The organism is Bacteroidota bacterium (assembly GCA_017303975.1).
GTDB lineage: Bacteria > Bacteroidota > Bacteroidia > JAFLBG01 > JAFLBG01 > JAFLBG01.
The window spans coordinates 1-45,492 of the sequence record JAFLBG010000030.1 but is presented as its reverse complement, the minus strand read 5'-3'; the positions used below and the strand labels follow the sequence as shown (position 1 = coordinate 45,492).

Below are 45,492 nucleotides of genomic sequence, written 5' to 3'. Positions count from 1 at the left end.
AGTAGATTGCTGCCAAAAACCGGATGTCATATAAAATGTTTGTGATTGGGAATTAATATTCTTATCCAACCCTATGTTTAGCAAATTAGCAGTTGTTTGAATTATACCTATATAATAAGTTCCTGCGGACAACACCAAAGCCGGGTTTGTAATTAAATACGTAACAAACTCGTTGTAATCACTGCTATACTTCGGGTACACAATACTATCTTTATATACTAAATTATTAGGAAGACCTCCGTTGTCATCCCAAATAGCCAAACGAAAAGGAAATCCATTTGCAGCATTTAATATTGGATTAAAAAATAACCTTACTGCACGCAGCGTATCAGAAAAATTAAGTGCAAAACGATAGCCCAATTTTGCACCTCCGGTTGTTAGCCCATAACCCGATTCTGCAGTACCATCATCATGTGCAAAATAATTATAAAATTTCTGCTTGTATTGTACAAAATTATTCTCGGCAATTTGATCAAACGAGCTTGGGTAAATTCTGTGATTAGCAGTAAACAAAGCAGAATCAGTAAGTGTAGGGAAAGAAAATCCAACTTGAGGGTATTGATGAGTTAAACAAGAAGCATACCCGGCAGAAACAAATGGATTGACATTACAATTGCCGGCATTATAAAAATCAATTAAACTATTGGTATTGGAAACTACAGAGTCTGTATAACCTATGTTTATTGCCGAAGACGAATTATTCCTCATAAATACTACAAGAGAATCTTTCATATCTGCACTGGTATATTGCTGCCAAGGCATAGCAGTATAATTCCTCAAAAAGCTACCGGGGTTGTAGGTAAATGATATGTCAGTAAAAACTGTGTCGTTTACAGAACGATTTTTATTCAAATAAATATAATCTACATGCCAATGATCTAGTGCACCAGAAAGCGTAGCCTTATTTCTGAATCTAAACTGGAAATTATCTTTAAAATAACTACTGTCGATTACAGGAATATGCACCAAATGAAAACCGGTATCAGAAACTAAATTGGGAGTATACCCTTTTCTTCCCCACACCTTAACCCACGCTGCTCCATTCTTCTTAAACTCTAACACCAACGAATCACCAACTTCCGGTTCATTCCCCCACCCTTTTGCTTGGTAAAAAAAGCTAAAATAAACCGAATCGGCCGGAGTTACCGCTGTATTTAATCGTATGTATTTAGACAATAATGTATCTGCAAAATTCGAAGAATTAGAAGATGCACTAAAATTATATGGATAGCCTTTATAGTTTAACCCATCAAATGTAGCAACTCCAATAGTTGGTGGTGCCTTAGGATAAAATCTATTTACAAAAGTACTTACCGAAAACCATTTTTCTGCAGATGGATAATAACTATCGTACGAAAAATCATCTATAAAAGGTAAGGACAGCGTATCTGGTGCAGATTGCATTTTATAAGAAGGTGCCTTAAAACCAATTAAGGTAGGATTTGCTTGTAAATCAAGTTCAACTTCTGTTTGGGCAAAAACAGCAAAATTTACTGTTAATAAAAATAAAACTAGGCTCTTTTTCAACATTTAAGGGTAAATATATAGCTTTTACTCAATACAAGAAAAAGCGGGTCTTAACAAATTATTACAAAATTACACTTGACAACACGGTTAGGTACAACGTAAATAAATAGAAAATATTTTGATTTAACCTACATTACGTTCAACACCAAAATTTAACATTATTTTTTGGGTTATTTGGATAAATAAATTAGGTTTGCATGTTACAAAACTAGCATTGAGTACATATGAGAAATAGCAGAAATTACGCAGTATTTGCCTTACTATCTATAGCATTGTTTATCGCATCTTGCAGCTCGGGTTACAAACCTAAAACTAAATCGGAAGTAAAGGTTCACCAACTGTCTGACCCGGAAATGCTAAACCCAATGAACTCCTCTGATGCAGGGGCCTCGGAAATTCAATGGCAGCTATTTCAATCACTTATTCGCATAAACTACAAGACATTGGAATATGATGCATTAGTAGCCGAAGCTCGCCCCGACATTGAAAAAACAGAAAATGGTGGAATGAAGTTAACTTTTAAAATTCGCCAAGATGCGGTTTGGGATAACGGAACCCCAATTACTGCAAAAGATTTAGAGTTTACAATGAAAGTTCTAAAGCATCCTAAGGTAAACAATACTCATACCAAACCTTATTTTGAATTTGTAAAAGACATTCAACTTTACACAGAAGACCCTAAAAAAATAACCTTCGTTTGTGATACAGTTTACTTTTTAGCAGAATCTGTAATAGGAAGTGCTGATATTTTGCCGGAATATAACTACGACCCTAAAGGATTATTGAAAGAATATACATTGCCTCAAATTATTGCGGGCGGAGAAAAATTAGCAGAAGAGCCTAAAATGAAAGAGTTTGCGGAGGCGTTCAACTCGGAAAAATACATGCGTGAAAAAGAAGTTATTGTAGGTAGTGGTCCGTATAAATTAACAGAATGGACAACCGGACAACGTGTGGTTTTAGAAAAGAAAAAAGATTGGTGGGGCGATAAATATGCTGACAAAATTGCTTCTTTTGAAGCTTTTGCCGACAAATTAATTTATGTAACTATAAATGACCAAACATCATCCATTGTTGCCCTAAAAGCAGGGAATATTGATGTAATGAAAGGAATAAAACCAAAAGATTTTGTAGAGTTGCCTGCATCAGAGAAATACAAAGAAAATTTTAATTCCTATCAACCATCTAGCTTACAATATACCTACATTGGCTTAAATGCACAATCGCCAAAACTAAAAGACAAAAAAGTTCGTCAAGCACTTGCACATCTTGCGGATGTAGAAAAATATATAAAAACTGTGTATTACGGATTGGCTCAACCCGTTATAGGTCCGGTGCATCCTTCAAAAACAAGAGATTATAATTCAGAAATTAAACCCTACCAATTTAACACTGAAAAAGCTAAACAATTGTTAGAAGAAGCAGGCTGGAAAGATACCAACGGAGACGGAACAATTGATAAAGTAATTAACGGAGAAAAGACAGAATTTGCTATTGATTTTAGTACCAATTCCGGCAACGACATGAGAAAGCAAATTGCACTTATGTTTCAGGAAGAAGCCCGCAAAGTTGGTATTAAAGTAAATGTTGGTCAGCAAGATTGGTCGGTTTACCTCGACAATCAGAAAAAACACAATTTCGAAATATACTTTGGAGCTTGGATCAGCTCTCCTAGTCCTAACGATTTTAAACAAATATTTCATAGTGAGTCTGCTTTAAACGAAGGTTCAAACTATGTAAGCTTTAACAATGCAAAAGCCGATCAGTTAATTGACGCTATACGTGTTGAGCTAGATGAAAACAAAAGAGCAGAATTGAATAAAGAGTTTCAGGCCATATTGCACGAAGAAGTGCCTTACATATTTTTGTTTGCACCCACCGAACGTATTGCAATACATAAAAAGTTTACCAATGCTGAAGCTTCTGTTATGCGTCCGGGATATTTCCCCGCTAGTTTCAAGCTTACAGCACCGGCTAATTAATTATACCAGACGCATAGTTTATGCTAACATATATTCTTAAACGAATATTAATTTTTATACCAACGCTACTAGTAATTTCGTTAGTAACGTTTACGATAAGCATAAATGCACCCGGAGACCCCGTTGACACGATGTTAAACAAAGGCAGCGGTGGCGGAGAAGGACAATCATCTGAAAAAATTGCAGGAGAAAAGGCATATACAAACTTAAGACATCAACTTGGGTTCGACTTACCGCTGTTCTATTTTTCGTTTACCAACGCAACGTACCCGGACACGTTGTATAAATTCCCAAAAGCCAATCATAGAAGTACATTGGAGCGATTATCGTTCACCTATGGAAAATGGGACAACGTATCTGAGTATTATCATCGAATTAGAAAATTAGAATTTGTACTATTCGACCATCCTAAAACAGAAGAGAATGCTGATGCATTGAATAGAGCAAAAGGATACGTAGCTACGTTGTATGATAATTATGATGAAAAAAAGATAGAAACCGTAATTTCCAATCTCGATTTTATTTTTTCTGAAACACCAACGTTTATGAATATTATTGGGCACTACAACTCGCTTGTTACGGCCTATCATGAAATGATTCATAAACAAAATAAAAATCGAAAGTATATACCAAAACTTATTTTTTACGGTATAAAAAATCAATACCACAATTGGATGTTTGGCGACAAACCTTGGCTTTCGTCCTTACCTTGGGTAGATGACAGCCAGGTAGAATATACCTGCAAAGGATTTGTAAGAGGCGATTTTGGAACTTCTTATCAAGATAAGAGACCTGTTTCTACAGTAATTTGGGATGCACTAAGCTGGACTATGGGATTGAGTTTAGCTTCTATTGTTTTAGCTTATTTAATCGCAATTCCACTAGGTGTAAAATCTGCAATAGATAAAGGGAAAACATCCGAACGAATTATCACTACCGTTTTGTTTATGTTGTACTCGCTGCCCGTTTTTTGGATTGGTACTATTTTAATTATTTACTTATGTGGCGGAGATTATCTTTCTTGGTTTCCATCGCCCGGAGCGGAGCCAATACCGGATGATGCCCCATTTGGATATGTTTTTAGTGAAACCTTGTATAGAATGGCACTCCCTCTTTTTTGTTGGACATACGCATCATTAGCTTTTTTATCTAGACAAATGCGGGGAGGAATGCTAAATATTATTGGACAAGATTACATTAGAACAGCTAGAGCCAAAGGGCTAGACGAAAAAACAGTAATTTGGAAACATGGTTTCAGAAACTCGTTAATACCAATGGTTACTATGTTTGCCAATATTTTCCCGGCTGTTATTTCTGGTGCATTTACAATTGAATACCTGTTTTCAATTCCGGGAATGGGAAAAGTTAGCTACGAGGCTATTGTAGCAAGAAACTACCCTATTATTTTTACAACTCTTTTGTTTACGGCAATTTTAACATTGATTGGAAATTTGGTAGCAGACATTATGTATGCAGTTGTAGATCCTAGAATATCGTTTTCAAAAAAGAAATAATGAGCGTTATTACAAATATATTTTCGTTTTTAAAAAATCCATTCCGAAAGGCAGATGAAGCTTTTGCGCTGCAATCAAATGACTCTAAATTAATTCAGAACGAAAGTTTTTGGTCGAACGTAAAGAAACAGTTTAAAAAAAACAAATTGGCTTTCTTTTCGTTACGAATTATTCTATTGATGGCTATCATAGCCCTATTTGCCGATTTTATTGCTAACGAAAAACCATTAGTAGCTAAAATAAACGGACAAACTTATTTCCCTGTTTTAAAATCCTACGCAGTAGATATGGGCGTATCGGAATGGCAAAAAGAATTTCAAAATATTGAATGGAAAAAACTAGAATACGAATGGGTTATATTTCCTCCGATTCCTTATCTACCTAAAAATTTAGACGACAACAATATACACTCTGTTAGTCCATTGGCTGTACAAAATGTTCCATCTACTCGTTGGCGTCATTGGATGGGCACAGACGAGCTTGGGCACGATATATTTGCAGGAATGATTCACGGAACAAGAATTGCGCTTATAGTAGGCGTTGTATCGATGGGAATTGCATCTATCATAGGAATTATGATGGGCGCAATGGCTGGATATTTTGGAGATGAGCGACTAAAAGTTTCGAGAGCACGTTTGTTTCTAAATCTATTGTTTTTTGTATTTGCACTATTTTATGCATTTGGATCCAGGGGCTATATTTTAAAAGATGCAATAGGGGTTTCATTTGGCATCTTCTTTAAAGAACTATTAATCAGCTTGGCAATAATTGCATTGTTCATGCTTACGGCTAACTTTTTTACCTGGGTATTAAAATTTATTCCATTTTTCAAGAAAAAAATTACCATCCCTGTAGATATTTTGGTATCGCGATTAATAGAAATAAAAGTATCTATACCTACCATGTTTTTAATTATATCAATAGTAGCCATTGCAAAACCCTCTCTTATGATAATTATGGCTATAATTGGGCTTACATCGTGGATGGGTATTGCACGTTTTATACGTGCCGAGCTACTTCGTGTACGCAATTTAGAATATATTGAAGCGGCTAACGCACTTGGTTTTTCCGAATTCAGAATTATTTTTAGGCATGCAATTCCAAATGCTATAGCGCCTGTACTTATTACCATTGCATTCGGAATAGCATCTGCTATTTTGATAGAATCATCTCTTTCGTTTTTAGGAATTGGAGTTCCTGCCGAAACATTAACTTGGGGCTCGTTGTTAGCTGCTGCTCGTCAATCGCCTACAGCATGGTGGTTAGCTATTTTTCCGGGATTTGCTATTTTCTTAACCGTTACCTTATACAATTTAGTTGGCGAAGGATTAACAGACGCTCTTGACCCAAGATTGAGAAAATAATTTATTTGCTATTTTCAGATTGATTATATGCTTTCTTTAATAGAATTTGCTAATTGGGTTTTCCAATATGCAAAAAAGCGAATAACCTTGAAACAATGAAATTTGCTTTAAAATATACTACACACATTTTTCTACAATCTCAATATGATTATGCGCTATGGTTATCTGCTTCACTAGCTATCTCCATGTCGAAGATTTTGGGAGAAAATTTTACAGAAACTGAAAAACATTCCAATTATTATATTGGTCTGATTTCAGCTAACTATCAAAACAAATGAAAAAATTAAAAGCATACTTCATTTCAGACCGTCTTAACCAAACGGAAGATGTATTTGAAAAAGCTAAAATCCATCTTGTTTTCGATTTCACTTTTTTCATGTCCTTATTGGCAATACCTTTTATAATTCAGTTATACATAAATGGCTTTTGGTACCATCTCGGATTTAATATTTTTGAAGTTATTTCGTTAACGGTTATTTATGTTCTTTTTAAAACAAATGTACCTCTCAAAGTTTTAGGAATTACATTCGTTATTATGGATAGCATCATGTCTGCGGGGAGTTTAATTTGCCAGAATGGTTATTTTGAAATTCAAGCAGGTTTATGGAGTATGCTTCTTATTTTATACACATTTTTCGTACTCGGAAAAAAGTGGGGGGTAGCCATTGTCTTATTTATCTCCTTACTATTTATTGGATGTATCCCTTTTAACGAAAATCAAATTTCATTTTTAAACCTTGGAATTCCTTCCAATCAAGTACTTCCAACAGCCTCTGGCTTTATTGTTTTTCCATTCCTATTAAATATATATATTATAATAGTTTTAATAAACAATCGTATTTCTGCGGAGGGACTTATTAGCAATCAAAAGAAAAAATTAGAAATACAAAAAGAAGAAATTGTTTCATCAATTACCTATGCTAGTAGAATTCAACACGCTGTCCTTCCAAACGAAGAAAATATAGCAAAATGTATCCCTCAATCTTTTATACTTTATCAACCAAGAGATATTGTGAGTGGCGATTTTTATTGGTTTCATGAAATTGACAAAGACAACTATATTATTGTTTGTGGAGATTGCACCGGACACGGTGTGCCGGGAGCGCTGATGACTGTTATTGGCAGCAATCTATTAACACAAATTGTAACCGAAAATAAAATATATAGCCCCTCGCAAATAATGACTGAGTTGGACAAACGAATTTCAACTACACTAAAACAACAAAAATTAAAAAATGATTACGTACACGATGGAATGGATTTAGCCTTGCTTAAAGTAAACAAAGCACAAAAAGAATTTATATACACCAGTGCAAAAAGACCTGCCATTTTTATAAGAGAAAAGCAAATACAAGAACTTAAAGGCAGTAAACATACATTAGGCGGGTTACGAGAAGAGGAAAAAAAATTCGAAGAAATACAAATGAACTACATAGAAGGCGATATGGTCTATTTATTCACAGATGGCTATATAGATCAGTTTGGGGGTGTGAATAATAAAAAATTTATGATAAAAAGATTTCGAGAAACGCTGCTTTCTATATCGCACGAAACTACGACTAAACAGAAAAACGGGTTAAAGGATACGATTAACAATTGGATTGGAAAAAACCAGCAAACAGACGATATAGCTGTAATTGGTATTCGTTTTTAAATTCATTCTACTATCTATTTTGGATAAAAAATAGTGTAAATGAATTTGTTCAAAATTTAACTTATCCTCTAATTGATGTAATTGAATATTTGCGTGAATTTATTTTAAACTTTCATCAGACATATTTCGACAAGCACAATATGACCGCGCACTGGCCAGTCCCGCGTATCGAAGACTTGGGGTGCAATGTCACAGAAACTGAAAATACTTTAGAATACTAGTTTCTAAAACTTAGCTATAAATCGCAAATTTATTAATCGTTGGGTAAGGTAATTCGGTATTGCATATTGTCTATTACGAATATCTTTCAACCATAAATAAGACACCACATTATCTACATTTAATAAATTGAAAACCTCTGCTCCTACCCACAAAGATTTAATGTAACCAAACGGATGGCCTTTGGGAAGCGGTTTACTTTCTTTTATGATTTGATAAGAAAAGCCAATATCAACTCTTCGGTACGGTGGCATTCTCAAGGTGTCTTTGTATCGCTCAAAGCTTGGTGGGCCAAATGGCAATGGTGTACCAAACAATAAATTCAAGTGCATTTTGCAATCGGGTAACTTGGGCAAATAATCTTGAAAAAAAATACTGAAACTTACACGTTGGTCTGTGGGACGAGGAATATAACCCGGCTCCTTGCGAATACTATCTGCGGGAGTTCTATCCAACGTATAGCCGCTTACAATTCTTTCTCCATTTTTATTGTAATACACGTAATAATAATCGTCTAAAATATTCTCTTTGGTTTGCATAATAGAAAGCGTAGCCCACGACTCAATACCTTTAATAAACTCTCCATTTACTTTAAAGTCAATTCCTCCTACATAGCCAACTGCATTGTTTTTCGCATAATATCTAATCCGCACATTATCTACTTCATAGGGAACTAAGTTTTTTAAATCTTTATAATACGCTTCGGTTACAAACTTAAACGGACGTTTCCATGCTTTAAAGTTAATATCTGTGCCCAACAGAAAATGAATAGATTGTTGTGCTTTTAAATCCGGATTAATTTTTCCGTACAAATCGCGCAACTCTCTGTAAAAGGGAGGTTGGTAATAATATCCGGTAGAGAACCGGAACAACACATCCTTTTTCCAATTAGGCTTATACGAAATATTGGCTCGTGGGCTAACCACTGTTTGATTATTCAAATCCCAGTAATTGGCCCGAATACCAAGTGTAAAGCTTAGTTCAGAAGTATCTTTCAGCAACTTGCTTTCCGAATACTGAAAGTAGCCTAATACTCTATTGTTATTTAAAATAATAGTTGTCTTTACAACATCTTGTACATCTATTGTATTTAAAGGCAATTGAGGTAAGGAGTAACCAGCGGAATCAATCAATTTCCATTCGCTTAATTTATCTTCAAACGATTCGAATTGGTAGCGAGCACCCCAAAAAAATTGTTTTTTATTTTTTTCGTAAATGCCTTTATGTTCCACATTAGCAACCGTTCCATACAATTGATTTCGACCATGATTTAAAAATCCACCTACACCTAAATTATTCTTAACCTCTCCGAACGTTTTTTTTCCGAAATCTGTTTCTAACTCATCAATAGCATACACACCTTCTACATCAAAGGTTTCATTCTCGTTGGTATTAAATACAGACGTAATATATTTTAGCGTTAATCTGTCGTTGGGCTTATTTACTAAACACAATGCCGCAGTAGTACTTTTAAAATGTGACAATTCTTGTCCATCAAAATCTACACTTAACTGCAATGCTTGATTAATGGTGCCAAAAGAGGTTGTTCTACTTTCCGGAATCATTAGGTATCTGTTATCGGAATAATTACCTAAAAAATTCAGTTCCCATTTTTCTGTAATATCGTAAGTAATAAAATTTTGTACATCCACAAACCTTGGTTGGTAATCGGCTCTGGTATTTAAACCACCTAACAAATACCTATTTACCCGATAACGAGCGCCCAATATCCATGTAAGACGCATATCTTTACTTGCATCTTCTACATGCACATTAGCACCCAACACACCTGCGGTTGCGGTTCCTGCAAATTTTCTTGGTCTTCTATATTTAATATCTAATACCGAAGCCATTTTATCTCCGTACTTGGCTTCAAATCCACCTGCCGAAAACAATACAGATGAAACCATATCTGCATTTACAAAACTCAATCCCTCTTGCTGCCCCGACCTTACTAAAAAAGGGCGATACACTTCTATGTCGTTTACGTAAACCAAGTTCTCATCAAAATTTCCACCTCGTACCGAATATTGCGAACTCAATTCATTTCTATTGCTTACACCCATTTGGGAAAACAATATATAATTAAAATCTCCGGTAGGGCTAGGTATTTGCGTAACTACCTTAGGGTCGAGACTTACCATTCCGTTGGAACGAGATTTTTTATCCTCAATTACAACATCAACTAACGTGTTTGAATTTTTTGCTAATGATTTATCAAGATTAATTGTTTCTCCTTTTTTTAAATTAACTGTAAAACGCAGTTGCTGAAAATTTATATTCGAGAACACAAGAGTAACGTCCTTTTCGCTTGGTACAGTAATTTTGTATTCACCATTCGAATTTGTGTAAACGGGCTGTTGAGATAAACCAAGTAGTGACACTAGCACATCTTCAATTGGCATCTTATTAGCATCGGTTACTTTTCCAACTACTGTAGCCTGAGCACGCAGAAAACAAGTAGGCATAAATACAAGAGCACATACCAATATAATGCTGTATAAATTTCCGTACTTTTTAGGATGCGAGTTCAATGCAGACGATTTGTGGATGAGTGCTATTAATTTTTCTTTTTAAAATCACCTCTTCTCCACGCATCAATAAATTTAGCCCAAGCCACCGGATTTAGAAGATTGTTGGGAGGCAATTGTCCGGCATGATACAATTTTGCATATTGATTTTGCATGGCTTGTTTATAGTTCATACTTCCATCCATGGCAGTGTAATGAGCGAGTTTGTTCATTTCGTTTAAACTTAAATTTTTTGCAGCTCTATCGTAATCAGTATCGGGCGGATCTAAACGCAAAAAGGCTTGCTTAAATTGTTCCTTTGTTGGCCATGGATATACCACAGTTTCTTTGAGCAAAATTGTATCCATTTGCATTACCTGAATAATGGAATATTTATTACTTGACAACGTATCCGAAATAATAAACTGCATTTTTTTATATCCCAACGCAGAAAACTCAATAGTATCAAGAGTTTGGGCAACTAACGAGAAAAAACCAAAATAATCGCTTATAGTTCCTCTACTTGTATTCTTTACAATTAAACTTGCGTATGGTATGGAACGTAAACTATCCTCACCAACTACAACACCGGAAAATTGAATTATTTTTTTTGTTAGTGGTGTATATGCAGGTTTTGTTTGCGCAGAGAAGGTTCCAACCGCAAACAGAAACAGTATAAAACTCCAAAAAATACTATTTACCGATTGATTATTTTTAATAATAGATATTTGTTTAAGCAGCATATTTCTAACAGGTTTATTTCTTCGCAAATGTTTTAAACAGAGTAGTTTAATTATGTCTTTAAGTTACAAAAACAATCATTTAGTTAACTTAAAAATATGACATTTAGTATAAATTAGCTTACATTTAGTTATAAATAAAACAAAAATGAAACGTAACTACATCCTACTCATCTTTAGTCTTTATTTCAGTTTCGGACTATTTGCCCAAATACAGATTAACAGCACAGATATGCCAAGTGTAAACGACACCGTACGAACAAGTACGGCATCAACACCTTCGCTAGTTATACCTGATTCTACAGGAATAAACTATCATTGGAATTATGCATCACTTACCCCTTTTAGGCAAAAGCTCGACACTTTTGTTAGTGTTACCTCTACCCCATTTTCTTATCAATTATACTTCAACAACTCTATTGCATTCCCTAATCACAAAGCAGATTTTGCGCTGCCTGTTGCAATCCCAACTCCAACAAACTCAATAGGTTTGTCTGTTAGCAATACTTTTGGGTATTTTAGAAATAAAAACAATAAATTTTCGCAAGTTGGATTTGGATCCACAATTAATAGTGTTCCAACATCTACCAAATACGACTCTATAGATTACATCTACCAATTTCCGCTTGCATACGGCAATAAAGACTCGTGTGTTTCCGTATTTGATGTTACAGTACCTACCTTTTTGTTTTACAAACAACACAAAAAACGAGTAAATGAAGTAGATGGCTGGGGTACTATTACCACACCACTAGGCACATTTCAGTGCATACGTGTAAAATCCACCATGTACATTACAGATAGTATATTTTCAATTATGCTAGGATTTGGCACTAAAACTCCAAGACCAACACAATACGAATACAAATGGCTTACCACAAACGGAATGATTCCGGTGCTACAAGCCAATGCTCAAAAAGCAGGAAACTCGAAAGTAGTAAACTCCGTAATATATAAAGACATATACCGTTCGGCTTTCTTAGCAATGGAAGAACAAGCTATAAACAAAGACTTAACTGTTTATCCTAATCCAGCTCAGGATAAAATTTACATCAATTCGTTTGGCAATGTACCTATTGAAGAATTGTATTTGGTAAACTTAGCTACTAGTCAATTGGTGCAAACCATTCACAAAAACGAGCTGGTATATACTAATAATGCAATTGAATTAACTATTTCATCACTACCTAGAAGTAATTATTTACTAGTGGCAAAAACCAACAACGGGATAGTTTCAGAAATTTTTGTTAAATAGGCTGGTATTATTTTGTGTTGCTCTCTTTAAGAGCGACACAACAACAATTGCAATTCCGCTGCCAAGAATTGCTCCTCCTACAATATCCAATGGATAATGCACTCCGCAATAAATGCGGCTGTAGGAAACAAGCAAAGCCCAAGAAAAAATACCCACTACAAACAGCTTCTTTTTCTTATACGAAAACTCTAACGCTATAAGCGATAAAAATGTAGCAATAGCAAACGTATTGGCAGCATGAGATGACACAAATCCGTACGCGCCACCGCACTTGCCTACCACATGAACCAAGTGAGCAATATCTGCATTATGACACGGGCGGAATCTTAAAAATACATTCTTAAATAGGTGAACAGAAAGTTGGTCGGAAAGCGTTATGGCAAGTGCTACAAAAACGGCTACAATGGCAATGTATTTCCAATTAAATTTTAAAAGCCTGCAAAGCCAATAAAACAAAAGAATATACAAGGGTATCCAGGTAAATTTTTGTGTACAAAAAAGCATTACCAAATCCAACCAATCGGAATTCAATGAATTTAAATAGAGAAAAAGCCGAGTATCAATATTTTCGAGGGATGTAAGCAATTGAATAACGCGTTATGTAAAAATCTAATTAAGTTCTTTCCAGAGAATATCTTTCAACTCTACCAATCCTTTTTGGGTATGAGATGAGAAAAAAACAATGGGAACTTTTTTGTCCTTGAATCGTTTTTTCAAATCCTTTTTTATCTCATCCATCAACTCATCGTCCAACATATCACATTTAGAGATACTTAAAATCCTTTTCTTATCAAGCAATTCGGGATTAAACTGCTCTAATTCGTTTACTAAAATATTATATTCTTTAATAATATCTTTTGCATCGGCAGGAACTAAAAACAACAATACCGAATTACGCTCTATATGACGCAAAAAACGCAATCCTAATCCTTTTCCCTCGTGCGCACCTTCTATAATACCCGGTATATCTGCCATTACAAACGATTTATAATCGCGGTATTGTACAATTCCCAAGTTAGGTACAAGAGTTGTAAACGGATAATTGGCTATTTCAGGCTTGGCAGCGCTCACAACAGAGAGCAATGTAGATTTTCCTGCATTTGGGAAACCCACCAATCCAACATCGGCCAATACTTTCAATTCTAATATTTTCCAATCTTCCCTGCCAGGCTCTCCGGGTTGGGCAAATCGTGGTGTTTGGCGAGTGGAAGTTTTAAAATTATTATTCCCCAATCCTCCTCTGCCTCCGGGAGCTATAATATATTCTTGTCCATCTTCGGTTATTTCAAACTCTACATTGCCTGTTTCAAAATCTTTGGCTATGGTACCCAACGGAACATCTAAAATTACATCCTTGCCTTGAGCGCCCGTTTTTAAGCCACTAGCACCTTTTTCGCCAGGTTCGGCAATAACGTGTTTTCGGTATTTTAAATGCAACAATGTCCAAAGTTGCTTATTGCCGCGTATAATAATATGCCCACCTCTACCACCATCTCCACCATCCGGACCTCCTTTAGCGGTTTGTTTGGAGCGTAAAAAATGCATAGACCCGGCACCACCATTACCAGAACGGCAACAAATTTTAACATAATCAACAAAATTTGAATCGGCCATAACTTTAGTTTCGAGTTTTTTATTCCAAAAGCCAAAGTTAAGAATAAAAAAATTGGTAATGAATAAAGGCTTAAATACCTATATATGCTGCGGTCTATAACAATAGTACGTTTTGATTATTTGTAAAATTGTGTACCTTGAACCCTAAATAGACAGTTGAAAAACACAACTGCCTACAACTAAATATTAGTAAAGCTTTTAGGGGTTTGAATAAGTAAGGAAACCTTACTAATACTAAGTTGGGGTTACCCGTACCAAGACAGATAGTGCGCTTTTTTCAAAAGCTTCTACTGTCTAATTACGGTTGAATAAACGAAACAAACCTTCGCCAATCCATCCATTTTTGGGTAGATTTGCGATATAAAACTTCGGGTATAAACAAGTTAGGGGTAAATTTATAAGACTTACTAAATGACGACACTAAAACTTGACAACAAAATTTTTACGGTAATTATTTTTTTAGTTTTAACCGTAAGTTGTACTTATAACGGACAAGACAACGACACAGGAAAATCAGAGACAAAAAAATTCAATAGTCTTATAGACAGCTTAAACCACAAACTTTACGAATGAAAATTGAAATATTCAACGACCAATGATATCATCTATAACTATAAAGAATGTGGTTCGCATACATTACCTGACGATTTATTTATTGAAGCACCAGACGGAACAATCACGAAATACTTAGAAGTTTTTAAAAACATATTTAGCCACACTGAAAATATTGGTCATTACAATATGATGATGGGCATTGGCGAAGAAATTACAGAAGAAGTTGAGGTATAGATACTATGGATAAAAAGTAGAGTGTTATAGTATGGTTAACTTCGCAACTGCGTTGCGAAGTTAACCATACTTCATTGAATTTCAAAATGTCCAGTTATTTTGCTAATAAACTGGACAAATAAACTATCTTTGCACTACAATAAAAAGAATGAAAACATCTGAATACATAGCATTTACCATAGATAGACTGCCCAAGGGCTATGTATTCACCTATGCCGACTTTGATATCGAGGTGAACCAAAGAGAAGCGGTAATAAAAGCCCTGAATCGTATGGTAGCTTCGGGCAAGATTGCCAAACTATCCAAAGGAAAATACTACAAACCAGAAAATACCCCATTTGGCAGCCTTCAACCCAATCAGGCACAAGTAGTAAAAGATTTGTTGGAAGAAAACGGAAAAACAACCGGTTATCTCACAGGTTACAGCATTTACAACCAATTGGGCTTAACCACACAGGTAAGCAATACCATACAGATAGGCAAAAATCAGGTTCGTCCTAACTTTAAAAGAGAACGCTATACCATTGCTTTTGTAAAACAAAAAAACACCATCACCAAACAGAATATTCCTTTGTTGCAGTTACTGGATGCTATTCGCTCCATCAAAAAAATACCTGATGCCAGTATTGAAGCATCCTGCAAACGTTTCTTAGCCATAATCAAAAACTTTACAGACCAAGAAATCAATACACTGGTTCGGTTGGCTTTGAAATATCCGCCAGCTACAAGGGCATTGTTAGGGGCGTTGTTAGAGCAATTGCAACAAGGCAAAGCAACAGAACCGCTTTTCAAGTCATTGAATCCAATTACCAAGTATAAACTAACAGGTGCAGCGAAAGCATTATCCACCACCGAAAAATGGAACATAATATGAAGTTGCACGAAAACAAAACCTTATTCAGACAAGCGGTTCAGTTTACGGCTGACCAAATGAAAATCCCTGCCATATATGTGGAAAAAGACTATTGGGTTACTTATGCTTTATATACCATTTTCGACAATGATATTGGTAAAGACACAGTTTTTAAAGGCGGAACAGCACTATCCAAATGTTACAATATGATAGAACGCTTTTCGGAAGATATTGATTTGGTAGTATTGAGACGAGAAGGAGAAACAGACAGCAAGTTAAAATCAAAATTAAAAGCAGTAAGCACAGTTGTAGAAGCCGTATTGCCCGAAGTACCTATCGAGGGCGTTACCCATAAAATGGGGATGAATCGAAAAACGGCACATTCCTACAACAAAGAATTTAAAGGCGATTACGGACAAGTAAGAGATGTTATCATTTTGGAATCTACTTGGTTGGGATATTACGAACCATACACGACAAAAAGCATAGTTTCATTTGTTGGTCAAATGATGCTGGATAATAAGCAATCTGATATTGCTAAAGAAAATGGATTACTTCCTTTTGACTTGCTGGCATTAGAAACAATAAGAACCATTTGCGAAAAAGTAATGAGTTTAGTTCGTTTTTCTTATGGCGAGAATCCAATAGATGATTTAAAGAAAAAAATAAGACATACCTACGATTTGCATCAACTACTTAAACAAGATGAGTTCTTAAAGTTCTTTCAATCAACTGCTTTTGATGAAATGCTTTTAAAAGTAGCCAATGATGATGTAGCAAGTTTTAGAAACAATAATAAATGGCTGAATTATCATCCCAATGAAGCACTTATCTTTAAAGACTTAGAAAATATATGGAGTGAGTTGAAAACAATTTATAACGGAGACTTTAAAAATTTGGTCTATGGAGCATTACCCAAAGAAGAAGGCGTTTTGGAAACATTAAAAATGATTCAAGAAAGATTGAAAACAATTTCTTGGACAATAAAAATTGAACCCAAGGAATGAAATTCACCGAAGAAAAATTAGAAAAAGCATTTACCGAGTTGTTGGGGCAAGAAGGATTTTGGAGGACAGCCAACCCCAGTAGGCGCTAAGATTTTCTTAGTGCCTTTTTTTTATAAGCTTTGCTTATTTGAGTAAGTGCTTTGTGCTTCTATTCAAGTTCTGTGCTGGCAGACAGTTTAGTGTTTCGAAATCGGCCCGAACGCAATGCCCACAAAACGTTATCTACTAATAATAAAATAAAGATGTCGTGTATCATATTCGCCAATAACACGAATTATATACGTTCCGTTTTGAAGCAAGGATAAATTTACGGGCAGCGAGATAGTTTCAACTTCCGAATAGCTTGTTTGCAAATGCCTTACAGCATAAGCATCCCAGGCTTGAATGGTTACATTTTGTTTTTTATAGAGCTCTACCTCCACCGTAAAAATTCCGTTCGATGGATTTGGATAAAGCTCTACACGCTTAATCCCATTGTAATTATCTTTTGTAGCAAAAGTAGTATCTGTACGTACAAAACGTATTGTTTTGTTGGTATCTAAGGTGCAATTGGCAAAATAACCAATCATTCCAAAATTAAAAACACCAGTATCGGGCATATACACAATTGGATTAAACATTGTGCCACCAATAATTTGTGCAGCAGCGGGCAAAATCCATTTTACCGAATCGGCTTGCGGAACGCTCAAATCAACCAACACAATAGTGTCTGAACTAAAATTATGTGTACTGGCAATAAACTGCGGAACCGGCAAAGAACTGTAGCCGTTTACTACAGCAGTTCGAGCTTTCAAACAACTCAACGAATCTTTTATAACAACATTGTACGTTCCATAAGCCACATCGGCAAACGTATTTACACTCTGGTAATTTACACCATTGTCTATGGAATACCGGTAAGGAGGAATTCCTCCGGAGGCGTACAATTGAATAGTTCCAACTCTTGTTCCATCGCATGATTGAAAAGTAATAGCAGAATCAACAATATCAGAAGGAATAGAAACAACAACCGTATCGCTACCAAAACATCCACCCGAAGCAGTTGCCGAAACTACGTATGCCGCAGTATTCGCAGTATTTACACTTATACTTGCAGAAGCCGCGCCTGTGCTCCAACTGTAAGACACAGCACCCAACGCGCCAACAGCAGCAGCATTAAGCATTACGGAGGCATTCTTACAAACCAGTGTATCATTCGTTGTTTGAAATGAAATAATTGGCTTATACCCCACATGAATAGAATCGGTGGCAGTGCAGCCATTGTCGGCTCGTGTGGCTACAAGATTATAGATACCAGTGGCGTTTACAGTTGCAGGATTAGCAGAAACAACAGAATTATTCGCGTACCAATCTAACATAGTTTGCGGAGTTATAGAACTACCCAAAAGTTGCAGCGAAGGAAAAGAACAAGTAAGAAAAGCTGAATCCTGCAATGCGTTTAGCAAAGGAGGTATTTTATTTTGCGTAACCTGCAACCACATATCTTTTGCGCAGCCATTTATTCCATTTATTACTTCTACATTATAAGCCCCCTGAACATTTGTTACCAATGGATTTGAGAAAAGAACACCTTGCGCATTTTTCCAGTGAATTGATGCAGCAGGTGCTGAAGAATAAGCCGTTACCGTTGCAGTATCATTTGCGCACGTAATAGTATAAACACTGGTCGTTACAGTAAGTACCGGAAAGCCTTGCACATTGATATCGGGAGCAGCTGCACAACTTTGATTGGCAATGGTAAAAAATACACTGTCCAATAAAAATGAATTCAACTTTGTACCAACGCCTTTGTCCACATTATCAACCAATCCATTTCTATTTACCCAACTTCCCGCACCGGTTCCGGTTACGAGAGACGTAAATATTTTGTAATTCGTTTCGTTTTTATAACGCTCTCCTGCAAAATATTTTACTCGCACACTGTCTATGGGCGCTACAAACTGAGGTGCAATTTTAAAAAAGCGAAACACACTTGTATCTCCTGCCAATTGCTGAGAATGGCTTCTTTCAATTACTACATACCCATGATTATTTTGCGATTGCAAGTGCAACCCTACTCCGGAAATATTGTTTGTAATATCGGGAGCGCTTAGTTGCTTAACGAGTTGTACTTTTCCTGTTAAACCAAATACTCTAGAGGTATCGCGTTCGTTATAAAAATTCCCGGTTGAATCTAAATAAACAGTTTGATTATTGAGTTTAATAAACCCTCGGCTAAAAAATACGGTATCCAACACTTTTATGTTGGCACTAAGAAATACGGTATCGGAAACTTTTACTTCTAACTTGTAAAAGTTAAGCGCATGGCTGCCTCCAACCAAGGAGTTTTTTCCGTTCAACACAAACTTTCCTGCCGAAGAATCGGAAAACTCGTTTACAGAGTTATTTAAAATATTTCCGGACACCTCTACAGTACCTGTATTTACAACATATCCGGTGGTTAAGTTGGTATAACTACCTTTAATGGTTATACGTTCGTTACTATTGGTAATGGTTACGCTGTTGTTTGTAACTGTTACAGGCTGAGCGTTACCAATAAAAGCAATGCAAGTAAAAGAAATAACAATAAATAAAAAAAACCTTACACTCATCTTACGTTTTCATGATGTAAAGTAACACATAAAAAGGTGGGCGGTTTTCGTGCGGCACACCATTAAGACCATCAGAAGCACCATCTCCAGTATTACCAGAAACTGTGTGCGAATGGCTACCTCCGCCAGGATTAGTCATAGGGAGAGAACCATTACTACCCATTGTTGGAGCAATAACATCACCAAAGTCTTTATCAAGAATATCACTACCAACACTATTATGATCATGAGCCCCTCCGGAGATTGTTACCTGACCATTATCTTGCGCATTCGAATTGATAGTATGTTTATGCTTAGGCAATTCGTTGACTGTAAGCGTGTGCGTCTTCTCCCCTCCAATACCATTAGGTCTATTACTACCATCTTTTTGATTATACCTTCCATCCCAAATTCCATTGCCGGGATCAGCTGCTCTTCCATCATAACCAACAACAAACCTTCCTCGCAAGTCAGGCGTTCCATTTTGTCCATCACATTTTACCCACCCTACAGGAACTGAATCTACAACCCCATACCACATCATTATGCTTCCTTTAGGCACTGCACCCATCCCAACAAACGCAGCAGCCGATACGGTGCCAGTGTAGGTACCGGTACTTGCACTAACTGTTTGAGTTTTTACTGTACCAGCTACTTCCAATTTCTCGGAAGGATTGCTAACTCCAATTCCTACATTACCGGAAGTAGCAAGAGTTACATCTGAATTACTTGTAGCATTGGCTCTCCATGGATTAACAAGAATCCATTTGTCAGGATTAGCAATTGTATCGTATTGGCAAAATGCTTGAAGACTCTCATCATACACCAATAAACCGTTTGCAGGGTTATTGATGTTCATACGTTGAATAGAACTCATTCTAGGAATTAACAATCCTCTTTCGTTGGAAGTTATATCTACAATTGAACTTTTGTGTGGATTGGGATTATTGAATCCTACTTGCGAAAAAAATGTAAGACTATGAAGGAAAACAAGAAGTGTTACTAAACTATTTTTACCCATTTTTATTTTTTTAAGAGGGGGCAAAAATGATAAAAAAACAAGTTCAAGTCAAGGCTTGAAGGTAGATTTAGTAATAATAAAACTCGCTGGCAACATTCTTGTACAGCGGCACAATCCACCCAAATCGAAAGCCAATTAATACATCAAAACGCTTGGCGGTATCGGGGCGTCTTAAATCATAATCGTAACTACGTAAACTCTTGGTAAAGCCCTCGGTAAAATCTACCGAAAAAAAGAAATTAGCTATTCTATTTGCACTAAAATAATTATACCCAATACTTTGATTCAACGCCAGACCTCCGGTAGATCTATCATAGCCATTTCGATACTCCTTTGTTAGCGATGGGGTTGCATTTCCAATGTCATCAATACGAATGCGGTGCTGCAAAAAACCTACACCCAATTTTATCATTATACCTGAATTAGGATTAGGTGCTATTTTTTTCCAACTAAACTGCTTGCCCACATATACAAATCCATTCCAACCTCTTTGAAAAAGAGCCACCACCGCAAAAGAACCATTTAGGTTAATATGATTACCATCGACAGTTGTGATGCTATCCAACATTCCTACTTCTTTAATATTTCTGCCAAACAAATAATTTAGGTTTGCGCCAAATAAAAAGTTCTGCTTGGTTTTAAAAAAATATTCCCCGGAGGCATTCATATTATTTCCAAACCGCACTGCCATATCGCCCTTAGGAATTTGATACGCAAACGAAATAGCTACATTAGAAAATGCAATGGATGAATCTTTTAGCGACTGCGAAAAAGCAACAGAACCGCTAATCACAACCCAAAACAACAAAACACTTTTTCTCACATCCATTTTCACTTATATCTAATTAGGCATGTACAACATATTCCTTAACCCAACTTTGGTCAATTGGTAACAACCAAGATTTTTCAAATTCTTGCTTTGTGGTAATTGCGTTGTTAAATACTTGAATAGCTGAAAAATCAGCAGCATCCGACAATTCAGCAAGGTTATTGAAATTTATTATTTTAATTTGTTCATCAGCGGTTTTATAGGCAACCAACATTCTATTAAATAAATTTACGTGGAATTTACCTTCCAATTGTTTCATAAACGCAACCGACTTATCAATACCACACCCACTAGCTCCAGCAGCTGTTTCGTCAAGCAGTAAAACAATAAATCTATTGTAAATAACTTCCAATTCTGCTTTCATTTTAGCTCCGTGCGATGTCCACGAATCTATAAACGCTATCGACATGTCTTTTATTGCAGCAATTTCAGATTCATTAAACTCTTTATCTGCCATATAAACCCAAGCACGGGCAGTTGATGGCATGTTATTAAAATACGAAGTGTGCATAATTATATACTTAAGTTATCTTGGATATTCTACTCGCACATGATACATATTCATCAGGCGTTTTTTGAATATCTTTTTTATTTGGGTAATGTCTCTAAACGTAATATTCGCATTCATAAACTGATTCTGTTCTATCTGTCTGTTTAAAACAGTTTCAACCAAATTGCTTATGCTTTCGGCATCGTATGTTTTCAAACTTCTAGAGGCTGCTTCTACAGAATCCGTCATCATTAGTACAGCAGTTTCTTTCGAAAAAGGAATGGGGCCCGGATATTGAAACTTTGTTTGATCTACTTCTGTTTCGGGATTAAGTTCTTTGAAATTTCTATAAAAATACCAAGTAAACGTAGTTCCGTGGTGTGTTCTAATAAAATCAATAATTTGATCGGGCAGCTTATATTTTTTTGCCTTCTCTACTCCTTTTACCACATGACTTATAATAATATCAGCACTTTCATCGTGACTTAAATCTTCGTGTGGATTAACTCCTGTAGCTTGATTTTCAATAAAAAAAAGTGGCATATCAGTTTTACCAACATCATGATATAGCGCACCAACTCTAACCAGCAAAGCATTACCTCCAATAGCATAAATTATTTCTTCGGCCAAATTGGCAACCTGCAACGAATGTTGAAATGTGCCGGGCGCTTTCATAGACAACTCTCGCAACAACGGATGGTTAGTATCTGTAAGCTCCATCAACGAAACATCAGAAGTAAAGCCAAATAGTTTTTCGAAAATAAAAATTAACGGATATGACAATAGTGTTAACAATGCACTTACTCCAAATCGAGTAAAATCGCTCATTTGTAGCGAAATAAAAGTGGCTTCGTGAATTAACTTAAGAGCTATGTACGCCAATGCGTAGGCAGCAAAAATAAATGCAGCCGCAATAAAAATTTGCGAACGGCTACGCATATTTACAATACTAAAAATGGAAATAATACCGGCTATCAACTGTAAAAACAAATATTCAAATTGAGAAGTTGCAAACAAGCACATGATTAGTATTGTTACCAAATGCGTAAACAATGCCACACGGGTGTCGTAAAATGCTCTGATGATTACAGGCACGATACAGAAAGGGAGCATGTAAATACTTATTTTGTTTCCTTCGGTAACCAAGGATGTGCAAACTGCAATTGAAGAAATCAATAATAACAAAAACGCAATTTTTGCATTATCCTCAAAAATATCTTTTCTAAATAGCGCAAGAAAAATAAGTAAAATTGAAATGCTCGAAATTACAATTACAAGCTGCCCAAGAAGAACTGCCAAATAACCTGCTTGACCGCCTACTTGCTGCTCAAACTCTATTTTCAACGATTCTAAAATTTGAATTTTCTTAGCATCAACAATATCTCCTTTGTTTACAATACTTTGATTTTTTTGAACCAAATCGTATTTTGGAGATATTTCGTTAAGCAATTTATCTCTCAATTCATTAGTTCTTTTCTCGTCATACGTAATATTCTGAATCAAAATATTACCAACCATACGAGACAACAATTGTGCATCTACATTAGATGACTTCAATGCTGTTTGTACAATAAAGTCTTCGGCCTTATCAAACGTGTAAAATACACCCAACTCACGTTCTTCAACTACACCATCTCTATCCAATAGAACTTCAAAATCACTGCCTTTGTTTTGAATAGCCTCGGTTGACTCAATAATGCCATACGAATACAATGTATCTATTATAGCAACTCCTAATTTGTAAGTATTGTACTTGACAGAACCACCCTTTGACAAAACCTCTAATTCAATTATGCTTTTCGCATCATTCGATTTATACAATTCAGAATCTATCCAATGTTCGTCAATACTATCTCTAAATTGGTCTAAAATTCGTTGCTTTATTTTTGAATTGTATAAAAAAAATGGTTTTACCAATTTCTTAACATCTGCTTGCTCATCGGCCAACTGCTGTGTGTTTTTTTTAATCGAAAAATCAAATGGAGCAATTAAATTTTCATATTGCCATGGCTTACCATTAATATTGGCCAACTCGTACCTAAATCGAGCTTCTTTAGGAAGCGAATAGGTAATAATAAACACGGCAAAAGAAAACAGAAAAAACTTGTAAATAAACGCATGTTTATTCCTTAGAAAATGAAAAAATGCAACTAGTTTTTTTAGCACAAATTTGAGTTGTAGTATATATAAAAATAACGATTCATTTGATTGTTTTGGTCTTAGTTTGAAAATTCTTTTGACACACCCATTTTTTCATACCAAAAAGCAATACAAAAAAGAGAGGCACATTCATAATATTCATTAAATTAGCACTACACAAAAGTTATAGCATTATGCAAGAAGTATATATCGTTTCAGCCGTTAGAACTCCAATAGGTTCATTCAACGGAGTGTTAGCAAGCCTTTCGGCAACAAAACTAGGCGCAGCTGCCATAAAATCAGCATTAGAGCGCATTAAATTAGACCCAAAAGAAGTTAATGAAGTATTGATGGGGAATGTGCTTCAAGCCAACGTTGGTCAAGCACCTGCCAGACAAGCTGCTATTTTCGCAGGATTGCCGAATACTGTGCACTGCACCACTATTAATAAAGTATGTGCGTCCGGCATGAAATCAATCATGTTGGGAGCTCAATCGATTATGCTTGGCGATAATGATGTAGTAGTTGCAGGAGGAATGGAAAACATGTCGCAAGTTCCGTATTATTTAGATGCCGCAAGAAACGGATACAGACTTGGCAATGGAACAATCATTGATGGATTGGTAAAAGATGGCTTGACGGATGTGTACAACAACTACCATATGGGAAATGCAGCAGAGTTGTGTGCTAAAGAATGCAACATATCGAGAGAAGAACAAGATGCCTACGCCATAGAATCATACAAACGCTCGGCTGCAGCATGGAGTGCAGGCAAATTTGCCAATGAAATTGCAGCGGTAGAAATTCCGCAAAAAAAGGGAGATGCACTTGTAGTAAAAGAAGACGAAGAATATAAAAATGTAAAATTTGAAAAACTACCGGAATTAAGACCTGTATTTCAAAAAGACGGAACAGTAACTGCCGCAAATGCATCTACGCTAAACGATGGAGCTGCTGCCTTAATACTAATGAGCAAAGCAAAAGCAGACAAATTAGGAATAAAGCCGCTTGCAATTATAAGAGGATATGCCGATGCAGAACAAGCTCCGGAATGGTTTACAACAGCGCCTTCAAAAGCATTGCCTAGAGCAATTGCCAAAGCAGGATTGAAACCATCCGACATTGATTTTTATGAAATAAATGAAGCATTCTCCGTTGTATCTATTGCAAACAATAAAGAACTAAATCTAGACCCTAAAAAAGTAAATATAAATGGCGGTGCTGTTTCATTAGGACATCCGCTTGGTGCATCAGGCGCTAGAATTGTTGTAACATTATTAAATGTATTAAAGCAAAACAATGCTAAATACGGTGCTGCAGGTATTTGTAATGGTGGTGGTGGCGCTAGCGCATTGGTTATAGAAAATGTTTAACTGAAATTGGAAATTAAGAATGTAGCATAAAAAATTAGTAAAAACAGTTCTTCATTTTCAATTTTTAATTTATAATTTTTTTACGTGTTCGGAATTTGTAAACTGTCTGTAGTTCCTTGTAAAGCAGAACCATCGCACAAAAGCGAAATGGTGACACAATTGCTTTTTGGAGAAACGTACCAGGTACTTAAGGAAGAAGAAGATTGGATACACATAAAAATTACCTTTGATAACTATGAATGCTGGATTCATAAAAAACAACATACTGCCATTACTACTGAAATAGCCGAACAAATTGCACAATCTCCGCTAACTATTGTTTCTGAACTAATTCAACCTATAAGTTGCGGAATTGCATCTATGCCTATAACAGCAGGATGTTCGCTGCCTTTAGTAAAAGGAAAAGATTTTAAAATTGCTGATACCGAATACCAATACGAAGGCGCTTTTAAACGAATTGATTTTAGCTCTCCTAAAAAAAAGGAAGTTGTTGAGTATGCCTATCTTTTTTTAAATTCTCCTTATTTGTGGGGCGGTAAAAGTCCTTTTGGAATTGACTGCTCTGGCTTTACGCAATTGGTATATAAACTGTCGGGATACAAACTGCCCAGAGATGCATACCAACAAGCAGAACTAGGAACCCCGCTAAGCTTTGTAGATGAAGGAGAGCCGGGCGACTTAGCCTTTTTTGATAATACAGAAGGCAAAATTACACATGTAGGCATTTTGCTAAAAAACAATAAAATAATTCATTCTTCCGGCTATGTTCGCATAGATAATCTTGACCATCAAGGTATCTTTAACAAAGAACTTGGAAAATATACACACAACCTGCGTGTACTAAAACGGCTTTTTTAATAAATGAGCAGCAAAACAAAGAAATCCCCTGCTGTACAAATACCAAGTACTCAAAAAAAAATAGGTGCAGTTTGGTTGGGTCTTTTGTTAGTAATTACATTTTTCACTTATTACCCTTCTCTACAAAACAATTTTCTTACCAATTGGGATGACCATCAATACGTACTAAACAATGATGACATCAAACAATTAAATTCAACGAACATTAAAAAAATGTTTACCAATTATTACATTGGAAACTATCAGCCCATTACTATTTTATCTTATGCACTAGACTATCATTTTTGGCAATTAAATCCGAAAGGATATAAAACAATAAATCTGCTATTTCATTTGCTTAATACGCTTTTAGTTTTCCAAATTGTAAACAGCATAAGTAAGCAAAAAAACATTTCGATTATTACAGCAGCGGTCTTTGCGCTGCATCCAATGCATGTAGAGTCGGTTGCGTGGATTTCGGAACGCAAAGATGTACTCTACTCGTTTTTCTATTTACTCTCCATTAAATTTTATTTATCCTATCTCAATACAAAAAAAATAATACAATTTATTTATGTACTTCTATTCTTTGTACTATCTATATTAAGCAAATCGGCAGCAATTACTCTTCCATTGGTATTAGCTTGTATTACGTGGTATCAGCAAAAAGAAAAACATTCTTTAAAAAATTATTTACCTATTGTACTGCTACTTCTTATTTCTATTGTATTTGGAGTTGTAGCAATCGATTCGCAAAAAGAAGCAGGTGCTACCAACATGGGGCCTCCATTTCCTATAACAGACCGACCTTTTCTTATTGCATACGCAATTCTTTTTTATGTAGTAAAATTTATTGCTCCAATTAATTTATGTGCAATGTATTATTACCCTGCCAAAGCAGATGGATTATTACCCGTGGAATATTACATTTCTGCACTCGCACTTATAGCACTTGGATGGTATATCTACAAAATAAAATTTCTAAAAAAAGAAATCCTGTTCGGCTTGCTATTTTTTCTGTTTTCCATATCGCTTACTATTCAATTAATTCCGATAGGGCGAACCATTGCAGCAGATAGATACTCGTATATACCCTTTATTGGACTTGGTTTTATTGTTGGCAACTTGTATCAACATTTTATAAAGAAAAAAATAATAGGATATGTAATAGCAGTTATTTTCCTTGTATTTACAGGTCTTACCTACCAACAAACGATGTTATGGAAAGATGTTACTGTATTGTTTTCGGATGTAATTAAAAAAAATCCGGAAGTAGCACATCCTTATTGGGTAAGAGCAGCGGTTGAAAGTGAGCTAAAACAATACGATGCGGCAATGAAAGATTTTAATGAAGGCATTAAATACGACTCCACTTTTGCAGAAGCATTTAATAATAGAGGCAACATTAGCTACAATTTAAAAGACTATGAAACTGCCATAAAAGATTATAGCAAAGCCATTGCCTTAGACTCAAACTATCAATTACCCTACAACAATAGAGCTTCCTGCAAAAGAAATATGAAAGATTATAAGGGAGCAATTGAAGATTACACCAAAGCCATAGAAAACGACAGCACCTTTTTTGTTGGGCTACACAACAGAGGATTGGTAAAATACACTCTACAAGATTACGAAGGAGCAATAAAAGATTTTGATAGAACCATTCAACTAAAACCAGATTATGCCGATGCTTATTCCAACAGAGGCGTGTCTTACTACTATTTAAAAAACTATCCGCTTGCGCTTGAAAATTACAATAAAGCAATTGAGCTGAATCCTAATTATAGCGAAGCATATAGCAACCGCGCTGCTGTAAAATATTACACAAACGACCTAAAAGGGGCTTGTGATGATTGGGGAAAAGCATTGCAATTAAACTTTTCCGGGGCTAAACAAATGTTAGACACATACTGTAAATAAAATGGAAATAATTATAATCATCCTACTACTACTTACAATCAACATCATTGTTATTTACAAAAACAACCATAGAAAAAGAAAGTATGGATTATATCCTACTATTGTATTCTTTGTTCTATTTGTCAGTTATATTGGGTATTACATTCTACCATACAAAATGGCAGTAGATAAAAAAGAAAGCATTTACAAAACAAAATTAAAGACAACAAAGAATAAAAAAACCGGAGAGTTTTCATCAAACATTTATGCGCTTAATCAAGAAGATTCTCAACTAAAAACACATATTACCATTTTAGATTATTTAATTAAATCGGTTTGGTTACAATCGTGCTTGGCTATTATACTATCGCTTTGGGGAATTATAAATATTGCCGGCAGAAATGCATATTACACAAAAATAATCGCGCTGCATTCAATACTACTGTGCTGCACGTTTTTGATTGACTACACGCATCATTTTACAAAAGGATTTTAGAACTACATTTTTGATACTATCTTAAATTCAGTTCTTCGGTTTTTAGCTCTATTACTATCGCTGTTGTTATCTACTTTAGGTTTTGCGTCTCCATATCCTTTATAAATAATTCGAGTAGAATCAACAGCTTTTTTCACTAAATACTCAGATACAGATTTAGCACGATTCTCCGACAATTGCTGATTCGCTTTCTTATCACCCACATTGTCGGTATGTCCGCTGATTTCAATTTTCAAATTTTTATTCCTATTCATAAACGCTACTAACTTGTCTAACTCCACAACAGATTCAGGCTTTAAATCAAATTTCCCTGTTTCAAAAAAAACATTCTTCAACTCAACAGACATGCCGGTATCAATAGGTTGCAAAGGTACATCCATTTGAAAAGGCTTGCTGATATCCGCCATCACATCCTTTAACGAAAAATTTTCGGAGTAAAACAAATACCCGTTTTTAGAAACATTCAACGCATAATTTTTATTTGCGGTTAAGCAAACTAAAAATTCACCGTTACCCATATTTGACTCTGACTCTAAAACGATTTTAGAAGTTGACAAATCAACCAACTCAAACAATGCACTAACAGGCTTTTTTGTTCTGCTATCAAAAACCTTACCTTTTACATACGTTAAATTCTCGGGGCGAATTTTATCATACAATTCAAATTGATACAAATCTAAACCACCCTTCCCTCCTTCTCTTCCGGAAGCAAAATAAGCCAGCTTACCATCGGGTCCTACCAACAAACTATTCTCATCACTGTAGGTATTTATTGGATAACCCAAATTAATGGGTGTGGACCACTTGCCGTCTGCAAGCTTACGAGAAACATAAATATCCATACCTCCCATTCCTGGATGTCCATTAGAAGCAAAGTATAGCGTTTGATTATCCGGGTGAATAAAAACAGACTCTTCTCTTTCAGGTGAATTGATGGTGGCGCCAAGAGAAAGTGGCGTACTCCAAGTGCCATCTGCTTTTAGTTCACACACATAAATATCTTGATTTTTTATTCCTTCGCGAGTAACTGTTCCTCTTACAAAATAAAGTGTTTTACCATCGGAAGAAAAACAAGGCTGCGTCTCCCAATTTCGAGTGTTGATTGGAGCGCCCATATTCATTGGCTTTGTCCACTTCTCTCCTACTTTACGAGAAAAATACAAATCGCAACTACCTGCGCCATCCGGCCTGTTACAAGCAGCAAAAATCAATATTTGCCCGTCTGCCGAAATTGTAGGAGCTCCTTCGTTATCGAGCGTGTTTATAGGTGTTCCTATTGGCAAAGCCTGCTGCCAGCCGGATTCATTCTTCTTACTTACAAAAAAATCTTCTTGATAACCCGCAGGAGCTGTTGCGTCTTTTAAGTTTCTTGTAAACAAAAAAGTTTTTCCATCGGCAGTAATAGAAGGAAAATATTCGTGATCGATAGTATTAATAGCACCTTCTAAATTAATTGGATTAAAAGGAACCGGAGATCTCATTGCCTGAATAGCAAAATCGCAATCCAAAAGATACTTTTCGGAAGTACCTTTAAACACTTCGTTGACATTAGGGAATTTCAAAAATTTTTCTAAAAAAAGTTTGCACTTTTCGTATTGTCCCATATTAATAGCAATAGCACCTGCAGTATAATACGCATTGGGATAGTAATTGGGGTTTACACCAAAGCTTCTTTCGTACAACTCCAACGCTTTATCAAGTTTCCTGCTATCTACATACGCATCTGCAATTAGGTAATAAGGCTCCATAAAATTCGGATCCTTCTCTATTGCCTTGTATGCTTCCGATATGGTTTTCTCATTGTCTCGAGCATCAAAATATTTTGTTGCGCTTTCGTAGTATTTAATTGCCTTTGAGCTGGTGGTAGAATATTTTGGAGGTATTTGCGCCAATACACTATTACCTATAAAGAAAATTAGTATAAAATGTAAAAATAGTTTTCTCATAATTTGATTTATAACACCTCCCTAACCCTCCTCAAGGAGGGAATTAAAAGGTTATGGTATGTTAATATATTTATGTGTTTGTAAAGACAATTGCCATTTAGGATTTTGCTGAATATACTCAATAATCAAAGGCAATACTTTATCTTTTTTATCCCACTCGGGTTGCAAATACAGTTTACAATTTCCACCTACACGTTTTGCATTTTCCTCTGCCCATTTAAAATCATCTTTATTAAACACTATAATTTTCAGCTCGTTTGCTTTGTCAAATAAAGGAGGTAATGGTTGTTTAAATTTCTTGGGCGATAAACAAATCCAATTATACACTCCGGAAATAGCATGTGCTCCGGATGTTTCTAAATTGACTACAAGTCCTTTATCTTGCAACAGTTTAGTTAAAAGTGTTAAATCATGCATTAATGGCTCTCCTCCGGTAATTACAACAATATTAGTGCCAGATTTAACGGCATCCTCTACTAAATCAGTAATTGCCACGTTAGGATGCAAACTACTATCCCAACTTTCTTTTACATCGCACCAATGACAGCCGACATCACAGCCACCCAATCTTATAAAATAAGCAGCATTGCCCGAATAAAATCCTTCTCCCTGCAACGTATAAAAACGCTCCATTACAGGCAATGTATGAGTAGCTAAAATCTCTTTATCCATAAGATGCACTAAAATACATAGTAAATATTTATTTTTATGCTTACAAGTTGTTTTATTTACATCAAAATTCAATATCAGATTACATGTCTGCCAATAAGAAAGTACAAAAAAACACAGCAAAAAAAACAACTCCATCAAATACTTTACCATGGAAAAATAGCGTAATTGCAGGCATCCTATTTATTTGTGCATTTTTACTTTATGGAAATACATTAGGACATGATTACGCCTTGGATGACGACATTTACACACGTAAGAATACCTATATCCAACAAGGTTTTTCAGCTTTATCAGATATATTCAACAAAGGATCTTTACATGGCTTCAATGGGTTTAACGATGCACAATATCGTCCCATTGCCTTATTAAATTTTATGATTGAAGTGCAGCTATTCGGCTTGAATCCGCACGTTTCTCATTTTTTTAATATTGTATTTTATGGCATTACCTGTGTATTTGTTTTTTTATTTCTCCTTAAACTAACCAACGAAAAATTTACACCATTAATGGCTCTTACGGGGGCGCTACTTTTTACATTTCATCCGATACATACCGAAGTAGTTGCAAACATTAAGAGTAGAGATGAATTGCTAAGCTTTATGTTTGGTGTAATTTCCTTTTATTATGTATTCAAGTACTTAACAACTCAGAAAAAAAACAATTACATTTTATCCATTTTATTCTTTGGATTAGCTTGTTTTAGTAAGGAAACCGGGCTTATGTTTGGCATTATCATAGCGATATTATTATTCTTTTTTTCTACAAAAACAATTGCAGAAATAATTAAAACCTCGCTGCCATATATAGGTATAATGTTTCTATACGTCATTATACGTTCTCAAGTTATGACAAGCATTACGTTTAATGAAAAAATAATTGTAATGAATAACGCACTCATGGCTGCAAAAACACCTATGGAAATGTTTGCAACGAACATGGTTCATTTGGGAAAATATTTATTTATGCTATTTATTCCATACCCACTTAGTTGGGACTATTCATACAATCAAATTACATTGGTTAATTTTTCAGACTGGAAAGCCTTGTTATCATTAACTACATACATTGGATTAATTATTTATTCCGCTGTAAATTTTTTCAAAAAGGATTTCTTGGCATTTAGTTTTGTTTTTTTCTTTTTGACTCTATTTCTTGTTTCCAACTTGGCAGTTAAAATTGGTGCAACCTTTGGCGAACGATTTTTATTTGCACCATCATTAGCTTTTTGCTTCGCATTTCCGCTTTTAGTAAGCCAAATAAATAAAAATGTATTTCAGAAAAGCTCCAAAACACTTATTCTTATTATCCCAATTCTATTAATTTATTCTTCTATTACAATACCTAGAAACAAAGTTTGGAAAAACAATTTTGAACTGTTTAAATCAGGTGTTATCACTTCTCCCAATAGCGCCAGAGCACAGTTCTCCTTAGCCAGTGAATACCGGACACAAGCGGAAATAAGCACTAATCCGCAAGAGAAAGCAGCTTTTTATGGAAAATCTGTTGAGTACTTTAAAAATGGATTGAAGATATACGACAAAGACCCCGATGCATACTACAACCTAGGAGTTAGCTATTACGGCATGGGCGATTTTGCAAATGCAAAAGAAGTGTATTTAAAAACATTGGAACTAAATCCAAAATACACCAACGCACTAAACAATTTGGGCGTAATAAGTTTTAATGCAAAAGACTACGACAAAGCACTGGAATATTTTCTTAAAGTAGAAGCTTTAGACAAAAATCACTCTGACGCCATTGCCAATATTGGCGCTAGTTACCACAATAAAGGTGACTTGAAAAATGCTATTTTGTTTTACGAAAAAGCGCTTAAAATAAAACCAAGTGCACTAAATGTATATGACAACGCTATCATGGCTTGCCAAAAGAATGGGAACAAAGAAAAAGAGATATACTTTACACAATTAAAGCAAAAACACTCCCCAATAAAATAAATTAATAGGAACAGGCCTATTGCTAGCATGAAAAAGTTTTTTCATAAAATATTCAAATTTTTACTCAAACTGTTTCTTGGGTTTCTCATCCTAAGCATACTTTCCGTTATTTTGTTTCGCTTTGTACCGGTACCATTCACTCCATTAATGCTTATTCGTTGTGTTGAGCAAATTACAGAAGGAAAAGAGCTGCGATTAAAAAAAGATTGGGTTTCGTTTGACAAAATCCCTAATAATTTGCAATTAGCCGTAGTTTGTTCTGAAGATCAAAATTTTTTAAAGCACAATGGCTTTGACTTTGAAGCCATTGAAAAAGCAATGAAACACAACGAGAAGCATAAGAAAAAAAGAGGCGCAAGTACCATTAGCCAACAAACAGCAAAGAACGTTTTTCTTTGGCCCGGCAGAAGTTGGATACGTAAAGGATTAGAAGTGTATTTTACTTTTCTTATTGAATTATGTTGGAATAAGCAACGCATCATGGAAGTATATTTAAACATAATTGAAATGGGCGATGGCGTATATGGTGCGCAGGCTACTGCAAAATATTTTTTCAAAAAAGATGCCCATAAACTTAGCAGAACAGAATCGGCACTTATTGCAGCTGTATTGCCCAATCCAAGAAAATTTTCAATCAAAGCGCCATCGGGCTATGTAAGAGGTCGTCAAAACTTTGTTTTAGAACAAATGAGCCTTTGGGGTGGGATTTTACGATATCAGGAAGTTGGAACTAAATAAGGCTACAATTCCTTCTAAATTCAATATATTTAATAGATTTGTAAGGTATTTAGTATCAAACAAATGAACATACTCATTCAATCTGCAACCATAATTGATGCACAATCTCCATTTAATGGCAAACAAGTAGATATACTCGTTAAAAACGGAGTAATTGAACAACTAAAAAAGGGTATTAAGGCTGATAAAAACACAAAAGTAATTTCAGCTAAAAATTTGCACGTATCAGCCGGATGGTTTGATATGCAAGCTAACTTATGCGACCCCGGGTTTGAATACAAAGAAGATATTAACTCCGGCATACAATCTGCTGCACAAGGCGGATTTACGCATGTAGCGGTTATGCCATCTACCAATCCCACACTTTCTTCTAAAGCTCAAATTGAATACGTATTAAACAAAGCAAAAGGAAAAATTGTAGCTATCCTGCCTATAGGTTCAATTTCAGAAAACCAGGAAGGAAAGGACATTGCAGAACTATACGACATGCACCAATCTGGCGCTATTGCTTTTAGTGACGACAAAAAATCTATGAAAAATTCCGGATTACTAATTCGTGCACTACAATATGCTCAACTGTTTAAAGGATCAATTATTACCTACTGCAACGACAGTACAATTGCACACGATGGCAAAATGAATGAAAGTGCAACAAGCACCTCCCTTGGTTTAAAAGGCTTACCAGCACTTGCAGAAGAAGTAATTGTACAACGAAATATTGCAATTGCAGAATACTGTAACGCTGCGCTTCATATTGGTCCGATATCTACAAAAAAATCAGTGGAACAAATTAAAGAAGCTAAAAAGAAAAAATTAAAAATAACGGCATCTGTAAATGCTTATAATTTATTGTTAGACGATTCAAACCTTACAGATTTCAATACAAACTGCAAAGTGCTTCCTCCTCTAAGAAGCAAAGAAGATATAGCAGCACTAAAAAAAGGAATTGCTGAAGGAACAATCAACTGCATTACCAGCGACCATTCTCCAGAAGACACAGAAAGCAAAAATGTAGAATTTGACATGGCAGCATTTGGAATGATTGGTTTAGAAACTGCATTTGCAGTAAGCAACACCGCTTTAGGCAAAGAAAATTTATCGCAATTAATCAATGCAATAACTGTTCAACCAAGAGCAATAACAAATCAAGCACCTGTAACAATTTCAGAAAAATCATTGGCTTGCCTAACACTATTCGACCCTTCAGCCGAATGGACTGTAGAAGAAAAAAACATAAAATCGAAATCGAAAAACACTCCGTTTATTGGAGCAAAATTAACAGGGAAAGTAATTGGGATTATAAATAATAATCAAGTGCATTTAAATAGCTAGAATCATGTCAGTACATAAAGAAGTAAAAAAAGTAACCACAAACGTATTGCAAGAAATGAAACGCAGTGGCGAAAAAATTTCAATGCTCACATCATACGATTATTCTTTGGCAAAAATTGTAGATAGTGCAGGTATTGATGTAATACTTGTAGGAGATTCTGCATCCAATGTAATGGCTGGGCACGAAACCACATTGCCCATTACCTTAGATCAAATGATATACCACGCATCTTCTGTAGTAAGAGCAATAGACAGAGCACTGATTGTAGTTGACTTACCATTTGGTTCGTATCAAGGGAATTCGAAAGAAGCATTAAATTCAGCTATTCGAATTATGAAAGAATCTGGGGTACATGCTGTAAAACTAGAAGGTGGAGAAGAAATAAAAGAGTCTATTTCACGCATTTTATCTGCCGGAATACCTGTAATGGGGCATTTGGGGCTTACCCCGCAATCAATTTATAAATTTGGTACTTACACTGTTCGTGCACAAGAAAACGAAGAAGCTGAAAAACTTATACAAGACGCGTTAATCCTTGAAAGTATAGGGTGTTTTGCTGTGGTACTAGAAAAAATTCCGGCCAAACTAGCTGAAGCTGTTGCAAAAAAAATATCTATCCCTGTTATAGGAATTGGTGCAGGTGGCGGGGTGGATGGACAAGTGTTAGTGTTACACGACATGTTAGGAATTAACAAAGAATTCAGTCCTCGTTTTTTACGCAGGTACTTAAACCTATACGACCAAATACAAGGCGCTGTTTCCAATTATATCAAAGACGTGAAAACTAAAGATTTTCCTAACAAAAACGAGCAGTATTAAACCATAAATAAATGGTATAAACTTGTAAGGCGAATCCTATTTTTAATAAAATAAAAGAACCCATTCTGGAATTATTCTGTTTATTTTCATTTTCAATCATTAATTCAAAACATCTACATTCTAAAAGTAAATTCACTGAATGAAAAAAACAGTTGTTTTATACAATCCATATGCGGTGTTTTACACAATGCCTTTAGCGCTTATAGCAGTTGGCTCTTATTTAAATCCAGATAAATACAACATCGAAATTATAGATGCGCGATTAGAGAAAAATCCACTTGAAAAAATAAAAACGGCACTATCCAACAATGGAATTTGCTTTGCAACAACTGTTTTAACGGGTGCTCCAATAAAAGACGCTCAAAAAATATCACGTGAAGTAAAAAAATTATTTCCAAAAATTCCGGTAGTATGGGGTGGCTGGCATCCATCGTTATTTCCAGAGCAAACACTTCATGATGATGCAATAGATATCGTGGTAAAAGGTCAAGGAGAAATTACTTTTAAAGAACTATTAGAACGTCTGGAGACACATTCTAGCTTGGAAGGATTGCAAGGAATTAGCTTTAAAAATCAAGAAAACAAAGTCATTTCTAATGACGAAAGAGTAATGCTAGATATCAATCAATTTCCTGCTTTTAATTATGAATTAATTGATGTTCCTTCTTACATGAAATTAAGTGGAAGAAAACAAATTGATTACATTTCTTCTCAAGGCTGCAGATTTAGATGTTCGTTTTGTGCTGACCCATTTATGTACAAAAGAGGATGGTATGGCTTTAGTGCAGAACGGATGGTCAATGAAATTGAAGAACTTTGGAAAAAATACAAATTTGAGCATGTCCATTTTCAAGATGAAACATTTTTCACCAACAGTAAAAGAGTTAAAGCTATAGCAGAAGAATTTATTAAGAGGAAGCTACCCATTACCTGGTTTGGAACTATGCGTGCCGACCAAGGAGTTAGATTAGAAGATGATGTTTGGGAGCTTTGTAAAAAATCGGGATTAGAAAAAGTAATGATAGGAATGGAAGCTGGCTCTCAGGAAATGTTGAATTGGATGCAAAAAGATATTAAACTAGAACAGGTTTTTGATTCAGCTACTAAATGCATTAAATATGATATTGGAATTAATTTCAGTATCATAATTGGCTTCCCTGGCGAGAAAGAAGAAAGCATGAATGCCACCATGAATATGGTTAAAGAGTTAAGAAAAATGAGTAGTAAGTTTAATATGGGTATTTTTTATTTTAAACCATACCCTGGTAATAAAATTGCAGATGAATTACTAGCTAAAGGTTTTAATTTTGCCACTACACTCGAAGAATGGAGTAATTTTGACTACGTAAGCACCCCAAAAAGTGAATGGATACGTGATGAAAAAATTAAGGAAATAGAAAATTTTAAGTTTTACCAACAATTAGCTTATACTAAAAGAAAAATTCCCGTTTTGAAAAACATTGCCAGATGGAGAATAAATAATAACATATATACATTCCCATTAGAAAAAAAATTGAAGGAATGGATTATGCCAACGCCTAAAATGGCATAAAAACACTTAAATCTGAATTACGAAAGAGGTTAATCATTACATTTTAAACCAAAAAAACTTCTCGAAACAAGTAGATTAACTCTATGTTCTAATAAGTCATAAATGTAGTATTAGACTTTATGCGTTTGTGCCTAGCTTTCTTTTGACGCTTTGTTCCACAAGCAGATTTTGCTCTAGTACAAGATTCAAACAAAACCATTTCTCCAACTACGAATAAGGAAAGAATTAATGTATTGTAGGTAATGAATTCTCTAAAGTGGCGCATACAATAATTATTGATTACGAAACTAAATTTAGCTTAAATACCTCGGAAAGTAAAATCAATTTTTAAACATTCTTATAAACTGATCGGCTACTTCATTGCCAACTAAGCTACCCAAGGCTACACCCATTCCACCCATTCGAACTGCACAAAACACATTAGGATAGACCGCCTTAATAATATAACTTTTATCGCTTTCCATTCCCATAATACCACTCCAACGCATATCTATCTCATACTTTGCTTTAGGCAATATACAATCACGCAGAAGCTGTTCTAATTTATTTTGAATGGCATCTGTAAGTCCCATTTCGTAAGTTGTTTCGCCTTTTTTATCCAAATTTCGGCCTCCGCCAAGTAACACTCTATTGCCTACATTTCTAAAGTAATAATAGCCTTCATCAAAATGGAAAGAACCTGACAGCTTTAATTTTTCAATTGGCTTAGTAATTAACACCTGTGCTCTGGCAGGATTAACCGCAAGACTGGGTATTAACTGCTTGGCAAAACCATTCGTTGCCACAATTACACCTTTCGCCTTTAGCTGAAAACTAGAATTAGCAGTGTCCAACACTACCTCTTTATCATTAGATTGTATGCAGTTGATAGAAATACCATTTAAAATTTTCACACCTAGCCCAACTGCCTTTTCAATCAAGGATTCCATCATTAATCCGGTATCAATTTGCGCCTCAAATTTATTGGCAATTAAATGAGAGAAATTTGCAAATCCATATTCATTAAGTAGGTTATTCCTTTCAGAAAAAACATCTTTTCCTATAATAGAATCAAGTCTTCCATTCAAATAAGTCAACCTATCTGCACATCGTTCATACGCATGTTTGGAATCAAACACTTCATGTCCACCATTAGCTGTATAACCAATATATTCCTTCCCTAGTAGGTTTATTAAATATTGTAATCCGGCATACCGCTTCTCTACCAACTGAAAAACCTTGTCTTCGCCAAAATTATCAATATCATCCAACAGCTCGCTTGGACTTCCAAAACAAGCAAAGCCTGCATTCTTAGTGCTGGCCCCGGAAGGTAAAAACCCTCGCTCCACAACCAATACAGACAATTTGGGATTACTTAATTTTATATGTATAGCTGCTGTTAAGCCCACAATACCACTTCCAACAACAATAGCATCTAAATTTGAAAAATAGGTTTTATGTTCCCAAAAACTTACCATAGAAATTAATAATGGATTAAGATATACAAAAAAGGTATTTTTTACGATATTTATAGCTATTGGTATGCACTTTGATATAAAACTTAGGGAATTTGTGTTTAGAAAATCATTACATATCATTTTTGGTCTGGTCGTATTCTTTGCATTAGTATTTTCTGCAACAGCAACTTATGCGCAAGAATTTAATTTAGAGATAGGCGGAAAAGTAGAAAAAGATGGGAAGCGACTAGAAGGTGCAAAAATAAAGCTCTATCAAGGAGCTACTGTTGCACAAGAATTTACCACTAGCGAAAATGGTAAGTTTAGTTTCAAGCTTAAAGGGAACGTAGATTACACCATTGTAATTACAAAAAAGGGACTTATTACCAAAAAATTTACTGTTACCACCAAAAATGTACCCGATAGAAGGGCTATGTTTGGATTTGGAGGATTTGAATTTACTGTGTCTTTATTTGAAATGCTTCCTAACATTGATTACTCTGTACTGGACAATCCGATTGCGAAAATATCTTACAACACAGAAGAAGAAGAATTCTCATTCGATAAAATTTACACAGAAAGCATGTTGGATGCACTAAAACAATTGAAAGCGTTAGAAGAACAAGCAAAAAAAGAAGCCGCAAATATTGCAAATGCACAACAGGAAATAGACGAAAAATACACTGCAACTATTTTAAAAGCAGACAATGCCTTTAAAACCAAAAATTATGATGAAGCTAAAAAATTATACATAGAAGCTATAGCTATTAAACAAGGCGAAAAATATCCAAGCGAGAAAATTATAGAGATTGATAAGTTACTTGCAGAACAGCAGAATAAAGCACTTGCAGAACAGAACTACAAAAGCTTGATAGTTAAAGGCGATAAAGCGTTTGCCGATAAGGAGTACAGTTCCGCTAAAATAGCTTACTCCGAAGCATTGTCTATCAAAGAAGAAAAATATCCAAAAGATAAAATAAAAGAGATTGAAACAATTTTAGAAAATTTATCTAAAAAGAATGATGTATCTGAGCAATACAATAACCTTATTGCTAAAGCTGATGAAGCCTTTAAAAAAAATGAGTATGCCGCAGCAAAAACTTCGTACCAAGAAGCTTCGCAACTAAAGTCTTACGAAAAATATCCAAAAGATAAAATTTTAGAAATTGATAGAATAACGAAAGACCTGAAAAAAAACAAAGATGTTGACGAAGAATACACTAAGCTCCTATCTACGGCCGATAATACGTTAAAAGAAAAAGATTTTGCGCTAGCTAAAACAACCTATAAAAAAGCGTTAGCGATAAAACCGACTGAAGAATATCCGAAAAATAAAATTGCTGAAATAGATTTGCTTATTGCGTCTCAAGTTAAATCGAAGGAAACAGACGATGCCTACTTTGCTATAATGAACAAGGCAAACGAGGAAATGAAAAAAAACAACTATGAGGATGCTAAAAAACTATACGAAGATGCGCTTAAAATAAAACCAATTGAAGAACTACCTCAAAATAAAATTGCTGAGCTAAACAAGCTGATATCAGATTTAAATGCAGAAAAAAATATAACTATTAAATACCAGCAAACTATTATAAAAGCAGACAAAGCATTTAATGCAAAAGACTATGAACTTGCTAAAAACACTTATAATGATGCACTTGCAATAAAATCAACAGAAGCATATCCAAAAAATAAAATAATCGAAATTGATAGAATTCTAGCTGACAAACTTAAACTACAAGAACAGAACACCAAATATGCCGAAATAATTGACCTGGCAAATACTTCATTCGACAAAAAAGAATATGCTATTGCCAAACAGCTATACAATTCTGCACTTACCATTAAACCCGCTGAAAAATACCCAACAGATAGAATAGCAGAGATTGAAGCCATTTTTGCTGCTATTGAAAAAGAAAAAGAGGTTGAAAAAAGATATCAGTTATTAATTGCAACAGGAGACAAACTTCTTAAAGAAAAAGACTACCCAAAAGCAATAGTAGCCTATACAGATGCACAAGCGATAAAAGAGAAAGAAGAATACCCTAAAAACAAAATTGCCGAAATAGAAAAAATAATTGCAGAACGAGAAGCGGCAAAAGAACTTGAAAAAAAATACTACAATACAATTTTAAAAGCCGACAACTCTTTTGCGGAACAAAGCTATACCAATGCCATACAATTATACAACGAAGCTCTTGAACTAAAACGGGCAGAAAAATATCCAAAAGATAAAATTGTTGAAATAGAAAAAATTCTTGCTGAGCAAGAAAAGCAAAGAAAACAAAAAGAAATTGATGATGCCTACAAAGCTCAAATTACACAAGCAAACGCAGCATTTGAAGCGAAAAAATATTCAGAGGCAAAGTCCTTTTACCTGTCTGCATTAGACATAAAAACCACTGAATTATTCCCAAAACAAAGAATAGATGACATTGACAAAATTGTTGCGGAAATTGCCTTACAAAAAGAACTCGAAGAGAGATATCAAAATGCGCTTACAAAGGCAAACAACCAATTAGAAGGCAGGAACTACCAAACTGCAATATCTCATTACAACGAAGCGCTTGCGATTAAACCCAATGAAAAATATCCAAAGGATAAAATAATTGAGATTAATAAAATTTTAGATGCCATTGAAAGAATTAAAGAAATAAACAAAAAATACACTGATTTACTAACAAAAGCAGATAACTATTTTAAAGAAAAAGAATATAAAATAGCCAGAGTAACCTACGCAGAAGCTGCGAATAATAAACCTTCCGAAAACTATCCAAAAGAAAAAATAAGTGAAATAGACCTTTTGCTAAAAACAATACCCCCGACTCCCATTACTACAAATACAATTAGCCCGCAAGACTCTAAAGCTGATTTTAAAAAACAACTTTTAGCTAAATACGGACAAGGTGTAACAGAGGAGGAATCGCAAGAAGGAACCTCTAAGGTTATAAAACGAGTAGTTGTAAAAGGCGACAACGTAAATATTTACTTGAAAAAAATGTGGAATTGGGGTGGTGTGTATTATTTTAAAGATGGTGTTCCAATAACCCAACAAATATTTGAAACTGAAACTAGGTAGTAAAAAGATTTACAATCTAATCTCGAGTAAGCATCAAATCGCTAATCAATTTTAATACAAACTCCAGCTGCTGCTCTTTATTTAAGTCTGTATTATCAAGCACTATAGCATCTTTTGCTTGTGTGAGTGGATTCTCTTTCCTATGCGTATCTTCATGATCTCGGCTTTCTAAATTTCTTCTCACCTCTTCTTCAGTTACCTGAACGCCTTTGGCTGTTAATTCGTCCAAACGTCTTTGTACTCGCACTTTTGGGTCGGCAGTCATAAATATTTTCAATTCCGCTTCGGGAAAAACGTTGGTACCAATATCTCTACCATCCATTACCACACCTTTGTCTTTTCCCATTTCTCGTTGCAAGAGAACCATCTTGGTGCGTACTTCTTTTATCGCACTTATAGGACTAACGTAGTCAGAAACTTCCATTTGCCGAATTTCTCTTTCTACGTTCTCTTTATTCAAGTAGGTTTCCGAAATTTTTGTGGCAGGATTGTAAACAAATGAAACTTTAATCTTACTCAATGCTTTAACAACATCATCCGTTTCAAATCGCCTATTATCAATTATTTTTTTGTTTAAACAATACAGTGTTATTGCACGATACATAGCACCTGAATCTACATACGAATACCCTAATTTAGATGCTAATGCTCTTGCCAATGTGCTTTTGCCACATGATGAATATCCGTCTATTGCAATTGTAATTTTCGACATAAGGTTTTGAACAAACCTTCTTAGAAAGGTTTAACAAGTATAAAATTTTTTTTTGAAAAAAGATAAAAGGAATGGCGATTTTATTGAATTTAATTGGGATTTTCCTTCTTTCCACCAAAATCAGATAGTCTGGTAGTAAGAGAAATGTGATTTGAAGCTCCAACCAAATGATACTGTGCTCTTCCGTAGCTAATATTAAATTTTGAAATTTTTATTCCTGCACCAAAAGAGAATCCTGCCATTCCGGGTCGTGTATCGAGCTTTAACTCTTGCCTGCGAAGATGATTGTAACCAATATTTACAAAGAAATTTTTGGTAAGCAGAATTTCTGTACTAAACACCACATGCGACATTAATTTACTGCCAAAAACAGAAAATTTACTTTTTTCAATTTTCTCTCCAGTAAGCGGATCAACAGTTGGAGCTGGATTTGCAGGGTCGTTATATAATAAATCCCATTTCTGCAATTGCTGCCCAATTAAACTAAACCGAAAAGGAGCTTTAGCCAATTTTTTCGACACTCCAATTTGTACTTCGAAAGGCAATTTTTCTTCGGAATTAGGCGTAAATCCTACCCATTGCTTGCCCCAATTTTTAAACAAAATTGTAGCCCCAAATAAATGTTTTGTATTTGTGTAGGTAGCACCAATATCTACTGCATTGGCAAAAGAAGTATAGCTTTCATAAACACCGTAAATGCTTTTCACGCTTGCACCAATAACAAAACTGGTATCAGCAAAAGGCTTTGAATAGGACAATCCCAACACATAATCGGAGGCATAAAATTGCCCAATCTCAGCACCGGTTTCATCGGCACGGGTAAATTTTCCATAATCTAAAAACTGCAAATATGCGCCAACAGAGCCTTTCAACTTGTCTATTTTTTGTGCATACACAAAATTTCCAAACTTAACATCCGAGTAATAGTTCACAAAACTAAACGATAGCTTTTTGCTCATACTCGCATTCAGCAATGACGGGCTTTGCAACAACTGATTCACATCATTATCCGATACCGCAATTGAAATTCCTCCCATAGAAGCCGAACGTGCAGATATTGGAAACGTTAATGATGGAAACACATCACTGCCGCCCGTTTGGGCAGAAAGCAGAGAGGAAATGAAAAGAAAAAGAATAGTTGCTTTTTTTTGCATGTAACAAATATAGCAAACGGAGATAATATACTTTTATTGTATTTCTTATTAATTAAAACTACCTAATCAAACTTACATGCCCCACATAGTTGTGAATTTTTCCTCTCCAATCTACCAATTGGACCTTCCAAACATATACATCTTCTTGGGCTAATTTATTTCCGTCATTCGCTTTGCCGTTCCAAGGAACAGCATTCTCAGGGCTAATTGTTTTTCCTGTGGTATAAATCATAGTTCCCCAACGGTCTACTATCCACAACTGATATTCAGAAATTCCAATTCCTTGTCCGTTAAAAAAATCATTTATTCCATCTCCGTTGGGGGTAAAACAATTAGGAGCATTAAAAACAAAATCTTGTGTTATTGTTATGCATTTCTCTATGGTATCTCTACACTGAAAACTATTTTCTACAATTAAAAAAGCACAAAAAGTTCCTGTATCAGAATATAAATGACTTGGATTTACCTCGGTGTTTGTATTGTCTGTTATATCATTAAAAACCCAATTCCATTTTATTGCCCCTGATGAGTTGTCGGTAAAATGTACAAGTGGCTCCGTAATGGTTGTTGTTTGCGGAGTTGCTGCAAAGTTTGCCACAGGCTCGTCATACACATCTATATGATTAGTAATCGCAGCAGAATTACTACATCCATTCATATCTGTAACAATAAGACTCGTAGAATACAATCCTGAATTATCATAACAATGCGTACTATTATCGGTCGCTCCAAATTGTCCATCCCCAAAATCCCACAATATTGAATTTAAAGAGGCTGTATTACCACTGGTAATACTAAATACCGGACATAATTGTGGACAGCCTTGATTAATATCTGTAGTATATGTAACTAGGGGTAATGCGTAAACGGTAAGTGTGTGTATTGCAGATGCTGTGCATCCATTGTCATCGGTTACTTGCAAAGTATATGTTGTTGATATAGTTGGAGAAACAGTAATTGTAGAGGTAATTTGAGCACCAGGCTGCCAATTATAAGCATAAGGCAAAACTCCTCCAACACCAGTAGAACTGAGGACTGTAGCACTACCAAAACATATGGCTGTTGTTCCCGATACAGATGCTTGTAACAAGGGAGGTTCCGTAACTGCAATTGTACTCAAGGTTGTGCAACCTATATCGTCCGTTACTTGCAGTGTATATGTACCGGCTGCTAAAGTAGATACAGAAGAAACATTTCCATTCGCTGGCGTCCAATTGTATTGATAAAGGGGAACACCTCCTGTAACAGTAGTTTGAATAACCCCATCCGCACCTCCATTACAACTTACATCTTGAACAAAAGAACTTATTGTCGGACCGGGAGTGTCTGTAATTGTATAGACTGCTATACTGCTGCACAAATTGCTATCCAATACTTGTAGCGTATAGGTATTTGCCAAAACATTTGTATTAAA

The 45,492-nt window shown here is 35.2% G+C and carries 36 protein-coding genes; 19 read left to right on the top strand and 17 right to left on the bottom strand.

What is annotated here, in order from left to right:
• A partial coding sequence (locus J0M08_10440) for a hypothetical protein (protein MBN8703475.1) occupies positions 1-1,530 on the bottom strand: 1,530 nt, incomplete at its 3' end.
• 221 nt (positions 1,531-1,751) lie between these two features.
• Between J0M08_10440 and J0M08_10435 the strand changes: the two genes are divergently transcribed.
• The 4 genes from J0M08_10435 to J0M08_10420 all read left to right on the top strand — a co-directional run bounded on the left by J0M08_10435 (position 1,752) and on the right by J0M08_10420 (position 8,041).
• On the top strand, positions 1,752-3,509 hold the full coding sequence (locus tag J0M08_10435; GenBank protein ID MBN8703474.1) for a hypothetical protein: 1,758 nt from the start codon (positions 1,752-1,754) through the stop codon (positions 3,507-3,509).
• A 20-nt stretch (positions 3,510-3,529) separates the two neighbouring features.
• A complete protein-coding gene (locus tag J0M08_10430; protein ID MBN8703473.1) occupies positions 3,530-5,023 on the top strand; it encodes an ABC transporter permease in 1,494 nt (497 codons plus the stop codon).
• Complete coding sequence (locus J0M08_10425; protein ID MBN8703472.1) at positions 5,023-6,387, top strand: ABC transporter permease; 1,365 nt, start codon at positions 5,023-5,025, stop codon at positions 6,385-6,387. Before J0M08_10430 ends, J0M08_10425 begins: the two co-directional genes overlap by 1 nt.
• Before the next feature lie 274 nt (positions 6,388-6,661).
• Positions 6,662-8,041: a SpoIIE family protein phosphatase gene (locus J0M08_10420; protein MBN8703471.1), complete on the top strand. Its 1,380-nt coding sequence runs from the start codon at positions 6,662-6,664 to the stop codon at positions 8,039-8,041.
• A 224-nt stretch (positions 8,042-8,265) separates the two neighbouring features.
• On the opposite strand, the gene J0M08_10415 is transcribed toward J0M08_10420, so the two are convergent.
• Both J0M08_10415 and J0M08_10410 read right to left on the bottom strand, forming a co-directional pair.
• Positions 8,266-10,794 carry a TonB-dependent receptor gene (locus tag J0M08_10415; protein MBN8703470.1) on the bottom strand — a complete coding sequence of 843 codons (2,529 nt, stop codon included), beginning with the start codon at positions 10,792-10,794 and terminating at the stop codon, positions 8,266-8,268.
• 26 nt (positions 10,795-10,820) lie between these two features.
• Positions 10,821-11,513: a carboxypeptidase-like regulatory domain-containing protein gene (locus tag J0M08_10410; protein ID MBN8703469.1), complete on the bottom strand. Its 693-nt coding sequence runs from the start codon at positions 11,511-11,513 to the stop codon at positions 10,821-10,823.
• 145 nt (positions 11,514-11,658) lie between these two features.
• Here J0M08_10410 and J0M08_10405 point away from each other — a divergent pair, with 145 nt between their 5' ends.
• The gene (locus J0M08_10405) at positions 11,659-12,765 is read left to right on the top strand and encodes a T9SS type A sorting domain-containing protein (protein ID MBN8703468.1); all 1,107 of its coding nucleotides are present in this window, start codon (positions 11,659-11,661) and stop codon (positions 12,763-12,765) included.
• Here J0M08_10405 and J0M08_10400 read toward each other — a convergent pair.
• Positions 12,745-13,296: a phosphatase PAP2 family protein gene (locus J0M08_10400; protein MBN8703467.1), complete on the bottom strand. Its 552-nt coding sequence runs from the start codon at positions 13,294-13,296 to the stop codon at positions 12,745-12,747. The two genes, J0M08_10405 and J0M08_10400, sit on opposite strands and share 21 nt — an antisense overlap.
• Before the next feature lie 78 nt (positions 13,297-13,374).
• Positions 13,375-14,379 carry a GTPase ObgE gene (gene obgE, locus J0M08_10395; protein ID MBN8703466.1) on the bottom strand — a complete coding sequence of 335 codons (1,005 nt, stop codon included), beginning with the start codon at positions 14,377-14,379 and terminating at the stop codon, positions 13,375-13,377.
• A gap of 411 nt (positions 14,380-14,790) precedes the next feature.
• On the opposite strand from obgE, the gene J0M08_10390 reads away from it, so the two are divergent.
• The 4 genes from J0M08_10390 (at position 14,791) to J0M08_10375 (ending at position 17,028) form a co-directional block, all read left to right on the top strand.
• Positions 14,791-14,952, top strand: coding sequence for a hypothetical protein (locus J0M08_10390; protein ID MBN8703465.1), 162 nt, complete (start codon positions 14,791-14,793; stop codon positions 14,950-14,952).
• Between the two features lie 3 nt (positions 14,953-14,955).
• Complete coding sequence (locus J0M08_10385; protein MBN8703464.1) at positions 14,956-15,168, top strand: hypothetical protein; 213 nt, start codon at positions 14,956-14,958, stop codon at positions 15,166-15,168.
• 148 nt (positions 15,169-15,316) lie between these two features.
• Positions 15,317-16,042: a hypothetical protein gene (locus J0M08_10380; protein MBN8703463.1), complete on the top strand. Its 726-nt coding sequence runs from the start codon at positions 15,317-15,319 to the stop codon at positions 16,040-16,042.
• Positions 16,039-17,028 (top strand): nucleotidyl transferase AbiEii/AbiGii toxin family protein, encoded by a 990-nt coding sequence (locus J0M08_10375; GenBank protein MBN8703462.1) that lies wholly within the window; start codon positions 16,039-16,041, stop codon positions 17,026-17,028. Before J0M08_10380 ends, J0M08_10375 begins: the two co-directional genes overlap by 4 nt.
• Positions 17,029-17,246: 218 nt before the next feature.
• Here J0M08_10375 and J0M08_10370 read toward each other — a convergent pair whose 3' ends face one another.
• The 5 genes from J0M08_10370 to J0M08_10350 all read right to left on the bottom strand — a co-directional run bounded on the left by J0M08_10370 (position 17,247) and on the right by J0M08_10350 (position 24,104).
• The gene (locus J0M08_10370) at positions 17,247-19,619 is read right to left on the bottom strand and encodes a SprB repeat-containing protein (protein ID MBN8703461.1); all 2,373 of its coding nucleotides are present in this window, start codon (positions 19,617-19,619) and stop codon (positions 17,247-17,249) included.
• A gap of 1 nt (position 19,620) precedes the next feature.
• The gene (locus J0M08_10365; GenBank protein MBN8703460.1) at positions 19,621-20,619 is read right to left on the bottom strand and encodes a tail fiber protein; all 999 of its coding nucleotides are present in this window, start codon (positions 20,617-20,619) and stop codon (positions 19,621-19,623) included.
• Between the two features lie 67 nt (positions 20,620-20,686).
• Complete coding sequence (locus J0M08_10360; protein ID MBN8703459.1) at positions 20,687-21,448, bottom strand: hypothetical protein; 762 nt, start codon at positions 21,446-21,448, stop codon at positions 20,687-20,689.
• Positions 21,449-21,464: 16 nt separating this feature from the next.
• Entirely contained in the window at positions 21,465-21,959 is a 495-nt protein-coding gene (locus tag J0M08_10355; GenBank protein ID MBN8703458.1) for an ABC transporter ATPase, read from the bottom strand.
• A 15-nt stretch (positions 21,960-21,974) separates the two neighbouring features.
• Positions 21,975-24,104: an HDIG domain-containing protein gene (locus J0M08_10350; GenBank protein ID MBN8703457.1), complete on the bottom strand. Its 2,130-nt coding sequence runs from the start codon at positions 24,102-24,104 to the stop codon at positions 21,975-21,977.
• A gap of 167 nt (positions 24,105-24,271) precedes the next feature.
• Between J0M08_10350 and J0M08_10345 the strand changes: the two genes are divergently transcribed.
• The 4 genes from J0M08_10345 (at position 24,272) to J0M08_10330 (ending at position 28,682) form a co-directional block, all read left to right on the top strand.
• Positions 24,272-25,450: an acetyl-CoA C-acyltransferase gene (locus J0M08_10345; GenBank protein ID MBN8703456.1), complete on the top strand. Its 1,179-nt coding sequence runs from the start codon at positions 24,272-24,274 to the stop codon at positions 25,448-25,450.
• An 84-nt stretch (positions 25,451-25,534) separates the two neighbouring features.
• Positions 25,535-26,308 (top strand): C40 family peptidase, encoded by a 774-nt coding sequence (locus tag J0M08_10340; GenBank protein ID MBN8703455.1) that lies wholly within the window; start codon positions 25,535-25,537, stop codon positions 26,306-26,308.
• Between the two features lie 3 nt (positions 26,309-26,311).
• Positions 26,312-28,207, top strand: coding sequence for a tetratricopeptide repeat protein (locus J0M08_10335; protein ID MBN8703454.1), 1,896 nt, complete (start codon positions 26,312-26,314; stop codon positions 28,205-28,207).
• A 1-nt stretch (position 28,208) separates the two neighbouring features.
• Complete coding sequence (locus J0M08_10330; GenBank protein ID MBN8703453.1) at positions 28,209-28,682, top strand: hypothetical protein; 474 nt, start codon at positions 28,209-28,211, stop codon at positions 28,680-28,682.
• 2 nt (positions 28,683-28,684) lie between these two features.
• On the opposite strand, the gene J0M08_10325 is transcribed toward J0M08_10330, so the two are convergent.
• Together J0M08_10325 and J0M08_10320 are read right to left on the bottom strand one after the other, a co-directional pair.
• A complete protein-coding gene (locus J0M08_10325) occupies positions 28,685-30,628 on the bottom strand; it encodes a PD40 domain-containing protein (protein MBN8703452.1) in 1,944 nt (647 codons plus the stop codon).
• Between the two features lie 51 nt (positions 30,629-30,679).
• Entirely contained in the window at positions 30,680-31,261 is a 582-nt protein-coding gene (locus J0M08_10320) for a radical SAM protein (GenBank protein ID MBN8703451.1), read from the bottom strand.
• A 122-nt stretch (positions 31,262-31,383) separates the two neighbouring features.
• Here J0M08_10320 and J0M08_10315 point away from each other — a divergent pair, with 122 nt between their 5' ends.
• The 5 genes from J0M08_10315 to J0M08_10295 all read left to right on the top strand — a co-directional run bounded on the left by J0M08_10315 (position 31,384) and on the right by J0M08_10295 (position 37,697).
• Positions 31,384-33,255 carry a tetratricopeptide repeat protein gene (locus J0M08_10315; protein MBN8703450.1) on the top strand — a complete coding sequence of 624 codons (1,872 nt, stop codon included), beginning with the start codon at positions 31,384-31,386 and terminating at the stop codon, positions 33,253-33,255.
• 27 nt (positions 33,256-33,282) lie between these two features.
• Complete coding sequence (gene mtgA, locus J0M08_10310; GenBank protein MBN8703449.1) at positions 33,283-33,993, top strand: monofunctional biosynthetic peptidoglycan transglycosylase; 711 nt, start codon at positions 33,283-33,285, stop codon at positions 33,991-33,993.
• 63 nt (positions 33,994-34,056) lie between these two features.
• Positions 34,057-35,325 carry a dihydroorotase gene (locus J0M08_10305; protein ID MBN8703448.1) on the top strand — a complete coding sequence of 423 codons (1,269 nt, stop codon included), beginning with the start codon at positions 34,057-34,059 and terminating at the stop codon, positions 35,323-35,325.
• A 4-nt stretch (positions 35,326-35,329) separates the two neighbouring features.
• Positions 35,330-36,145, top strand: coding sequence for a 3-methyl-2-oxobutanoate hydroxymethyltransferase (gene panB / locus J0M08_10300; protein ID MBN8703447.1), 816 nt, complete (start codon positions 35,330-35,332; stop codon positions 36,143-36,145).
• 139 nt (positions 36,146-36,284) lie between these two features.
• Entirely contained in the window at positions 36,285-37,697 is a 1,413-nt protein-coding gene (locus J0M08_10295) for a B12-binding domain-containing radical SAM protein (GenBank protein MBN8703446.1), read from the top strand.
• A gap of 88 nt (positions 37,698-37,785) precedes the next feature.
• Here J0M08_10295 and J0M08_10290 read toward each other — a convergent pair whose 3' ends face one another.
• Both J0M08_10290 and J0M08_10285 read right to left on the bottom strand, forming a co-directional pair.
• The gene (locus J0M08_10290) at positions 37,786-37,962 is read right to left on the bottom strand and encodes a hypothetical protein (protein MBN8703445.1); all 177 of its coding nucleotides are present in this window, start codon (positions 37,960-37,962) and stop codon (positions 37,786-37,788) included.
• Between the two features lie 55 nt (positions 37,963-38,017).
• Positions 38,018-39,154, bottom strand: coding sequence for an FAD-binding oxidoreductase (locus tag J0M08_10285; GenBank protein ID MBN8703444.1), 1,137 nt, complete (start codon positions 39,152-39,154; stop codon positions 38,018-38,020).
• Between the two features lie 94 nt (positions 39,155-39,248).
• On the opposite strand from J0M08_10285, the gene J0M08_10280 reads away from it, so the two are divergent.
• Positions 39,249-42,212: a hypothetical protein gene (locus J0M08_10280; protein ID MBN8703443.1), complete on the top strand. Its 2,964-nt coding sequence runs from the start codon at positions 39,249-39,251 to the stop codon at positions 42,210-42,212.
• 16 nt (positions 42,213-42,228) lie between these two features.
• On the opposite strand, the gene J0M08_10275 is transcribed toward J0M08_10280, so the two are convergent.
• From J0M08_10275 to J0M08_10265, 3 genes are all read right to left on the bottom strand, one after another.
• The gene (locus J0M08_10275; GenBank protein MBN8703442.1) at positions 42,229-42,924 is read right to left on the bottom strand and encodes a (d)CMP kinase; all 696 of its coding nucleotides are present in this window, start codon (positions 42,922-42,924) and stop codon (positions 42,229-42,231) included.
• A gap of 89 nt (positions 42,925-43,013) precedes the next feature.
• A complete protein-coding gene (porQ, locus tag J0M08_10270) occupies positions 43,014-44,078 on the bottom strand; it encodes a type IX secretion system protein PorQ (protein ID MBN8703441.1) in 1,065 nt (354 codons plus the stop codon).
• Between the two features lie 58 nt (positions 44,079-44,136).
• Positions 44,137-45,492, bottom strand: a 1,356-nt coding sequence (locus J0M08_10265) for a gliding motility-associated C-terminal domain-containing protein (protein ID MBN8703440.1), incomplete at its 5' end; no start/stop codon positions are given.

Coding starts and splice junctions, on each gene's coding strand:
- J0M08_10320 (MBN8703451.1), bottom strand. CDS start 31,261: ATGGAGCGTTTTTATACGTTGCAGGGAGAAGGATTTTATTCGGGCAAT.
- J0M08_10305 (MBN8703448.1), top strand. CDS start 34,057: ATGAACATACTCATTCAATCTGCAACCATAATTGATGCACAATCTCCA.
- J0M08_10360 (MBN8703459.1), bottom strand. CDS start 21,448: ATGGATGTGAGAAAAAGTGTTTTGTTGTTTTGGGTTGTGATTAGCGGT.
- J0M08_10275 (MBN8703442.1), bottom strand. CDS start 42,924: ATGTCGAAAATTACAATTGCAATAGACGGATATTCATCATGTGGCAAA.
- J0M08_10290 (MBN8703445.1), bottom strand. CDS start 37,962: ATGCGCCACTTTAGAGAATTCATTACCTACAATACATTAATTCTTTCC.
- J0M08_10390 (MBN8703465.1), top strand. CDS start 14,791: ATGACGACACTAAAACTTGACAACAAAATTTTTACGGTAATTATTTTT.
- J0M08_10425 (MBN8703472.1), top strand. CDS start 5,023: ATGAGCGTTATTACAAATATATTTTCGTTTTTAAAAAATCCATTCCGA.
- J0M08_10335 (MBN8703454.1), top strand. CDS start 26,312: ATGAGCAGCAAAACAAAGAAATCCCCTGCTGTACAAATACCAAGTACT.
- J0M08_10325 (MBN8703452.1), bottom strand. CDS start 30,628: ATGAGAAAACTATTTTTACATTTTATACTAATTTTCTTTATAGGTAAT.
- J0M08_10375 (MBN8703462.1), top strand. CDS start 16,039: ATGAAGTTGCACGAAAACAAAACCTTATTCAGACAAGCGGTTCAGTTT.
- J0M08_10420 (MBN8703471.1), top strand. CDS start 6,662: ATGAAAAAATTAAAAGCATACTTCATTTCAGACCGTCTTAACCAAACG.
- J0M08_10315 (MBN8703450.1), top strand. CDS start 31,384: ATGTCTGCCAATAAGAAAGTACAAAAAAACACAGCAAAAAAAACAACT.
- J0M08_10430 (MBN8703473.1), top strand. CDS start 3,530: ATGCTAACATATATTCTTAAACGAATATTAATTTTTATACCAACGCTA.
- J0M08_10435 (MBN8703474.1), top strand. CDS start 1,752: ATGAGAAATAGCAGAAATTACGCAGTATTTGCCTTACTATCTATAGCA.
- J0M08_10345 (MBN8703456.1), top strand. CDS start 24,272: ATGCAAGAAGTATATATCGTTTCAGCCGTTAGAACTCCAATAGGTTCA.
- J0M08_10380 (MBN8703463.1), top strand. CDS start 15,317: ATGAAAACATCTGAATACATAGCATTTACCATAGATAGACTGCCCAAG.
- J0M08_10370 (MBN8703461.1), bottom strand. CDS start 19,619: ATGAGTGTAAGGTTTTTTTTATTTATTGTTATTTCTTTTACTTGCATT.
- obgE (MBN8703466.1), bottom strand. CDS start 14,379: ATGGCCGATTCAAATTTTGTTGATTATGTTAAAATTTGTTGCCGTTCT.
- panB (MBN8703447.1), top strand. CDS start 35,330: ATGTCAGTACATAAAGAAGTAAAAAAAGTAACCACAAACGTATTGCAA.
- J0M08_10405 (MBN8703468.1), top strand. CDS start 11,659: ATGAAACGTAACTACATCCTACTCATCTTTAGTCTTTATTTCAGTTTC.
- J0M08_10330 (MBN8703453.1), top strand. CDS start 28,209: ATGGAAATAATTATAATCATCCTACTACTACTTACAATCAACATCATT.
- J0M08_10295 (MBN8703446.1), top strand. CDS start 36,285: ATGAAAAAAACAGTTGTTTTATACAATCCATATGCGGTGTTTTACACA.
- J0M08_10365 (MBN8703460.1), bottom strand. CDS start 20,619: ATGGGTAAAAATAGTTTAGTAACACTTCTTGTTTTCCTTCATAGTCTT.
- J0M08_10410 (MBN8703469.1), bottom strand. CDS start 11,513: ATGCTGCTTAAACAAATATCTATTATTAAAAATAATCAATCGGTAAAT.
- mtgA (MBN8703449.1), top strand. CDS start 33,283: ATGAAAAAGTTTTTTCATAAAATATTCAAATTTTTACTCAAACTGTTT.
- porQ (MBN8703441.1), bottom strand. CDS start 44,078: ATGCAAAAAAAAGCAACTATTCTTTTTCTTTTCATTTCCTCTCTGCTT.
- J0M08_10285 (MBN8703444.1), bottom strand. CDS start 39,154: ATGGTAAGTTTTTGGGAACATAAAACCTATTTTTCAAATTTAGATGCT.
- J0M08_10355 (MBN8703458.1), bottom strand. CDS start 21,959: ATGCACACTTCGTATTTTAATAACATGCCATCAACTGCCCGTGCTTGG.